This window comes from Microbacterium sp. C-MGS6, from assembly GCF_058140415.1.
On sequence record NZ_CM176934.1, the window covers coordinates 1,572,762 to 1,628,606 of the forward strand.

Here is a 55,845-nt window from a genome sequence, read left to right on the forward strand (position 1 = left end):
CGGCCTGACGATCCTGCACGGGTCGCTCGCTCCGGAGGGTGCCGTGGTCAAGACCGCCGGCTTCGACGCGGCCGTCTTCGAGGGTCCCGCGCGGGTCTTCGAGCGCGAGCGCGCCGCCATGGACGCGGTCGCCGCGGGGACCATCGAGCCGGGGACGGTCATCGTCATCCGGTACGAGGGCCCCAAGGGCGGACCGGGTATGCGCGAGATGCTCGCCATCACCGCGGCCATCAAGGGCGCGGGGCTCGGAAAAGATGTACTACTCTTGACGGACGGACGATTCTCAGGCGGCACAACCGGCCTGTGCATCGGACATATAGCACCCGAAGCGGTGGACGCAGGTCCTATCGCCTTCGTGCGCGATGGTGATCTGATACGGGTCGATATCGCAGCTCGCTCTCTCGACCTACTCGTCGACGAGGCGGAGCTCGCCTCCCGCCGCTCTGGCTGGGAGCCGCTTCCCCCGCGCTACACCCGAGGCGTTCTTGCCAAGTACTCGCGCCTCGTGCGGTCCGCCGCCGAGGGAGCGACGACCGGCTGATCCATCGACCGGCTCAGGAACCGCTCGATCGGAGCGCCGGTGTCCCGCACAGTTCATCAGAAGGAAAGTCATGACTGCTGACTCCGTCTCGGCCGTGCCGAGGCCGCCCGCCCGCCCATCCGCTCCGGAGATCACCGGTGCGGAGGCCGTCGTCCGCTCGCTCGAGCTTCTCGGTGTCACGGACGTCTTCGGCCTTCCCGGCGGAGCGATCCTCCCGGTCTACGACCCGCTGATGGATGCGTCGCAGCTGCGTCACATCCTCGTGCGGCACGAGCAGGGCGCGGGCCACGCGGCGGAGGGATACGCCTCCGCATCCGGCAAGGTCGGCGTGTGCATCGCCACCTCGGGCCCCGGGGCGACCAACCTCGTCACGGCGATCGCGGACGCCTACATGGACTCGGTGCCGCTGCTCGCGATCACCGGTCAGGTGTTCTCGACGCTGATGGGCACGGATGCGTTCCAGGAGGCCGACATCGTGGGGATCACGATGCCGATCACGAAGCACTCGTTCCTCGTGAAGGACGCCGCGGACATCCCCGGCGCGATCGCGGCTGCCTATGAGATCGCCGGCACCGGTCGCCCCGGTCCGGTTCTGGTGGACATCACCAAGGATGCGCAGCAGGCGACCGCGCCCTTCGTGTGGCCGCCGAAGATCGAGCTCCCCGGGTACCGCCCGGTGACGAAGGCGCACGGCAAGCAGATCCAGGCGGCGGCCGCGCTCCTCGCGGAGGCGAAGAAGCCGGTGCTGTACGTGGGCGGCGGTGTCGTCCGCGGCCGGGCCGCGGCCGAGCTGCTCGAACTGGCCGAGTCGACCGGTGCGCCCGTCGTCACGACGCTGATGGCGCGAGGTGCTTTCCCCGACTCGCATCCGCAGCACCTGGGAATGCCGGGCATGCACGGCACGGTCCCCGCCGTGCTGGCGCTGCAGGAGGCCGACCTCCTCGTCTCGCTGGGCGCACGGTTCGACGACCGCGTCACGGGCAAGGCGGCACTGTTCGCGCCGCACGCGAAGGTGGTGCACGTCGACATCGACCCGGCGGAGATCTCCAAGATCCGCACGGCCGACGTGCCGATCGTCGGAGACGTGCGCGACGTGCTCACCGATCTCGACGCGGCCTTCCGCGGAGCGACGGCAGACACGAAGCCCGACATCGAGGAGTGGTGGTCGTACCTCGACGGCCTCCGGAACGAGTTCCCCCTCGGGTACGCGCCGACGACCGACGGCCTGCTCGCGCCCCAGTACGTGATCCAGCGCATCGGCGAGCTGACCGGACCGGAGGGCATCTTCGCCTCCGGTGTGGGGCAGCACCAGATGTGGGCCGCGCAGTTCATCAAGTACGAGCGTCCGAACGCCTGGCTGAACTCCGGCGGTGCGGGCACGATGGGCTACTCGGTGCCGGCGGCCATGGGAGCGAAGGTCGCCGAGCCGGAGCGCCAGGTCTGGGCGATCGACGGCGACGGCTGCTTCCAGATGACCAATCAGGAGCTCGCCACCTGCGCGATCAACAACATCCCGATCAAGGTCGCGATCATCAACAACTCGTCGCTGGGCATGGTCCGGCAGTGGCAGACGCTGTTCTACGACGGCCGCCACTCCAACACCGACCTGAACACCGGACACGGCACGATCCGCATCCCCGACTTCGTGAAGCTCGCGGAGGCGTACGGCTGCCTCGCGATCCGCGTGGAGAAGGAGGAGGAGGTCGACGCCGCCATCCAGCTCGCGCTGGAGACGAACGACCGCCCCGTGGTGATCGACTTCGTGGTGAGCGCCGACTCCATGGTGTGGCCGATGGTGCCGCAGGGGGTCAGCAACAGCTATGTCCAGTACGCGCGCGACCACGCGCCCGCGTTCGACGAGGAGGACTGAGCCATGTCGACCCACGTCCTGAGCCTGCTGGTGGAGAACACCCCCGGCCTTCTGACCCGCGTCGCCGGCCTGTTCGCGCGCCGCGGCTTCAACATCGACTCCCTCGCCGTCGGCGTGACCGAGGTGCCGGGGATCTCCCGCATCACGGTCGTCGTCGATGTGGAGGAACTGCCGCTCGAGCAGGTGACCAAGCAGCTCAACAAGCTGATCAACGTCATCAAGATCGTCGAGCTCGACCCGGCGTCGTCCGTGCAGCGCGAGCACATGCTCGTGAAGGTGCGCACGGACAACGCCAGCCGCTCGAACGTGATCGAGGTCGTCAACCTCTTCCGCGCGTCGGTCGTCGACTACGCCGCCGACGCCCTCGTCATCGAGGTCACCGGCGACAAGGGCAAGGTCGAGGCGCTGCTGCGCGCTCTGGAGCCCTTCGGCATCAAGGAGATCGCCCAGTCCGGCCTCCTCGCGATCGGCCGCGGCGGCAAGAGCATCACCGAGCGCGTCCTGCGCGGCTGACCCTTCGACAGACTCTGGGACCGCGCGTCCCGCACAACCACAACCAAGGAGAGAAACCAGTGAGCACCGAGATCTTCTACGACGACGACGCCGACCTGTCCCTGATCCAGGGCAAGAAGGTCGCGATCGTCGGCTACGGCTCGCAGGGCCACGCCCACGCCCAGAACCTGCGCGACTCGGGTGTCGAGGTGGCGATCGCCCTCAAGGAGGGCTCGAAGTCCGCCGCGAAGGCCGAGGAGGCCGGCTTCCCCGTGAAGACCGTCGCCGAGGCGACCGAGTGGGCCGACGTCATCATGACCCTCGCGCCGGACCAGCACCAGCGCACGATCTACAGCGAGTCCATCGCCCCGAACCTGACGGCGGGCAAGACCCTGGCCTTCGCGCACGGCTTCAACATCCGCTTCGGCTACATCGACGCGCCCGAGGGCGTCGACGTGATCCTCGTCGCCCCGAAGGCTCCCGGCCACACGGTGCGTCGCGAGTTCGTCGCCGGCCGCGGCATCCCCGACATCATCGCCGTCGAGCGTGACGCCTCCGGCCAGGCCTGGGACCTCGCGCTGTCGTACGCGAAGGCCATCGGCGGCACCCGTGCCGGCGTCATCAAGACGACCTTCACCGAGGAGACCGAGACCGACCTGTTCGGCGAGCAGGCCGTGCTCTGCGGCGGCATGAGCCACCTCGTCCAGGCGGGCTTCGAGACCCTCGTCGAGGCGGGCTACCAGCCGCAGATCGCCTACTTCGAGGTGCTGCACGAGCTCAAGCTCATCGTCGACCTCATGTGGGAGGGCGGCATCGCCAAGCAGCGCTGGTCGATCTCCGACACCGCCGAGTTCGGTGACTACGTGTCCGGCCCGCGCGTGATCGACGAGCGCGTCAAGGAGAGCATGAAGGGCGTCCTGTCCGACATCCAGTCCGGCGCGTTCGCGAAGCGCTTCATCGAGGACCAGGACAACGGGGCCGAGGAATTCCTCGCACTCCGCGCCAAGGAGGAGCAGCACCCGATCGAGGCGACCGGCAAGGAGCTGCGTTCGCTCTTCGCCTGGAAGCAGCAGGACGAGGACTACGTCGACGGTAGCGCCGCGCGCTGATTCGACTCGCGAACGAACGGGCGTCCCTCCGGGGGCGCCCGTTCGGCGTTCCGTACGGCATTCCGCGGCGCAGACATCCGATGTCTGTGCCAGGATGGACGCATGCGACAGGAATGGTTTGATGACGCCCGCTTCGGCATGTTCGTCCACTTCGGCCTCTACAGCGGGGCCGCGCGGCACGAGTGGGTGCAGAACTACGAACGCCTCACCGACGAGGAGTACCGCCCGTACTTCGACAACTTCGATCCCGACCTCTTCGATGCCGCGGCCCTGGCGAAGACCGCCAAGGAGACGGGGATGGGCTACGTCGTGCTGACGACGAAGCACCACGACGGCTTCTGCCTCTGGGACTCGAAGCTGACCGACTTCACCTCCGTCGCGGCGGTCGGGCGCGACCTGGTGCGCGAGTACGTCGACGCCCTCCGTGCCGAGGGGATCCGGGTCGGCCTCTACCACTCGGTCATCGACTGGCATCACCCCGACTTCACGGTGGACTGGAACCACCCGCGACGCGACGACGAGAACGCGCACGCCCTGAACGAGGGGCGCGACATGGCCCGCTACCGCGAGTACCTGCACGGTCAGGTCCGCGAGCTGCTCACCGGGTACGGCGACATCGACTACCTGTTCTTCGACTTCACCTATCCCGAGTCCAAGGACGGCTGGGAGGGGAAGGGGCCGCAGGACTGGGACGCCGAGGCGCTGCTTGCGCTGTGTCGGGAGCTGCAGCCGGAGATGCTCGTCAACGACCGGCTCGGCATCCCCGCGGACTTCGTGACGCCCGAGCAGTATCAGCCGACGGCTCCCATCGTCCGCGACGGCGTGCCCCTCGTGTGGGAGGCATGCCAGACGCTCAACGGCTCCTGGGGGTACCACCGGGACAACACCGACCAGAAGTCGCCGGTGCTGCTCGCGCAGATGCTCGTCGACTCGGTGTCGATGGGCGGCAACATGCTCCTGAACATCGGCCCGGACGGGCGTGGGGCGATCGCGCCCCGGGATGCGGAGACCCTCGCCGAGATCGGGGAGTGGATGCGCCTGCACGACCGCGCCGTGATCGGGGCCGGTCACGCGCCGTTCACGCCGCCCCGTGAGGGCGTGTACACGCTCCGCGGCGACCGGCTCTACCTGAGCCTGTTCAGCTGGCCGCTGGGCTTCGTGCATCTGCCCGGTCTTGCGGGCAAGGTCTCGTATGCGCGGCTGCTGAACGACGGCTCCTGGCTGCGTACGAGCGTCAGCGACCCGGACCAGCAGGCCGACCTGATGACGCCGGCGGGCGAGGCCGAGGGGACGCTCACGGTGCATCTTCCGGTACGGCGTCCCGACGTGCTGATGCCGGTCATCGAACTGCGCCTCACGGGGGAGTGAGGCTGACGGTGGCGGCGGCTCAGGCCGTCGCCACCGGGATGTCCATGCCCTCGAGCGCGAGGCGGGCGGCGCCGTGCAGGATCGCGTCCGCGCCGGTGGCCGCGGCCTCGATCCGCAGGCGCTGGGTCGCGAGCGGGTGGCAGGCCTCGTAGACCCGGCTGCGCACCGCGGCGATGAACGGCTCGGAGGCGCTCATGCTCCCGGTGAGGAACAGGGCGTGCGGGTTGAAGAAGTTCACGACGCCGGACAGTGCCTGACCCAGGTGGGTCCCCGCGGTGCGGACGAGGGTCGTGGCGAGGGGGTCCGCGTCCCGCGCCAGCGTGAGGACGTCGGCCGTGGTGCGGACCTCGGTGTTGCCGCGCTCGCGCATCTGGCGGACGAGGCTCGCGCCGCTGGCCACGGTCTCCAGGCAGCCGGTGTTGCCGCAGGAGCAGGGGATGTCGCCGCTGCCGTCGATCCGCGTATGCGTGATGTCGCCGGCTGCGGCGGTCGCTCCCCGATGGATGTGCCCGTCCACGATGATCCCGCTGCCGATCGCGGTGCCCGCCTTGACGGTGATGCTGTGCTGGGTGTGCCCGAGCTGGCGACGGTGCTCGCCGAGCGCGGCGAGGTTGGCGTCGTTGTCGACGACGACGGGGACGCCGTGGCGCTCCGCGAGGTGCTCGCCGACGCGGAATCCGGGCCACCCCGGCATCCGCGAGGGCTGATCCACGGAGCCGGTCGCGACGTCGACGGGGCCGGGCAGGCTCACGCCGATCGCGTGGACCCGTGTCTCGGCGAGCAGGCGCTCGAAGACCTCCGACACTCTCTCCAGCGTCGCTTCCGGGCCGTCCGCGACGTCGATCGCGATGGTCTCCGAGTGGAGCAGGCCGCCGCTGAGGTCGTGCCGTCCGATGCGGGCATGGCGTCCGCCGAGATCGGCGGACAGCACGATGCCGTCGCCGGCGATCCGCAGCACGCGCGGCCGTCGTCCGCCGCGGGAGGTGCCGGCCCCCGCCTCCTCCAGCACGCCGGCATCGAGGAGCGCCTGTACGCGCAGGCCGACGGTCGACGCGGCCACGCCGAGGGCGGAGGCGAGTTCGGAGCGGGAGCGCGCCTGTCCGCGGGCGACGAAGTCGAGGATGCGCCGCGTGTGCGGGTCGTCGACGGTGGTGTCGGCGGGGTTCGTCATGAAGGCCCTTCGTCTCGAGGCATCGTCAGCGTAGCGGGGGTGCCGCGTGTTTCAGGCGAGTGACGAATTATCACCACCCTATAAACATCGGATGTTCAGCTTGCGGCACCTTGCGAACTATGACAGCGTAACTTCATACGAAATCCTAATTGGTTAGTTCGAGTGTCGAAATAACCTATCCCTTCTCAGGAGGCATTCAATGAAGAAGTTGCGTGTGGGGGCTGTCGCCGCTGTCGCGGGCGTGGCCGTGGCGATGACCGGCTGTGCGAGCAGCGGGGGATCCGGGGGCTCGGCCGACGGCGACACCATCGTGGTGGACATGTGGGCCGGCAGCGAGTCGGACGTCGATGCGCTGGAGGCGCAGATCGAGTTCGCGCAGAAGCAGAACCCGGACATCAAGATCAAGCTGCAGACGTCGCCGTGGAGTGACTTCTTCACCAAGCTCACGACCAACATGGCCAGCGGCAACATGGCGTGCATCACCGGCATGAGCGGCGCGCAGCTCGGCGGCTACACGGCCGGCTTCCGCGAGCTCAGCGACGAGGATCTCAAGACCGCGGGCATCGACTGGTCGGAGTTCAACCCGAGCGCCGACGGCATCCTCAGCTTCGAGGGCAAGGTCTACGGCGTGCCGTTCGACGTCGCCACGATGCTCGTCTACTACAACCAGGACATGCTCAGCGCCGCCGGTGCCGCCACGCCGGAGATCGGCTGGACGTTCGACGACTTCGACACGATCGCCGCCGACGCCACGAAGGACGGCAAGTACGGCTTCGGCATGGGCATGGGCGGCTACCAGTGGATGTCGATGCCGATCGCGTACTCCGCCACGCAGCCCGCCTCCGAGGACGGCACGCTGCACATCGACGACGAGGACTTCGTCGACGCCGCGTCCTGGTACGCCGGCCTGGTCACGGAGAAGAAGGTCGCGGCTCCGGTCGCCTCCGCCTCCGACACCGGCTGGGGCGAGAACCAGTACACGGGTGGCAACGCGGCCATGGCCGTCGACGGCACCTGGAACGCCGTCAGCTACCTCAACAACGAGTCCGGCTTCGCCGCCGGCATGGTGCCGCTGCCCGCGGGCGTGGACGGCAACCCCGGTCCCATCCTCGGTTCCGGCTACGGCATCGCCGAGAACTGCAAGAACCCGGAGGCCGCGCTGAAGGTGCTCGGCTCCCTCGTCGGCGAGGACGCGCAGGACTACATCGCGTCGTCCGGCCGCTCCTACCCGGCCCGCATCTCGTCGCAGCCGCTGTACTTCGAGTCGATCGACGAGCAGTACCGCGACCAGGTCCAGTCGGTGTTCGAGGCCGCGTTCGGCGACACGGTGCCGCTGTACATGACCAAGAACTGGCAGAAGCTCGACAGCTACATCCAGCCCAACCTCGTCAGCGTCTACAACGGCCAGATGACGATGGAGGAGCTGCTGTCGAACGCCCAGGCGCAGTTCGGCGAGTGAGCCGGATCCGGCCCGCACAGCAGTAACAGAGAAAGACAACGAGATGACGATCACGACGAGACGTCGAGGATCGCTCGCCAAGGTCGAGGGCCGCCAGGCGCTGGGTTTCGCAAGCCCAGCCCTGGTGGGCCTCGCCCTGTTCACGATCGTGCCCGTGGGGCTCTCGATCGTGATGAGCGTCTTCGACTGGCCGACCTTCGGCGAACGCACCTTCAACGGGGTGGACAACTACGTCAAGCTGTTCACCAGCAGCCCGGACTTCTGGCCCGCGCTGCGCAACTCGGCGGTGTACACGCTGCTGTACGTGCCGTTGAGCGTCGCTCTCTCGCTCGTGCTCGCCCTCGGCCTCGGCCCCCGCATCCGCGGCCGCGGTGCCCTGCGCGTCCTCTTCTTCATCCCCGTCGTGACCCCGATGGTCGCGAACGTCCTGGTGTGGAAGATGATGCTGCAGCCGCAGGGGCTCTTCAACGGCCTCTCGGTCACCTGGTTCGGCATCGAGCTGCCGAACTTCCTCGCCGACCCCAACTGGGCGATGATCATGGTCGTCGTGATGAGCGTCTGGCAGGGACTCGGCTACAACATGCTGATCTTCTCCGCCGCCCTCGAGCAGCTCCCGGAGAGCGTCCTGGAAGCGGCCAGTATCGATGGCGCACAGGGCATCCGGCGTGTGTGGAGCATCATCATCCCGATGATCTCCCCGTCGATCTTCTTCGCGACGATCATGACGATGATCACCTCGCTCCAGGTCTTCGTCCAGCCGCAGATGCTCACCGGAGGCGGCCCCGGCAACGCCACCAAGCCCCTCGTGATGTACATCTGGGAGCAGGGCTTCACCTTCGGCGATCTCGGACTCGCCGCCGCCGCCGCGTGGATCCTGTTCGCGATCATCATCGCGATCACGGGCATCCAGTTCGCCGCACAGAAGAAGTGGGTGCACTATGAGCACTGAGACCCTCGTCCGGCCCACCGGCACCGCCCCGCGGCGTCAGCGCGAGCGGGAGAAGGCGCGCGGTGCGGCGACCACGCCGGGCGCGCGCGCCCGGCTGATCCTCGCGCACGTCACCATCTACGTCGCGGCGCTCATCTTCATCGCGCCGCTCGTCTACGCGTTCTTCTCGGCCCTCAAGCCGAACTCCGAGATGTTCTCGATGCCGCCGACGCTCGTGGGCTCCGAGCTCCGCTGGAGCAACTTCGTCGACGTCTTCGCCTACGGACCGTTCCTCACGTACATCATGAACTCGTTCATCGTGGCGATCGGCGGCACCCTGGTCGTGCTCGTGGTGTCCACGACCGCCGGATACGCGTTCGGGCGCCTGCGGTGGAAGGGCCGCGACGCGGTCTTCGTCCTCTTCCTGGCCACGCTGATGGTGCCCGCCGAGGTGCTCGTCATCCCCATGTTCCAGGTCATGCAGTGGTTCAACTGGGTCGACACCTATCAAGCGCTCATCCTGCCCTTCGCGTTCGGCGCCTTCGGCACGTTCCTGATGCGGCAGTTCTTCCGCGGCATCCCCTACGAGCTGGAGGAGGCGGCCCGTGTCGACGGCGCCGGCCCTGTCCGGTCCTTCCTGCAGATCATCCTGCCGCTGTCGAAGTCCGCGGTCGCGGTACTCGCGGTCTTCACGTTCCTGTCCTTCTGGAACAGCTACCTCTGGCCCCTCATCGTCACGGTCGACTACAACGCGCACGGCACGCTGCCGGTCGGTCTGGCGAGCTTCGCCGGTCTCACCGGCACCCGGTGGGACCTGCAGATGGCCGCCGCGATCATCTCGATGATCCCGACCACCCTGCTCGTGATCGTGCTGCAGAAGCACCTGGTCAAGGGCATCGCGATGGCCGGACTGGGCGGACGATGAGCGCGGTCGGGCAGCAGACGGACGACCCTCGACGAACGACCACGAGCCCCGGGTCCGACTTCGCGCTGGCGGGGGTGGACATCGGGGGCACGAAGATCGCGGCCCTCGTCGTGGACGCCTTCGGAGACGTCCTCGCACGCGGAAGCGTCCCGGCGCCCGCGAGCGTCGGCGGCTCGGCCATGGCGGATGCGGCGGCCGACCTCGTCACGCGGCTGGCGGCCGAGGCCGGTGTCGCCGTCGCCGCGGTGGGGGTGGGTGCCGCGGGCGTCATCGACCATGAGAGCGGCACCATCCGTGCCGCGTCCGCCCTGTTCGCAGACTGGGCGGGTTTCCCGCTCGGCCCGGAGCTGGCGCAGCGCGTCGGCGTCCCGGTGCGGGTCGAGAACGACGTGAACGCCTTCCTCCTCGGAGAAGCCGCCGCGGCGGGTCCGAGCGTTCCCGATGTGCTCGGTGTGATGCTCGGCACGGGCGTCGGCGGCGCGCTGGTCATCGGCGGGGAGCTGCACCACGGCCCCCACGGCGCGGCCGGCGAGATCGGGCACACGCCCGGTTACAGCGACCTCGTCTGCACCTGCGGCCAGACCGGTCACCTGGAGACCCTGGCGTCCGGGACGTCGATCGCCCGGCGGTTCGAGGAGCGCACCGGTCGTCCGGTGAACGATGCCAGGGAGGTCGCGGAGGCCGCACGCGCCGGCGACGCCGACGCCCGCGCCGTGTTCGACGCCGCCGGACGGGCGCTCGCTCTCGCCTGCGCCAGTGCCGCGACGCTCCTCGACCTGCCGATCGCCATCGTCGGCGGCGGGGTCACGGCCGCCTGGGACCTCCTGGAGCCGTCGATCGAGCGGACGCTCGGTACCGATGCCCCGGTGTCGGGCATCGCGCTGCGCGTCGTCCCCGCCGTCCTCGGAGCCGACGCCGTCGCGCTCGGCGCCATCGAGAGCGCACGACGCGCCCTCGCCCCCGTTTCCTGACCACGACTGCGACCGCAGAGGAGAACACCACCGTGACCGCACGCCCGGAAGCCCACGAGATCTGGATGGGTCCGCTGCCGCCGCTCGCCGAGGGCGGGCTCGCGCGGCCCCGGATCGGCATCGGCGGCATCTCCATCGAGTCGAGCACCTTCTCCCCGCATATCTCCGGGGACGAGGCCTTCACGATCCGCACCGGCGATGCACTGCGGGCGTACTACCCGTTCCTCGACGCCGGACGCGAGCTCGCCGAGGCGGCGGAGTGGGTCCCGCTCACGCACGGCCGTTCGCTGCCCGGCGGTGCCGTGGACCCGGACACCTACCGCCGGATGAAGGACGCGATCGTCGAGGGGATCCGCACGCAGGGGCCGTTCGACGGATTCTTCTTCGACATCCACGGCGCGATGAGCGTCGTCGGGATGGACGATGCCGAGGGGGATCTGGCCCTCGCGGTGCGCGAGGCCCTCGGCCCGGACACCCTCGTCTCCACATCGATGGATCTGCACGGGAACGTCTCGGAGACCCTGCGCGATGCGGTCGATCTGCTCACCTGCTATCGGATGGCGCCGCATGAGGACTGGCTGAACACGAAGGAAAGGGCGGTGTGGAACCTGCTCGACCGTCTCCGTGGACCGCACGGCGGCGACGCGCAGGCGCGGCGGCCCTTCACCGCCTGGGTGCCCGTACCCGTGCTGCTGCCGGGGGAGAAGACCAGCACGCGGTTGGAGCCCGCGCGGAGCATCTACGCCGAGCTCCCCGAGATCGAGGCGCTGCCGGGCGTCGTGGACGCGTCGGTGTGGATCGGCTACGCATGGGCCGACGAGCCGCGCTGCCAGGCGTACGTCGTGGTCACCGGGGACGACAGGGAGGTCATCGCCCGTGAGGCGGAGCGCGTGGCCCGGATGTTCTGGGAGGCACGGAAGGACTTCGTCTTCGTCGCGAAGACGGGAAGCCTCGACGACGCGCTGGAGGAGGCGCTGGCCCCCGGTGCCCCGCATCCGTACGTGATCTCCGACTCCGGGGACAACCCGACGGCCGGGGGAGCGGGCGATGTGACCTGGACCCTCGCCCACCTGCTGCAGCGACCCGAGCTCACCGACGGCACGCACACGACGCTGGTCGCCTCGATCTTCGATGCGCGGGCCGTCGCCGAAGCCGTGGAGGCGGGCGTCGGTGCGACGGTCACGCTGTCAGCCGGAGCCGCGGTCGATTCCGGGCCCCACGGACCGGTCGAGATCACCGGCACGGTGTTCTCCGTCACCGACGGCGACCCGGACGCCGGCACCCAGGTGGTGCTCGCGGTCGGCGGGCTGCACGCCATCCTGACCGAGCGCCGCAAGCCCTTCCACCACCTCTCCGACTTCCGGATGCTGGGGCTCGAGCCGACGACGGCCGACATCGTGGTCGTGAAGATCGGCTACCTGGAGCCGGAGCTGTACGAGCTGGCGGCGGGATGGACGCTGGCGCTCACCCCGGGCGGGGTGGACCAGGACCTGCTCCGCCTCGGACACCATCGCCTGCGCCCCGGGGTGTTCCCGTTCGACACGACAGGCGACCCCGATCTGACCGCGGTGGTCGGGCGCCGCGGGGCCGACGAGGAGGACACGGCATCATGATGAACTTCGAGAAGCGCACCGGCCCCGACTTCGGTGCGGCGTCCCCGGTCTACCCCGCGAACGGCGTGCCGGACTGGTACCGCGACGCCAAGCTCGGCTTCTTCGTGCACTGGGGGCTGTACTCCGTGCCGGCGTGGGCCGTGCAGCACGGGGAGGGCGTGAACATCCCCACCGAGGATGCCTATGCGTGGCACCAGTACGCGGAGTGGTACGGCAACACGGTGCGCATCCCGGGCAGCCCGACGTGGGAGCGCCACCAGCGCACCTACGGTCCTGGGACCTCGTACGAGGACCTCGCCGACCGGTGGGACGCCGACGCCTTCGATGCCGAGGCCTTCGTCGGTGAACTCGTCGCGGCCGGAGCGCGCTATGTCGTGCCCACGACCAAGCACCACGAGGGGTTCTGTCTGTGGGACACCGCCACGACCGGATTCAACGCCGTCGCGCGCGGCCCTCGCCGTGACCTCATCTCCGAGTTCCACGACGCCACGCGGCGGGCGGGAGCCAAGTTCGGCGTGTACTACTCCGGAGCGCTCGACTGGCACGTCAGCGACTTCCCGCCGATCGAGTCGGACACCGACCTGTTCCGGTTCCGTCGCAACGACGCCCACTTCTCCCGGTACGCCGCCGCGCAGCTCGAGGAGCTCGTGGAGCGGTTCGCGCCCGACGTGCTCTGGAACGACATCGAGTGGCCGGACGGCGGCAAGGGCACCGAGGAGTACGCCGTGGCCGCACTCCTGCAGCGGTACTTCGACGCCGTCCCGGACGGTGTGGTCAACGACCGCTGGGGTGTGCCGTACCACGGGTTCCTCACCCGCGAATACACGGACATCCCGGACATCATCCCCGAGCCGTGGGAGTCGACCCGCGGGCTCGGCTACTCGTTCGGGTTCAACCAGGCGGAGGACGAGCGCCACTCGCTCTCCGGCGCGGCCCTGATCCGGCTCCTCGTCGACGTCGTCGCGAAGAACGGCAACCTGCTCATCAACGTCGGCCCCGCGGCGGACGGATCCATTCCGGCGCTGCAGCGGAAGGCGATGCAGGAGCTCGGCAGCTGGCTGGCCGTGAACGGTGCGGCGATCTACGGCACGCGGCCCTGGACGCGGATGGGGGAGCGCACGGGGGCTCCTCGCCGCTACACCACGTCCACCGACGCGGTGCACGTGCATGCGCTCGACCCGGCGGACGGCGAGTTCGAGCTGCCGTCCGAGCTCGCGGCCGCTGCGCTGTCGTGGGCCGACGGGACCCCGGCGGAGGTGTCCGCAGACGGCGGTTCGACCCGCATCGTGATCCCGGCCGGTCTCCGCGAGGCTCCGGTCGCCGTGCTCACCGCGCACGGCGCCTGACACACGCTCCGCAGAAGGGCCCCCGTCGGTGATCCGACGGGGGCCCTTCGTCGCTGAGCTAGGGGCGCGTGCGCTCCTCGAGAACCTCGATCACGTGGCGGTACGGGCGGCCGGTGGCGCGGGTCATGCCGATCTCGCACGTGCGGTTGGCCGACACGAACGCGTCGAAGCCGCCGCGGGCCGTATCGGCCGCGGAGACTTCGGCCGATTCCTGGGCCGTCGCGCTCGCGGTGAGCTCGGGGTGCAGCATGCCGCGGTCACCGGCGAACGCGCAGCAGCCCCAGCCGTCGGGCACGAAGACCTCGTCAGCGACGGCGGCGGCGATCGCCGTCAGCGCCCCGGTCGCGCCGAGCGCGGTCGTCGAACAGGTCGGGTGCACGGCGATCGAGGGGAGCTTCGCATCGACGGAGAGGCGCGGCAGCACCTCCCGCGCGACGAACGTGGTGGCGTCCTCGATGCGCAGACCGGCGTACTCCGGATGGGCGGCGACGGCCTGGGTGAGCATGACGTCGAGGCCCTCGGTGCAGGAGGCCGCGTCGCAGACGACCGGCAGCTCCCCGTGATGGCTGGCGTCCCAGAGCGAGGCCAGCACCCGGTCGGACATGAGGCGATAGCCGTCGAGGTGCCCCTTGGACTTCCACGGTGTCCCGCAGCAGAGCCCGCCGTTCTCCTCCGGGACCACGACGGGGATCCCGGCGCGGTCGAGCAGGGCGCGCAGGGCGTCGCGGGAGCCGGGACCCTCGTCCTCCGGACCGAACATCGTGCCGATGCAGGCGCCGAAGAAGACGGCCTGGGCGTCGGGAGGCGAGACCGGTCGGGGCGGCGCGGTGCCGCCGCGGGGGAGACCCCCGTCGTAGAGGGGGACGGTATCGGCGCCGAGCACCGCCCGTCCGACCCGCGTCGCGCCGCGCACGAGCGGGACGGGGAGAGCATCGGCGACCGTGAGGGCGACGCCGCCGGCGCGAGTGACGGTGCTCCAGTGCTTCGCCGCCGTCCCCCAGGCCGCACCCTCCACCGCGTTCTCCTGCTCGGCCCGGAGGCGGCGGACGAGGTCGCCGGTGTTGATGTCCACCGGACACGCGACGCCGCACATGCCGTCGACCGCGCAGGTCTGCACGCCGTCGTAGTCGTAGTCCGCGCGCAGGTCCCGCAGCAGCGCCGTGTCGCCCTGCTCCTCGGCCCAGGCCATGTCCCGCCGCAGCACGATGCGCTGCCGCGGGGTGAGCGTGATGCTCTTGCTCGGGCAGGTCGGCTCGCAGTAGCCGCACTCCACGCAGCGGTCCACCTCGCGCTCCACCGTGGGCACGCGCTTGAGATCCCGGAGGTACGAGTCCGGGTCGTCGGACAGCACGACGCCGGGGTTGAGGATCCCGTCCGGATCGAACAGCCGCTTGATCTCCCACATCATGTCGGTGAGCTCGTCGCCGTACTGACGCCGCACGAACGGCGCCATGATGCGTCCGGTACCGTGCTCGGCCTTGAGGGATCCCTCCTGTGCGAGGACGAGCTCGACGAGGTCGTCCGTGAAGCGGCGGTACCGCGCCACGCTCTCGGGGTCGTCGAAGCGCTCGTTCAGCAGGAAGTGGACGTTGCCGTCCTTCGCGTGCCCGAAGATCACGGAGCCCTCGTAGCCGTGCTCCGCGAACAGCTCGATCAGTCGCTCGCAGGTGGCCAGCAGCCGGGGGACGGGGACGACGATGTCTTCGAGGAGCGCGGTCGTCCCGGACGGCCGCGCCCCGGCGACAGCGGTGTAGAGGCCCTTGCGGACGTGCCACAGTGCGGCGCGCTCGGCGGCATCGGTCGTCAGGCGTGGGGCGACGGCGAGGGGGAGGGCATCGAAGTGCGCCTGCGCTGATGCGCTCGCGACGGCGAGGGCGTCGTCATCCACGGCGTGCACCTCGACCAGGAGGGCGGCGTGGCCCTGGACGTCGATCTCGGAGATCGCGGCGGGGACGTCGCTCAGGCCCTGGGCGACGCGCAGTGAGGCGGCGTCCAGGAGCTCGATCGTCGCGAGTCCGAGCTCCGTGAGAGCGGGGAGCGCGGTCATCGCCGCCGACAGCGTCTCGAAGACGAGCAGACCGGTGGCGATCGCGGGGCGCACCTCGATGGTGCGGAAACGGGCCTCCGCGACGAAGCCGAGGGTCCCTTCCGATCCGATGAGGAGGTGCTCCAGGATCCGCACCGGGTCGTCGAAGTCGAGCAGGGCGTTCAGGCCGTAGCCCATCGTGTTCTTCATCGAGAACTGCTGCCGCAGGAACGCGACGTTCCCGGGCGAGGCGAGCAGACGCTCCCGGAGCGACGACAGCCCGGCGAACAGGGCGGGTTCCGCGGCGCGGAGCACGTCCGCGGCGTCCGCGCGTCCGGTGTCCAGGACGGTGCCGCTGGGCAGCACGACGACCATCGACGTGATCGTCTGGTACGAGTTCTCCGTGATGCCGCAGGCCATGCCGCTGGAGTTGTTCGCGACGACGCCGCCGATCGTGCAGGCGATCTCGCTGGCCGGATCCGGCCCGAGCTTGCGGCGATACCGGGCCAGCCGCGTGTTCACCTGCCGGACGGTGGCCCCGGGGCCGACCCTGACCGCGGCGCCGTCGTCCTCGATGTGGATGTCGCGGAAGTGGCTGCGCGTGTCGACCAGGATATCGCCGCTGATGCCCTGTCCGGAGAGGCTGGTGCCGCCGGAGCGGAACGTGAGCGTGCGTCCGGCCGCCCGGACCGCCGAGAACGCGCGGGCGACGCCCTCCGCGTCCGCGGGGGACAGCACCGCGTCCGGGACGAGCAGGTAATGCGAGGCGTCGTGGGCGCGGGCGAAGCGGTCGATGGATCGGGCGTGGACCTGCGTCTCGGGCCCCAGCAGTGCGGGATCGAGGGGGTGGTCGAGGGTGGTGGGCACGGTGCTCCTCTGCTCCGCTCGAAGATTGTCAGACAAGTGTACTGAACGACGGACGCCTCACTAGACTGTTCCGCATGACCTCGATCGCGGAGCGCCCCCTCGGCGTGGTCGGCGTGGTCGACGCCGTGACCGGACAGCTGCGCAGCCGGATCCTCTCCGGCGAGATCCGCTCGGGGGAGCCTCTGACCGAGGCGGCCGTCTCCCAGACCTACGGCGTCGCCCGTCCCAGCGCGAAAGCGGCCATCGAGCAGCTCGTGGCCAGCGGGCTGCTCGTGCGGACGGCGCATCGCACGGCGCGCGTGGTCGGCATCGAGGCGGAGACCGTCCGCGACGTCTACCGCACGCGGATCCGGCTGGAGAGCGCGGCACTACGCGAGCTGGCGGAGAGCGCCGCCGTGCCGGCAGCCGCCGTGGCGGCGAACGCCGAGCTGCAGGCGATGGCACCTGGCCCTGATCCCGCGACGGTCGATCCCGACCTCCGCTTCCACACGGCGCTCATCGACGCCCTGGGCAGCGAGCGGACCAGCCGCATGTACCGGAGCGTGCTGGACGAGGTGCGGCTGTGCATGGCGCAGGTGCAGGGGCGGCGTCTCCTCGATGCCGAACTCATCGCCGCGCAGCACGCGGAGATGCTCGAGGCTGTCGCCGCCGGGGACGCGGAGCGCGCCGCCGCGGTGCTGCGCGCCCACCTCGCCTCGGCGGAGGACCGTCTCGTCGAGGCCCTGAGCGCCTCCTGACGTCAGCCTTCGTCGGCCGGGGCGTCCTGGATCTCGATGGGTGCGTCCGTCGGGTCGGCCCAGACCGGAGCGGGCAGAGGCGTGTCGACCTGACCGGCCTGGATCGCGCGGAGGGCCTCGGTGATCTCGTCGGCGTTCTCGGGTACCGCCAGGCCGCAGGTGCGCAGCTCGGACGCGAACTGCAGGGTGAGCCGGATCTTCCCCGCCTCGATGGCCTCGGAGGTGGTGCCGGTGCGGATCTCGCTGCCGGTCTGGATCGCGGGCACCTCGTCGCAGACGTGATAGACCTTGCCGCCGTCGACCCACACGACCTCATCGGCCCCGAGGAGCTGGATCACGGCCGACTGGTCCGCGGTGTACTGCTCGACGGACGGCGGGGCGAAGCTCGTCCCGACGATCGCGGCGAGGACGGCCAGGACGATGCCGACGATGCCGGCGGTCGCCTTCTGCCCCTTGTCCATGTCCTTGTTCAGGAAGATGAGGATGACCAGGGGGAGGAAGGCCACGACCGCGATGATCGCGCCGAGCTGGTTCTGGATGAAGAACCGCGTCTTGTCGGCGCGGCGGGCGGGGTCGAGAGTGTTGGCCTTCTTCCACAGGATCGAGCCGATGATCGACAGCGCCGCGATCACGACCAGCAGGACGAGCAGGGCGACGAACGCCCACTGGGGGAACTGCGCCGTCGCTCCCTGCTCTTCCAGGAGGCCGGTGTCCGGATCGCGGAGCAGCGCGCCGCCCTCGTCGACGAACTCGCGCTGGCGCAGGAGCCAGAAGATGCTGACGGCCTCACCCGCGATCGCGAGCGCCCAGAGGACCGCGGCGATGATGCGGAAGCGCGTCGCGGAGGCCTTCGCCTCCGGGCTCGGCGTCCAGCCCGCGGGCGGTTCGCCGGTCGTGGCGCCGGCCGTGGAACGACGCGGCGCAGCAGACGACGTGGGCTCGTTCTCGGCCATGGTTGTCCTTTCCCCCGAAAGCCCCCGGCGACCCCGCCGAGGCATCCCCGAGCCTAGTGGTCGGGGTGTCCTACTCTGGAGAGATGACATCCGATTCGGACGACGCCCTGAGCTGGGACGGCGACGACAGCGCGGAGCAGCGCCCGCGGGACGCCGCACGGCGTTCCACGCCTGCTCCGGAACCGACGCCGGCCGAGGCCGTCGCACCCTCAGCGTCCGCACCCGCGTCGGTGGACGAGGAGACCGCAACGCCCTCCGGTCTCAGCAACGCGATGCTGGTCCTCGTCGGTGTCGTCGGGGGCGTCTACCTGCTCTACACCGTGGGGTGGATCGCCGGCGGTCTCCGCCTGCAGCCGCTCGCCTCGTTCCTCGTCGCGGATTTCATGTTCCTGCCCTGGTTCGTGCTGGCGATCGCCGCCCCCGCGCTCTGGTTCCTCGCGACGTGGGTGCTGACGCGGGGCCGGGCCTCCTGGATCCGCGCCGCCGTGCTCCTGGCCGGCGTCGTGCTGCTCGTGCCGTGGCCGTTCGTGACCGTGGGGGTGATCGGCTCATGACCGCTCCGGAGTCACCGTCCGCCGTGGCGACCGGCTCGCCGCGCTGGCTCGTGTGGACCGTCATCGCCCTCGCGGGGCTCTTCTACGCGTATGCGGTGTGGAACGCGGTCGCGCACCTCATCACCATGGCCCAGACCGGCCTCACCGGCACCGGATGGGCGACGCTGCTGTTCGGCGTGGTGTTCCCCGTGATCGTGTTCGGGTTCGCCTTCGCCATCGGCCGACGCCGTCGTGTGGGCGAGCTCGCCCTGACCTTCCTCGCCGGACTCGGCATCGTCGCGGTGTTCTGGATGAGCCTGCTCGCGCTGAGTCTGACGCTGCCCAGCGCCTGAGCCGGATCCGTCACGCCGTCACACGGCACGGAGCGGTCCCGGCGCTCCGGTAGAGTTGTCGCGATCGCGCCCCCGACGGTGTGCGGCGCATCGGCCCCTCCCGCCTGTCGCGCTGCCCCGAAGGATCCACTGTGCCGAAGCCTGTCGTGCTCATCGCCGAAGTACTCTCTCCCGCCACGATCGAGGCGCTCGGCCCCGACTTCGACGTCCGCCACGTCGACGGCACCGATCGCGAGGCGCTCTTCGCCGCCCTCGCGGAGTCGGACGCGGTGCTCATCCGCTCCGCGACCCGCATCGACGAGGAGGCGCTGTCGCACGCGCCGAAGCTCAAGGTCGTCGCGCGGGCCGGTGTCGGCCTCGACAACGTCGACATCAAGGCTGCGACCGCGGCCGGCGTCATGGTCGTCAACGCCCCGACGTCGAATATCGTCTCCGCCGCCGAGCTGACGGTCGGCCACATCCTCAGCCTCGCCCGCCGGATCCCGGCCGCGCACGCCTCGCTCTCCGCCGGCCAGTGGAAGCGCAGCTCCTTCACCGGTGCCGAGCTCTTCGAGAAGACCGTCGGCATCGTCGGACTCGGCCGGATCGGCGCTCTCGTCGCCGCTCGCCTGGCCGCCTTCGACATGCGCGTCGTCGCGTACGACCCCTACGTCACCTCGGCGCGCGCCCAGCAGCTCGGCGTGCAGCTCCTCTCGCTGGACGAGCTCGTCGCCGAAGCCGACTTCCTCACGATCCACATGCCCAAGACCCCGGAGACGACGGGCATGATCGGCGCCGAGCAGTTCGCCGCCATGAAGCCGACCGCCTTCGTCGTGAACGTCGCCCGCGGCGGGCTCATCGACGAGGAGGCGCTGCACGAAGCTCTCGTCGCCGGTGAGATCGCCGGTGCGGGTCTGGACGTCTTCACCTCCGAGCCCCCGGCCGAGGGTGGCAGCGCCCGTGCCCTGCTCGACCTCCCGAACGTCGTCGTCACGCCGCACCTCGGTGCGAGCACGGAAGAGGCACAGGAGAAGGCCGGCGTCTCGGTCGCACGCTCGGTGCGGCTCGCGCTCGGCGGTGACCTCGTCCCGGATGCGGTCAACGTCGCGGGCGGCGTCATCGACCCGTACGTGCGTCCCGGCATCTCGCTCGTGGAGAAGCTCGGTCAGATCTTCGCCGCACTGGCCACGTCGCCGCTCACGAGCCTCGACGTCGAGGTGCACGGCGAGCTCAACGACTACGACGTGAGCGTGCTCAAGCTCGCGGCCCTCAAGGGTGTCTTCACGAACATCGTGAGCGAGACCGTGTCGTACGTGAACGCGCCCCTCCTGGCGGAGCAGCGCGGCATCGCGGTGCGCCTGCTCAAGGACGACGTGAGCGAGGAGTACCGGAACGTCATCACCCTCACGGGGGCGCTGTCCGACGGATCGCAGCTCTCGGTGTCGGGCACGCTGACCGGACCGAAGCAGGCCGAGAAGCTCGTCGGCATCAACGACCATGCCCTGGAGCTGCCGATCGAGAAGCATCACGTCGTGATGCTCTACACCGACCGCCCCGGCATCGTCGCCGTCTACGGACAGAAGTTCGGCGAGGCCGGGATCAACATCGCCGGCATGCAGATCTCGCGGCTCGCGGCGGGCGATCAGGCGCTCAGCGTGCTGACGCTCGACTCGCCCGTGTCCGAGGAGCTGCTGGACGACGTGCGCGGTGCCATCGACGCCGACCTCTTCCGTCAGATCGAGATCACCGAGGTCTGACACCGCAGAGCGGGGGAGAAGGGCGGGAGCGCGAGGCTCCCGCCCTTCTCCGTACCCGCAGCCTTGTCCGGCGTCAGGCGGTGGCGCGCAGCACGAGGGCGATGAGATCGGCGAGCTCGTCGCTGCGCGGGACCAGGCGCTCCGGCCCGTGCACGTCGAGCGAGTTGTTGAAGTAGAGGCCGTCGCTCACGAGCATCACGAGGTCGAGGCTGGCGGTGTCGCGGACGTGCGGACGGATCGTCTCCGCCCAGCGACGCCGGGTATCCCGGAGCATGTCGGAGGCGGCGGTCGAGCCGCCCTGGGCCAGCCGGGTCGTGGCGATGAGCGCCCGATCGAGGGCGTCGTCCTCCATCACCGAGGTCCGCACGTAGTACGCGACGGGGCCCTCCTCGGCGGCGCGCATGCGCTCCAGGTCGAGGGTGGTCAGGTGGTCCAGGCGCTCCAGGAGCCCGGTCTCCAGGTCGTCCTTGGAGCGGAAGTGGTAGAGCAGGCCGCCCTTCGACACGCCGGCGGCCTTCGCCGTGGCCTCGAGCGTCGCGGCGCGTTCGCCGTCGCCGATGAGGATCGCCTCGAAGGCGTCGAGGACCTTCTCACGGGCGAGGGGAGGGCGGGGCATCGGTCATCCTCTGAGCGGGATCGGGAGGGCTGCATCTGTTACTATACCAGCCGGACGGTTTAGTAACGAGCGGTCCACAGGAAGGAAAGGTGTTCCATGACCCGTACTGCGTCGATCCCGACGACAGAGACGGAAGCTCCCCGCGTCGGGGCTCGGGGGTGGGCGGCGCTCGTCGTCCTCATGCTCCCGGTGCTGCTGGTGTCGGTGGACAACACGGTGCTGAGCTTCGCGCTGCCCGAGATCTCGATCTCGCTCGCGCCGAGCGGGGCCGAGCAGCTGTGGATCATCGACGTCTATCCGCTCGTGCTCGCCGGACTCCTGGTGACCATGGGGACGCTGGGCGACCGCTTCGGGCGCCGCCGCCTGCTCCTCATCGGAGCCACGGGGTTCGCCGTGGTCTCCGCTCTGGCCGCCTTCGCGCCGACCGCGGGCCTTCTCATCGCGGCGCGCGCCCTGCTCGGCTTCTTCGGCGCCATGCTCATGCCCTCGACGCTCTCGCTGCTGCGGTCGATCTTCCAGAACCGCGACCAGCGCCGCATGGCCATCGCGGTCTGGGCGTCTGCGTTCTCCGCCGGATCCGCGCTCGGCCCCATCGTCGGCGGCTTCCTCCTCGAGCACTTCGCGTGGGGCTCGGTGTTCCTCATCGCCGTCCCCGTCCTCATCCCGCTGCTCATCGCCGCGCCGCTGCTCGTGCCGGAGAGCCGTGACCCGAATCCCGGCCGCACCGACCCGCTCAGCATCGTGCTTTCGATGGCCGCGATGATCCCGGTCGTCTACGCCATCAAGTCCTTCGCGGTCGACGGCCCGTCGCTGTACGCCGGGGGATGGGCGCTGCTCGGCCTCGTGATGGGGACGTTGTTCGTGCGCCGTCAGCTCCGTGCCGACACCCCGATGCTCGACATGGCCCTGTTCCGCCGCGGGTCGTTCTCGGGGGCGATCCTGGTGAACCTGCTCAGCGTCGTGGCCCTCGTCGGGTTCCTGTACTTCGTCTCGCAGCACCTGCAGCTCGTGCTGGGGCTCTCGCCGATGGTCGCGGGCCTCGCGCTCGTGCCGGGGATGGCGGCGATGATCGTCGCCGGACTCACGGTGGTGCCGATCTCGCGGCGGGTGCCGCCGCACGTGCTCATCCCGGCGGCGCTGGTGTTCTCCGTCGCGGGGTACCTCATCGTCGCCTTCACGACGCACGAGCACGGCGTGGCACCGCTCATCCTCGCCTTCGTCGTCCTCGGCATCGGCATCGGCGCGGCCGAGACCATCTCGAACGAGCTCATCCTCTCCAGCGCCCCCGCGGCGAAGGCCGGTGCCGCGAGCGCGGTGTCCGAGACGGCGTACGAGCTCGGTGCCGTGCTCGGGACCGCGATCCTGGGCGGCATCATCACCGCGTTCTACCGCGGCGCGCTGGTGCTGCCCGAGGGGCTTCCGGCCGAGGTGGCCCGCGCTGCGCAGGAGACGCTGGCCGGCGCGTACACCGCCGCCCACGAGCTCCCGGCCGCGCTCGGCGACGCCCTGTGGCAGGCAGCGGCCGACGCGTTCGGCTCCGGCGTCACCGTGACCTCGCTCATCGGCGCGGGCCTCGTCGTCGTCGCGGCGGTCATCGCGGCCGTCACACTGCGCAAGGCACCCACGCACTGACCACTACGCTGGGGGGACCGGCCCGTTCGACCCGCGGTCGCGCCGCGGCCGGTCCACCCCCGTGCAGTGCGCAAGGAGTCTCATGTCGCGTGTCGTGAAGCTGGCCGTCATCCCGGGTGACGGCATCGGTCCCGAGGTCATCGCCGAGGCGGAGAAGGTGCTCGACACCGTCACGGCCGACAGCGACGTGACGTTCGACAAGACCCGCTTCTCGCTCGGTGCCGGCCGGTACCTCGAGACGGGCGACACGCTCACGGACGACGACCTCGCCGCGATCGCCGCACACGACGCGATCCTCCTCGGCGCGGTCGGCGGGACGCCGGGCGACCCGCGGCTGAAGGACGCGAACATCGAGCGCGGGCTGCTGCTGAAGCTCCGGTTCACGCTCGACCACTACGTGAACCTGCGTCCCTCGAAGCTCTTCACCGGAGCTCCCGGTCCGCTGTCGGACCCGGGCGAGGTCGACTTCGTCGTCGTCCGCGAGGGGACGGAAGGTCCCTACGTCGGCAACGGCGGAGCGATCCGGAAGGGGACGCCGCAGGAGGTGGCGAACGAGACCTCCGTGAACACGGCGTTCGGTGTCGAGCGGGTCGTCCGCTATGCGTTCGCCCTCGCGGAGCGCCGCCGTCAGAAGCTCACCCTGGTGCACAAGACCAACGTGCTCGTGCACGCCGGCGCGATCTGGCAGCGCATCGTGAACGAGGTCGCCGCCGAGCACCCCGACGTCGCCGTCGACTATCTGCACGTCGACGCCGCCACCATCTTCCTCGTCACCGATCCCTCGCGCTTCGACGTGATCGTGACGGACAATCTCTTCGGTGACATCCTCACCGACCTCGCCGGCGCCGTCACGGGCGGCATCGGCCTCGCCGCCTCCGGGAACATCAATCCCGATGGCAACTTCCCGTCGATGTTCGAGCCCGTGCACGGCTCGGCTCCGGACATCGCGGGTCAGCAGAAGGCCGACCCGACCGCCGCGATCCTCTCCATCGCGCTGCTGCTCGACCACCTCGGCCTGACGGCCGAGTCGGCGCGTGTGAGCGCCGCGGTCGAGGCGGACATCGCCGCCCGCAGCGGTGCCCGCACCACCGCGGAGATCGGCTCCGCGATCACTGCCCGTCTCTGAACGGCGGGCGTAGGCTGACAGGGCGCGAGGATGCGCCCACCCCACGAGGATTGGATGACGACATGACGACGATCGACGCCGAGACGAGCGTGGCTCCCCTGGAGTTCGCCGTGACGAAGAACCTGAACGCGGCCTCGCCGGCACGCGTCGCCGAAGTGCTGGAGAACCCCGGTTTCGGGGTCGTCTTCACCGACCACATGGTCGACATCTGCTGGTCGGTCAAGGGCGGCTGGCACCGTCCGCGTGTGCAGCCCTACGGCCCGATCCCGCTCGACCCCGCGGCGTCCGTGCTGCACTACGCACAGGAGATCTTCGAGGGCATCAAGGCCTACCGGCACGCCGACGGCTCGATCCACACCTTCCGTCCCGACCGCAACGCCGCGCGCCTGCAGGCGAGCGCCCGCCGCCTGGCGCTGCCGGAGCTGCCGACGGAGTACTTCATCCAGTCGCTGCGGGAGCTCATCGCCGTCGACGGCCGGTGGGTGCCGTCCGGTGCCGACCAGAGCCTGTACCTGCGACCGTTCATGTTCGCCAAGGAGGCCTTCCTCGGCGTGCGAGCGGCGCAGAAGGTCGCCTACTACGTGATCGCCAGCCCCGCGGGCGCCTACTTCACCGGAGGCGTGAAGCCGGTGCGCATCTGGCTCTCCGAGGACTACGCCCGCGCCGGCCGCGGTGGCACCGGCAAGGCGAAGACGGGGGGCAACTACGCCTCCAGCCTCCTGCCGCAGGCCGAGGCCAGCGCGAAGGGCTGCGACCAGGTCGTGTTCCTCAACGAGAACCGCGACGTCGAGGAGCTCGGTGGCATGAACGTTGTGTTCGTCTTCAAGGACGGTCGTGTCGTCACGCCGGAGTCCGACAGCATCCTCGAGGGCATCACGCGGGATTCGCTGCTGCAGCTCGCCGAGGACCGCGGCTACACGGTCGAGAAGCGACCGATCTCGATCGACGAGTGGCGCGAGGGCGTGGCCTCCGGCGACATCGTCGAGGTGTTCGCCTGTGGCACGGCCGCGGTCGTGACACCGATCGGCGCGCTCGTGGGCGAGGGCTTCGACGAGCCGCAGCCGCTGGGCGAGCTGGCGCTGTCGCTCCGCGAGGAGCTCACCGACATCCAGTACGGGCGTCGCGAGGACAAGCACGGCTGGCTCCTCCGCCTCGACGCCTGATTCCATTCCCCGAGACCCCGTCTTCCCGCCGACACCCCGCCGTGTCGACGCGTGGTAGGCGGGGTCTCGTCGTGTACCCGGGGTCTCGCGCGCCGGGGTCGTTCCTGCACAGTGCGGGGGGAGTGGGGGATGAGGGGTGGGGGGTGTGGAGAACGGGGGGAGGAGAGGGTGAGCGGGGGAGAGTGGGGGGATGTCGCGGCGCCTCTCGTTCTCCGATGCCTGGGATCTCGTGCGGTCGCGGGAGGAGGCCCTCGATGCGGGCGTCACGGAACGGGAGCTGGCGGCGGCGGTCGCGCACGGCAGGCTGCGACGGGTGCACCGCGGGGCGTACGTCGACACGGAGGTCTGGGACGAGCTGTGGCCGGAGGGGCGGCAGCTCGTGCGGGTGTGCGCCGTCCGCAGGGCCAGTCCGGGCGGGGGTCCCGTGTTCTCGCACCTCTCCGCCGCCGCGCTCTGGGGGCTGCCGCTCGTGGGGCCGATCCGGGACGACGTGCACACCGCGATCCGCAGCCGTCGGCACAGTAGAACCGAAGCCGGGGTCATCCGACACCAGATCGCGCTCGACGAGGGCGACATCGTCCGGCGGCACGGGCTCCGGTGCACGTCTTTGACCCGCACGGTGTTCGATCTCGCCCGACTGCTGCGACCGGAGGCCGTCGTCGCCGCGGGGGATGCGGCACTGCGGCTGGTCTCGGTCGACGGGCACGAGGTGGACCAGGATGCCGTCGCCGCCTGGCGGGCCGAAGTCGAAGGCCTGTGCGCGGCGGGACTCCGGGGTGTGCGGCGCGCGCGATGGATCGGAGCCTTCGCGGATGGACGGGCGCAGCTCCCGGGCGAGAGCGTGAGTCGCCTCCAGCTCCACCGACTCGGCTTCCGAGACATCGATCTGCAGGTCCCCATCGTGGGCTCCGACGGCGCGCGGTACTTCGCCGACTTCGGGTTCCCGCGGTCCCGGGCCTTCGGAGAGTTCGACGGGGAGGACAAGTACCGGGATGCGGAGCTGCGGACGATGCCCACGGCGGCCGATGCGGTGATGGCGGAGAAGCACCGCGAGGACGAGATCCGCGGGGTGACCGGCTCGCGGGTGGTGCGCTGGGGCTCCCGGCACATCCGCACCCCCGAGGACCTCGGACGACGGCTCGCCGCGTTCGGCATCCGTCCTCCCGGTTGAGTTCCACCGAGGCCCCGGGCTTCCGTCGAGACCCCGCCTCTCCCGCGCAAGCGAACCGGGGTCTCGACGAGAAACCGGGGTCTCGACGATAAAGGAGGGGATCTAGGCTGGAGGCATGAAGATCGCCCGGTTCAGCCACGACGACGCCATCATGTACGGGATCATCGACGACCGCGAGCTCGTGGTCCTCGCCGGGGACCCGATGTTCTCGGGGTATGAGACCACCGGCGCCCGCGTCCCGCTGACCGAGGTCACGCTGCTCGCGCCCGTCATCCCGCGCTCCAAGGTCGTGTGCGTCGGCAAGAACTACCACGATCACGCCGCCGAGATGGGGGGAGTGGCCCCCGAGGAGCCGCTGCTGTTCCTCAAGCCGAACACCGCCGTGATCGGCCCGGACGACGCGATCGTGCGTCCCACCGCGCTGTCCGAGCGCACGGAGTACGAGGGCGAGCTCGTGGTCGTGATCGGACGGATCGCGAAGAACGTGAAGGCGGAGAACGCCCTCGACCACGTGCTCGGCTACACGATCGGCAACGACGTCACCGCACGCGACCTGCAGCGCAAGGACGGGCAGTGGTCGCGGGCGAAGGGCTTCGACACGTTCTGCCCGCTCGGACCCGTGATCGAGACGGACTTCGACCCCGCGCAGGCCACGATCGAGACGCGGGTCAACGGCGAGGTCCGCCAGCACGCGCCGCTCACCGACATGATCCACTCGGTCGCCGCGATCATCGAGTACGCCTCCGCGGTGTTCACGCTCCTTCCGGGCGACGTCATCATGACGGGGACACCCGCGGGCGTCGGCACGTTCGAGGCGGGCGACACCGTCGAGGTGGAGATCTCCGGACTCGGCATCCTGCGCAACCCCGTGCGCGACGCCGCTCCCGCGTCATGACCGACGTCGCCCTCACGGCGACGCAGCAGCAGGCGGTCCAGCGCCGCACCGTGCTCGTGCTGTCGCTGGGGCAGGTGCTGGGCGGCATCGCCTTCGGCGCCACCGTGTCGCTCGGTGCGCTGCTCGCCGCGGACATCTCCGGCAGCGACGCGCTCTCCGGGCTCGCGACGGCATCGGTGACCCTGGGCGCCGCGCTCTGCGCGATCCCGCTCGCCCGGATGGCCGCACGGCTCGGACGCCGCCGCGCCCTCACCCTCGGCAATCTCTTCGCCCTCGTCGGCATCGCCGTGGTGATCCTCGCGGCGTCGGTGCGCGTCTTCCCGCTCCTGCTCGTCGGCATCCTGCTGATCGGTGCGGGGAACGCGGGCAACCTGCAATCCCGGTTCGCGGCCACGGACCTCGCGGCGCCGCAGCACCGCGGGCGTGACCTCTCGATCGTCGTCTGGTCCACCACGATCGGCGGCGTGGCGGGACCGCTGCTGCTCGGCCCGGGGGAGATCGTCGGACAGGCGATCGGGATGCCTCCGCAGACGGGTTCCTACGTCTTCTCGTTCGTCGCGCAGTGCGCGGCGCTCGCGCTCTACCTCGTCGCCCTCCGCCCCGATCCGCTGCTGGCCGCGCAGCGACTCGCTCAGGCCGCCGCCGCGACGACGAGCGCCGTCGTGGCGGACCGCCCGCGCGTGGCCCGCTACGCGATCTTCGCCATCGCGGGGTCGCACGTGGTGATGGCGTCGGTCATGGCGATGACCCCGGTGCATCTCTCGCACATGGCCCACGGCGCTCACGGTGCGGCGGCGACACCGGCGGACGTCTCAGCGCTCGTCGGCATCACCATCGCGCTGCACGTCGGCGGCATGTACGCGCTCTCGCCGGTGTTCGGCGTGCTGGCCGACCGCTGGGGGCGGCTGCGCGTGGTGCTGCTCGGGCAGGCTCTGCTCGGCGGCGCCCTGGCCTTCGCCGTCTTCGCGGGCACCGAGGCGTGGGGCGTCATGGTCGCCCTCATCCTCCTCGGCCTCGGCTGGAGTGCCGCGACGGTCGCCGGTGCCGCGCTGCTCACCGAAGCCTCCGCGCCCGAGGTGCGCACTCGTCGTCAGGGACGCAGCGACTCGCTGATGAGCCTGTCCGCCGCCGCCGGGTCCGTCCTCGCCGGCATCGTGCTGTCGAACTTCCAGTACGCCGGGCTCGGCATCGCGGCCTCGGTGCTCGTCCTCGCGATCGTCGCGCTGTCACCGCTCGCCCGGAGCAGCGCGCGGTGAAGGCCTGGGACGGCGTCGGAGAGGCCTATGCCGCTTCGTACGCCGCCCTGTGCGCCGGGACCTTCGAGCCTCTCACCGCCGCACTCGGCCCGGCGGAGGGTCGTGGCCTGCTGGACGTCGGCGCGGGGGAAGGCCGTCTCACGTCCCGCTTCGCACGCCGGGGATGGGACGTCACAGCCTGCGAGCCCGAGCCGACGATGCGTGCCGTCGCCCACCGGGAGCACCCGACGCTGCGCATCGTCGAGGGCGGGCTGCCGACGCTGCCCTTCGGCGACGGGTCCTTCGATGCCGCCGTGGCGAACTTCGTGCTGAACCACGTCTTCTCCCCGCGGACCGCCGCCCGCGAGCTGGGTCGGGTCGCGCGTGGTCCGGTCGCCGCGACGATCTGGACCCGTTCGCCGTCGTGGTTCTGGGCGGAGGTCGTCGAACGCGCGGGGTTGCCGCCGTACGCGGGGGAGAGGCTCCCCGCCGAAGAGGACTTCGCACGCACCCCGGACGGCTTCGCGGACGTGCTCACCGACGCCGGGCTCCCGGAGGTCGTGGTCACCGAGCACACCTGGACGTGGGAGGCCGACCCCGGCGCGCTGTGGACCTCCGTCGAAGGGGGTGTGGCCGGCGCCGGCGCCCAGTACGCCCTGCTCTCCACGGCCGAGCGCCGCCGGTTCCGCGCGGGGTTCGAGGAGACGGTCGCGGCGCATCGGGTGGGAACAGTGCTGCCCCTGGAGCACCGCGCGGCGGTGGCGGTCTCGCGCCGGGGCTGACCCGCCCGCACCCGTAGAATCGAAGGGCTATGGCTACTCCGCATCCCCTCACCACGACCGCCAGCGGCGCCGACGTCCGCGTCCGCTTCTGCCCCTCTCCGACGGGGCTGCCGCACGTCGGCATGGTCCGCACGGCTCTGTACAACTGGGCCTATGCCCGTCACAACGGCGGGAAGATGGTGTTCCGCATCGAGGACACCGACGCCGCGCGCGACAGCGAGGAGAGCTTCCGCCAGCTCGTCGACGCGCTCACGTGGCTGAAGATCGACTGGGACGAGGGTGTCGAGGTCGGCGGCCCGCACGCCCCGTACCGGCAGTCCGAGCGGCACGACATCTACCGCGAGGTGATCGACAAGCTCCTCGCGACGGGCGCGCTCTACGAGAGCTACTCGACGGCCGAGGAGATCGACGCCCGCAACGAGGCCAACGGCCGCGCGAAGCAGCTCGGCTACGACAACTTCGACCGTGACCTCACCGACGAGCAGAAGGCCGCCTTCCGCGCCGAGGGCCGGCAGCCCGCCCTCCGCCTGCGGGTGCCGGACGAGGACCTCACGTACGTCGACCTCATCCGCGGCGAGGTCACCTTCCCCGCGGGCTCCTTCCCGGACTTCGTCGTCGTGCGCCCGAACGGGGTGCCGCTGTACACCTTCGTGAACCCCGTCGACGACGCGCTGATGGGCATCACGCACGTGCTCCGCGGCGAAGACCTCATGCCCTCCACCGCGCGCCAGCTCTCGCTCTACGCCGCTCTCATCGACGCGGGTGTGACGACGTTCGTGCCGCGGTTCGCCCACATGCCGCTCGTGCTGGGGGAGACCGGCAACAAGAAGCTCTCCAAGCGTGACCCCCAGGCCGATCTGTTCCTGCACCGGGAGCGCGGCTTCATCCATGAGGGCCTCCTGAACTACCTCGCGCTCCTGGGCTGGTCGATCGGCCCGGACCGCGACGTGTTCTCGCTCGACGAGTTCATCGCCGCGTTCGACATCGAGAACGTGAACCCCAACCCGGCCCGCTTCGACCAGAAGAAGGCCGAGTCGATCAACGGCGACCACATCCGCATGCTCGACGTGAAGGACTTCGCCGAGCGCACGGTGCCGTACCTCGCCGCGGCCGGTCTGTTCGACGAGCCGACCCACGAGCAGCTCGTCCTCGCCTTCCGCGCGGCGCCGCTGGTGCAGGAGCGCGTGCAGCTGCTGGGCGAGGTGCCGGGCATGCTCGGCTTCCTGTTCCGCGACGAGGTGTCGTACGACGCGGATGCGCTCAAGGGGCTGCCGGCCAACGCCGCCGCGGTGCTGGACGCCTGCGTCACCGCGCTGGAGCCGGTCGCCGACTTCACCCCGGAGAAGATCCAGGAGGCGCTCTCGACGGCGCTCGTGGAGAACCTCGAGCTCAAGCCGCGCGTGGCCTACGGGCCGCCGCGCGTGGCCATCACCGGCCGCCGCGTCTCGCCGCCCCTGTTCGAGTCGATGGAGCTGCTGGGCAAGGACGAGTCGCTGCGCCGCCTGCGCGCGCTCTCGGCGTTCCTCGCGAACTGATCCGCGACGCGCCCGAGCGGCGACACGGCACCGGTGGTTTTGGTGATCGGTCGCCGCTCGGGTAAGCTTGACTCTCGGTGCGAGGCTCCGGTTTCGCCCTTGGGGTATGGTGTAATTGGCAACACGGCTGATTCTGGTTCAGTTGTTCTTGGTTCGAGTCCAGGTACCCCAGCACTTCGAAAACCCCCGCTCCGGCGGGGGTTTTCTCGTTCCCCCGGCAGGAACGTCAGTGCTCACGCAGCTTCGAGGAAGGGCTCGTACCGGTAGCCCGCCTCGTCGAGGATCGAGACCGTGGATTCGGGGACCTCTTCGAACGCACCGGGCAGATCGTTCAGCGGCTCGGAGACGATCACGTGCGCCCGGCGACCGAAGACGCGAAGACGTTCCGCATCGGGGTACATCCGACGAAGAGTCTCGATGTCGGTGGAGTGGAAGAGGGAGCGGGAGCGTCCGGCGGTCGAATAGCGGATCGCCCACACGGTGGCGCCGTCGGAGACCGCGAAGGTGCCCTGCACCGGGAAGCGGATGCCATGCTCGTGGCCCACTCGCTCGGCCTCCCGGATGGCCGCCCGCATCCCCGCGATCGGATCGTCCTGCAGGCCGAGTGTCAGGGCGAGGTGGAACAGCACCTCGGAGTCGGTGGTGCCCTGGATCTCCGGGTAGAGGGAGGGATCGACGGCGAGAGTGAGGTCGCGTTTCACCGTCAGGAAGTCCGTCAGGCCGCCGTTGTGCATGAAGAGCCAGTTCGCGTGCCGGAACGGGTGGCAGTTGGTCTGCTGGACCGGCGGCCCGGCGGCGGCTCTCACATGGCTGAAGAACAGCGGGCTGCGGATCATGCGGGAGATCTCGCGCAGGTTCAGATCGTTCCAGGCGGGCTCCATGCTCCGGAACAGCGCGGGCCCCGGCGGCTGCCCCGAGTCCTCACGGTTCGACACCGGATACCAGCCGAGGCCGAAGCCGTCTCCGTTCACGGTCTCCGCACCGAGTGGCGAGTCCAGGGACTGCGCCACGAGCGAATGTCGCGCGTCGAGGATCACCTCCGACGGGTGCAGCGGTTCTCCCACATACGCCAGCCACCGACACATGTCGACACCTCGTCCCCGACCCGATCAGGTCTGTGCCCGACGATACGCTCGGTCGGCCTCCCCGGCGAGACCCGCGGATGGTGAACCGGCTACTCGCACTCCCCGAGGAACCCCAGATAGCACACGGCCTCGTGGGTGACGGCCGGCTCAGCATCGTCGTTCGAGACCTGGCGCGTCGCCGTCTCGGGCGTCCGGGTGAGGTGTCCGAAATCGCCGAGGGAGGCCACGTACATCCCGTCCGCGTCCTCCGCGATCATCCGGTCGATCTCGGCGCGGTGCTGGGCGCACAGGTCCGCGGCGGCGGGGACGAGGTCGACCCCGGCGCAGGCGCCCGCGTACTCGGCCTCCATGAGGCCGATGCAGTCCGTCCAGTCCTGGTCCACCGCGCACGGGCTCACGCCGTCGTCGGCGACGAGGTACTTGCCGGTCTCGTACTCCTCGCTGTGGAAGGTCTCGGGCTTCTCCGGCACGTCGACCTTGGTCCAGTGGCGTGCGGTCGTGAACGCGAACACCGTGACGATCGCGGCGATCAGCAGCAGCGCGCCCACGATGCCCAGCGTCACCCAGAGGCCGACCCGGCTCTTCCTCCCGGTGCTCTCCGAAGCGGGGAACGCGATCTCCGGCCCACCGGAGGAGACGGGTCCCTGCGCGGCCGGTGCAGGCGGCGGCGCCGCAGCGAACCCGGGCGCTGCGGCGATGGGGAGTTCGTGTCCGCCGAGCCCTGCCGCCGCGGGGGCGGGCGTCGCCGGCGCCGTGGTGGCGAGCCAGTAGTCGTACCAGGCCCGGCTCGCCTGCTCGTCCGCGGCGACCTGCTGCGCCTCGGCATCGGTGAGCACGAGGCCCCAGGCCTCACGGGTCGGTGCGTGGAGCAGGGCGGAGCGGAAGTCTTCGAACGACACGGGCATGTTCGCAGAATATCGGCTTTGTTCCCGGGAGCCCGGCGGTCATCCGATGTCCGCGGCTCCTGGAACAATGACGAGGTGATCGGTATGAGGTCTTTCTGGAACGCGTTGCCCACCGAGGGGCGCTGGCTGCTGTCGACCGTGGCGATCCAGACGCTCGGGCGGGGGATGACGCTGCCGTTCACCATCATCTACCTCCACGAGGTCCGCGGCTTCGACCTCGGGTTCTCCGGGGCGCTCATGAGCCTCATCGCGATCACGGGGCTCTTCGTCACGGGCCCCGGCGGTACGCTCATCGACCGCTTCGGCGCCCGCCGTGTGCTGATCGTGGGCCTGCTCTCGATGATCGCGGGGTGCACGCTCCTCGCCTACGCCACGCATCCCGCCGTCGCGACCGTCGCGGTCGTGCTCATCGGGGTCAACTTCGGGGTGTCCTGGCCCGGCTTTAACGCGCTCATCGCCTCGGTGGTCGACGGCGAGGTCCGCCAGCAGTACTTCGGCGTGAACTTCGCCCTCGTCAACCTCGGCATCGGCGTGGGCGGCATCATCGGCGGCTTCTTCGTCGACGTGACGGAGCCGTCGACCTTCACCACGATCTTCCTCATCGACGCGGCCACGAGCCTCATCCCGCTGGCACTGCTCCTGGGTCCGCTCCGGCACGTGCGCACGCAGGCGGAGCCCGACCCGGCGGTGACCACCGAGGGCGGCTACCGGGAGATCCTCCGTCGACCGGCGGTGCTGTGGATGACGCTGTTGACCTTCTTCTCCGTCTTCATCGGGTACGGACAGATCGAGGCGGGCTTCCCCGCCTACGCCCGTCAGATCGCCCAGGTGTCGACCGCCGTGGTCGGCATCTCGTTCGCGGTGAACACGGCTGTCATCGTGCTGCTGCAGTTCGCCGTCCTCCGCCTCATCAACGGTCGCCGCCGCACCAGGGTCATGCAGGTCATGGCGCTCATCTGGGCCGTCTCCTGGGTCATGCTCGGTGCCGCGGGTCTGCTCCCCGACTCGGTCACGGCCGCGATCGCGGTGATCGCGTTCATGGGCGTCTTCGCGTTCGGGGAGACCATGATGCAGCCGACGATCCCCGCCATCTACAACGATCTCGCGACCGACCGCACTCGCGGCCGCTACAACGCCCTCAACTCCGCCGCTTTCCAGGGCGGAGCGATCCTCGGCCCGCTCGTCGCGGGGGTGCTCCTCGGCGTCGGCGTCAGCGGGTGGTTCATCGCGGTCATGGTGGCGGGCAGTCTCGCCGTCGGCGTGCTGGCGATGGTGCTGGAGCGGGTGCTCCCGGAAGCAGCCAACGGCAGCGCCGAGCTCCATCGAACGGACGAGGTCGAGCGGACGCCGCCGGTCTAGGCTCCGAGCATGGCCCTCGAACCGCTCTTCCTCCGTCTCGACCGGATCGCGGGTGGGCGGCAGGCCGGCGTACTGATCAGCGACGCCGGCCGCACTCACCCCAGGACGGTCCGTGCCTTCACCTGGATCCTCTGGCTCCTCGTCGCCGAGCTGGTGCTCGGGGTGGGCGCTGTCCTGGTCGCGCTCGTGCTCGCCGCGGACGGGGACAGTGTGCCCTTCGCCGTGTGGATGCGCACGCTCGTGGTGCTCGCGATGACGGCGACGCTGTTCTACTTCGCGTGGCGTGCGCGCCGCGGATGGCGTTGGGCCTACCTCCGACTGCGGCTGTTCGCGCAGATCTTCCCGGTCATCACGCTCGTCATGGCGGCGATCCCCGGTCTCTATCCCGTCTGGATGGTCACCGAGCAGATCGTCTTCAGCCTGATCATGATCGGCATCGCTGACTTCCTCACCAGCGACCACATGCGGGCGGTCTTCGCGAAGGACGCCGACGCGGATAGCACGTCGGCGGGGTGAGACGCCACTCCCTTCCCGCCGAGACCGGGGTCACTCCACACTCGGAGGAGCTGCACGGCGGGAGGAGAGACGCATGGCGCGACTGGTGCGAGTGGTACCCGGTCAGGACCCGGGCTTCACGCGGAAGCGGACGAGCTCGGGATTCCGGTACGTCGATCCGATGGGGGAGCCTGCGCCCGAGGCGGATCGCGAACGCATCAGCGACCTGGTGATCCCGCCGGCGTGGCAGGACGTGTGGATCGCGGCCGACCCGCTCGCGCACATCCAGGCCGTGGGGATCGACACCGCCGGTCGCAAGCAGTACCTCTACCACCCGCTCTGGCGGGTCTCCCGCGACCGTCGCAAGTTCGTCCGCGCACTGGACCTCGCCGCGGCCCTGCCCAGCGCCCGCGCGCAGGTCACCAAGGCTCTCAAGGAGGACGGCCAGACGAAGGAGCGAGCCCTCGCGATCGCCTTCCGCATGCTCGACGACGCCGCGCTGCGGATCGGTTCGGAACGCTACCTGGCGCGCCACGGCAGCCGCGGCCTGACCACGCTCCGCCGCCGCGACGTCCGCATCGACGGCGGCGACGTCGCCCTGTCCTTCCCGGCGAAGAGCGGACAGACCGCCGCGATCGAGATCACCGACGAACCCCTCGCCGAAGCCCTCACGGATTTCGCGAGCGGCGCCTCCACCGCCTTCCTCCTGGCCTACCGGAAAGGCCGGCGGCGGGTGAAGATCACGCCCGCCGAGGTCAACACGTACCTCAAGGACGTGCTGGGGGCCAGCTTCTCCGCCAAGGACTTCCGCACCCTCCACGGCACGATCATCGCCGCAGACGCCCTGGCCCGCATCGGCGTCCTCGACCGCCGCGGACAGCGGAACCAGGCCGAGCGCCTCGCGGTGCAGGCGGCGGCGACCGCCCTGGGCAACACGACTGCCGTCGCCCGCAACAGCTACATCGACCCTCGGGTGTTCCGGCAGTACGGCCGGGGGAGGACGCTCGACCTCGACGTGACCCCGGAGACGGCGATCCGGCGGCTGCTGGGCGGGCCCGAAACGTCGCGGAAGGTCAACCGGCGCGGTGCCGGGCGGCGCGGATGAGGCCGCGGGAGCTCCCCGGCTGACCTCGGGAAGATGCCAGGATGGAGGGATGCACACCGCGAACCTGACCCGTGAGGAGACCGCGGCGCGATCCGCCGCGATCACCCTGCACCGCATCCGCGTCGAGCTGGACCTGACCGGGGCCCCGGAGCGGGCGCGCACGGGCTTCCCGACGACGACGGTCCTGGAGTTCGATGCGACGGTCCAGAGCACGTGGCTGGACTTCATCGGCGAGGAGGTCCGGCGCGTCGAGGTGAACGGGGAGGAGCGGGACGTCGTCTACGACGGGGCGCGCCTCACGATCGACGACCTCGCGGCGTCGAACGTCGTGCGCATCGAAGCGGTCGGCGCCTACAGCCGGTCGGGGGAGGGCCTGCACCGGTTCCACGACCCGGCTGACGACCGCACCTACCTCTACACGCAGTACGAGCCCGCGGACTCCCGTCGCGTGATGGCCTGCTTCGAGCAGCCGGACATGAAGGCGGAGTACACCTTCGTCATTGACGCGCCGTCCGGGTGGGAGGTGCTCTCGAACCAGTCGCCGGCCCACGTCGACCTCGGCGTCGGCGTCCAGCGCGTGCAGTTCGCCCCCACGCTGCCGATCTCCAGCTACATCACGGCGGTCGCGGCCGGCCCGTACGCCCGTGTCGACGGGGAGTGGACCAGAGACGAGCAGCGAGTGGCCCTCGGCGTGCTCGTCCGCCGCTCGCTCGTCGAGCACCTCGAGGCCGACGAGATCCTCGAGGTCACCCGGCAGGGGCTCGACTTCTTCACCGACGCCTTCGCCTATCCCTACCCGTGGGGCAAGTACGACCAGATCTTCGTCCCCGAGTACAACCTCGGCGCGATGGAGAACCCCGGCCTGGTCACCTTCACGGAAGGCTACCTCTCGCGTGGTGCTGCCACCGAGGCGCAGCGGGCCGGCAGGGCCAACACGATCCTGCACGAGATGGCGCACATGTGGTTCGGCGACCTCGTCACGATGACGTGGTGGGACGACCTCTGGCTCAAGGAGTCCTTCGCCGACTACATGGGATCGCACGCCTCGGCGGTGGCCACCCGGTTCCACGACGCGTGGGTGACGTTCGCCATGCGGCGCAAGGCCTGGGCCTATCAGCAGGACCAGCTGCCGACGACGCACCCCATCGTCGCCGACATCCCCGACCTGGAGGCCGCGAAGCTGAACTTCGACGGCATCACCTACGCCAAGGGCGCCTCGGTGCTGAAGCAGCTCGTCGCGTTCGTGGGCGACGAGGCGTTCTTCGAAGGCGCCCGGCGGTACTTCGCGGCCAACGCGTTCGGCAACACCACCCTCGACGACTTCCTCGTCGAGCTCAGCGCGGTGTCCGGCAGGGACATGACCGATTGGGCGGGCGCCTGGCTGCAGACGACGGGCGTCTCGACCATCTGGGTGGAGACCGACGCCGACGGCGCACAGCACCTCGTCCAGGACGACGTCCGTCCGCACCGCCTGCGGATCGGACTGTACGACCGCGTGGACGACCGGATCGTGCGTCGGGAGCAGCGGGAGCTGGACCTGATCGGGGAGCGGGTCGAGATCGAGCTCCCCGAGGCCGATCTCGTGCTGCTCAACGACGACGACCTCACCTACGCGAAGGCGCGCCTGGACGAGCGGTCGCTCCGCACCGTCGAGGAATCCCTCTCGGACATCGAGGACCCGCTCGCCCGGGCGCTCGTGTGGTCGTCGTTGTGGAACGCCACCCGGGACGGCGAGCTCGATGCCGCCCGTTTCGTCGCGATCGTGCGCGCGCACGCACTGCGGGAGTCGAACGGCGGTCTGCTGGCTGCGGCCCTCCTCGACGCCGCGTTCGCGCTGCGGCACTTCGTCCCCGATGACCGACGCGCCGCGGAGCAGCGCGCCTGGACCGAGACGACGTGGGCGGCACTGCAGCAGGCGGACGCCGGCAGCGACGCCCAGCTCTCCTGGGCGCGTGCGCTGGCAGCCGCCTCGGCGTTCGATGACGTCCACCACGCGGAGGTCCGGGCCCTGCTCGACGGCGACGTGCCGGAGGGCCTCGTCGTGGATCCCGATCTGCGCTGGCAGCTCCTCACAGCCCTCGTCACGACCGGTCACGCCGACGCCTCGGACATCGCGGCCGAGGAGGAGAGGGACGACACCGGCGACGGACGCACCGCCGCCCGCCGCGCCCGCGCCTCCGTCCCCGACGCGGCGGTACGCGGGGCCGCCTGGACCGCCGCGTGGGAAGACCAGTCGCTGACGAACGACCATCTCGATGCCGAGATCGGCGGCTACCGCGCCGGTGGCCGCCGCGACCTCATCGAGTCCTACGACGAGGAGTACTTCGCGCGGATCGGGACCGCGTGGACGGACCGGAGCATCGAGATCGCTCGTCGGCTGGTGATCGGGCTGTTCCCCGCCCGTTCGTCGCTGGATCTCGTCGATTCCTGGCTGTCGGCCAGCCCCGAGGCCCCGGCGGCGCTGCGACGACTCCTCATCGAGCAGCGCGACCACCTCGCGCGTGACCTGCGGGTGCGTGGCGCTCAGGGCTAGGTCGCGGCCTCCACGGTCATCCCCATCACCGTGCGCACGATCCACGGATGGGCGCGATCGTCATCGATGTGGGTCATGCCGAGCTTCTCCGCCACACCGCGGGACGCCTCGTTCGCGGGGTGGATGATGGCGGTGAGGAGCGTGGGAGCGAAGGTCCGCGCGACGAGGTCGACACAGGCGCGTGCGGCCTCGGTGGCATAGCCTCGGCGCTGGCGATCGGCGCGGACGTGGTAGCCGACTTCGAGCACGGGAGCGCCGTTCACCGACTGCCAGGTGAGGCCGCAGTCGCCGAGGAAATCGCCGTCGTGCGTCTCGATGATCCAGAGACCGTGGCCGTCCTCGCGGTAGCGCTGCTGCATCCGCGCGATCCACTCGGCGGCTTCCGCTCGCGACTTGGGCGCGGGGTAGTACGCCATGACCTCCGGATCACCCAGGAGCGCCGCCATGTCGTCGAGATCGTCCGCGATCATCTCCCGGAAGGCGAGTCGCGGGGTCGGGGCGGGCAGGAGGCGGCGTGGTCCGCTCACAGATCGATGGTGTCGCCGGGCTCGAGCACGAGGAACTCGCCGCCGCCCTGCTCGGTCGCCCACTGCAGCCGCTGCCGGTGCATGTTCTTGCCGATCACGGACAGGGTCATGTCGTGCGTGCCGAACGCCCGTCGGGGCTTCACGGCCAGGACGTAGTCGATGGCGTCCCCGATCTTGAGCCACGGGGCTCCGAGCGGCGCGGCGAGGGTGCCGACCTCGACGCCTTCCGGCACCGCATACGAGTCGCCGGGGTAGTAGAACGTGTCGTTGACGAGCACGCCCACGTTGTCGATCGTCGGGATCGAGGAGTGGATCACTGCGTGCGTGCCACCGAAGAAGCGCAGAGTGAAGGCGCCGACCTCCACGGTGTCGCCGGGGGAGACGACCGTGACCTCGTAGCCCTCCGCCGCCTTCGCCACGCCCTCCGGCCCGAAGATCGGGGTCCCGGGGGCCGCGCGGAGGATCCGGTCGAGGTGCTCCGGCGTCCAGTGGTCGGGGTGCTCGTGCGTGAGCACGATGGCGACCAGTCCGCTGAGGTCGTGCAGCGGGGCTGTGAAGGATCCCGGATCGATCAGGAGGGTGTCGTCGTTCTGGTCCAGGCGGAGGGTGGCATGTTCGAACTTGGTGACGCGCATGAGACGAGTCAACTCCTTCCCGGGGTCTGCGGCAAACGGAAATCGGCGCGCCACGCCCGGGATCTCGGGTGGACTGGCCTCGATTTGGCGCAGTGAGAATCGCCGTGGCATACTTGAACGGTTGTCGCGGAACGGAAAAGCTCCGCAAGACGGCCCCATCGTATAGCGGCCTAGTACGCCGCCCTCTCACGGCGGTAACGCGGGTTCGAATCCCGCTGGGGTCACACAACACGTCGAAAGCCCTCCGGTTCTCCGGGGGGCTTTCGCCGTTCCCGAGCGTGCGCGTCAGTCGTCCGCGCGCAGCGACAGGGTCCGGAACGCACGAGCCCGGAGCGGTACGAGCATGAGCGCCGTCATCGCTCCACCGGCCACGACGAACGGCACCCAGACGGCGGTGACCGTCGCGAGCGCGCCGAAGCCCGCCATCGCGAGCGGCATCAGGCAGTCGTCGCCGAGCCGGGTGAGGGACCCCATCCGACCGAGGAAGGCGGTGTCCACCGTCGCGGCGAAGGTCGCGCTCAGCAGCACGGAGGCGTAGCCCGCGGTGGCGCCGACGACGGTGGCGGCGACGGCCACGGTCCAGACGGGGCCGAACCCGAGCGCGACGATTCCCGCTCCCTGGACGAGGAGCGCGCCGAACCCGCTCCGCGCCTCGTGGCGCGGCCGCCATCTCGCGACCGCGGCAGCCCCCACGGCGGCGCCGAGGCCGAGGAGGCCCTCGAAGAGGCCGACCGCGGGAGCCCCCCAACCCTCGTCGTGCGCCCGCAGAGCCAGGCCGATGCCGATGGCGGGGCCCACGGCGAGATTGAGTCCGGAGAGGGCGATGACGAGAGTGCGCGTCGTGGGGTTCGCTCCGAGGTGGGCGAACGCCGCGCCGATCGCGCGCAGGGACGAGGTGCGCGGGGCCCGGGCGAGCCGGAACCGCGGGCGCAGGACGATCGCCAGGAACCCGACGACCAGGGCGAAGGTCACCGCGTTCGCGGATGCGCTCCCCGCGAGACCGGCTTGGGCGACGAGCAGGCCGCCCAGTGCGGCGCCCCCCATCGTGCCGAGGCGCGACGCCGTCTGGATGACGGCCGCGTAGGAGGGGAGATCGTCGGTGCGTACCAGCTGTCGCCCGATGGTGCCGGCGGAGGGTTCGTAGAACGCGTCGCACACCCCGAACGCCACGGCGGCGGCGAGCAGGACGGGCACGGTGGGCGCATGCGAGACCGTCCACACGGCGGCGGCGACGAGCACCCCCACACGCACCGCATTGCAGGCGATCATCACCCGGCGGGCGTCGGCGCGATCCGCGATGACCCCGCCGAAGAGCAGCACCATCGCGCGCGGAACCGTGCCGGCGGCGACGATGAGTCCGGCGACGGCGGGGGAGGCGATCTGCACGGCCGTCCACGCCAACGCGATCGTCCACACGGCGTCGCCGGCGTCGGACAGAGCCTTCACGCCGATCCACGCGTGCACCATCCGGTCACGCCGGAACGGAGGAGGACTGGTGAGCTCGAGGGGCGGGGTGAGCGCGGTCATCACGGCTCCGTGGGGAACGCGTGAGCGAAGAAGAAGACGGGCGTGCGCGCCTGGCCGTCGCCTTCGTCGATCGAGGCCTGCCAGTCCCGCACCACGTCCAGCACGCGCGCGGAGAGGTCGCGCAGTTCCTCCGGGGTCGCCCACGCGGTGGTCTCCGTGTTGGAGGCGTCGTAGGCCGCGACGGCGGGCTCCCCTAGGCGTCGGTGCCAGCGCTGGAGGCGGTCGATCTGCATGCGGATGCCCTGCCGCTGTGCTTCCCGGGCGAGAAGGGCATCGGCGGGGGAGTCGACGAAGTCCTCCACCGACCAGGTGAGGCCGCGCCGGGCGACGGTCCACCAGCTCGTGCGCCGGTCGCCGGTCGGATCGGCGGCACGCTCGACGATCCCGGCCCGCTCGAGCATCCTGAGGTGATGGCTGATGCTGCCGACCTGGCTGTCGAGCGCACGGGCGAGGGCGGTCACCTGCGAGGTGCCGTACAGCAGCAGATAGTCGTAGATGCGGCGCCGCAGCGGGTGATGCACGGCGGTGATCACGGAGATGTCTTCCACGCTCCGAAGGCTAAGCAGCGACCCGGATGCGCACAAGAGTTCTTGTATACCGCGGAAAAGCGCGGTTCCCGCTAATCCTCCCGGACGGGCGGAGCTGCGGGCGCCCGCCGCTTCCGCCGGCCGCGGCGGAGGAGCCACACGATCAGGACGACGACGGCGGCGACCGCGAGCCAGGGGAGGAGGAAGCCGACCGCGATCACCAGGGCGTTGAGTGAGACCACGAGCCCGTTCCACCCGGCCAGCAGACCGTCGCCGAAGCCGGCGGGGTCTGCCGACGCCGCGGTGCCGCTGCGGGACAGCTCCACGGTGAGCGACGACAGGGTCACCTGGTCCTCCAGCGCGGCGAGCTGCTGTTCGTACGACTCGAGCTGCGCCTGGCGATCGGTGAGCGCGACTTCGGCCTCGATGAGATCGGCGACAGTGCCCGACTGCCCCATGAGCTCCGTGAGCCGCTGCACCGACGCGCGGGTCGACTCCACGCGGGCGCGGAGGTCGATCGCCGTGGCGGTGACGTCCTGCTTCGTGACGGAGGACGACAGCACCTCACCGGTGTCGCCGAGGGCGGCGATCACCGTGGTCAGATCGTCGGCGGGGATGCGGACCGTGATCCAGCCGTACCCGGAATCCGCGGGAGCCGGTTCGGCGGGGGCATCCGACGAGACCGCTCGGCCGACCTCGGTGCTCTCGACGTAGCCGCCGTGCTCGACGGCGAGATCGCCGATGGCGGATGCAGCGTCGGCGATGTCCCGCACCTGCACCGACGCCTGGGCGGTGGCGACGATGTCACGGGCGTCCTCGGCAGACGCCGCGGCGTCCGATCCGACGGTGCCGGGAAGGGTCGCCCCTTCGACGGCGCGGTCCGGCACGGCCGAGCCCGCCTCGTCGGTCGACCAGCCCGCGGTGCCGTCCGCTGTGGATACGGACGAGCCGCCGCCTCCGACGGCGCCGAGGATCGGCGGGGTCACCAGGACCCCGACGACGAAGGCCGCCGCGATCCCTCCGGCGGTGAGCAATCGGCGTCGACGGTTCCGGGCGCGTTCGGTTCGCGGAGACAGCGGGCGCCGCTCGCTGCGGATCTCGGTGAAGACGGCCTCCTCGATCCGGGCGACGGTCGCGTCCGACAGTGGCGGGAGGCTCTCCTGCGGAGTCTGGTGGTTCATGCGTCCCTCACTTCCTTGACGGCGCCGCGCAGCTGGGTGCGCACGCGTGAGAGACGGTTCCGGACGACGGCGTGCGTCACGCCGAGCTCGTCGGCGGCGGCCTGGTACGCGTAGCCCTCGGACGCGCACAGCCGGAAGATCTCCCGGTCGAGCTCGCTCAGGGTGCCCACCTCCGCGGCGATCCTCGCGGCGAGCGCCGCCGTGATCACCTGCTCCTCGACGCTGACGACGTCCGGGAGCTGATCGTCCGCCGCGTCCGTCGTGTGCGCCTGGTCGCGACGGCGCTGGCGCAGCCGGTTCGCGGACTGGAAGCGGCAGATCGTCGCGAGCCAGGGGAGGATCGACTCTCCCTGCAGCTCCAGATCCGGAAGCTTCCGCCAGGCGACCACGAAGGTCTCCTGCGCCACGTCCTCCGCGTCGGCGGGGGAGCCCAGGATCCCGTGGGCGATCCAGTACACGGGGCGCACGTGGGCGCGGTACAGCGCGCGGAAGGCGCTCTGATCGCCGGCCGCCGCCTGGGCGGCCCATCGCTGGTCACTCGTCTGCGCGGGCATCCTGGTTCCGTTCGGTGTCTCTCCCTCGAGAGTGTCGGCGGATGACCCATCGTCTCAGCACGGCATCGGATCCGCAGCGGGTGGGGACTTCCTCTTCCGCGCGGCTCCCACCTCCGGTAGCATGGCCCGGGCGAGAGGGAGTATCCCGAATCCGCGCGTAACGTCATCACGAGCATCGACACCGCTGCTCCGGGCGCGCGCCGCACATCTGCGGGGGAGAGACTTTCGACTCATTCCCGACCCCTCGCGAAAGGTGCACAGCGCCCGTGGACATCCCCGTCTGGTTCGAGATCACGTCGATGGTCGTCCTCACGATCATCCTGATCGGCGACCTGCTCCTCATCCGGCTGCGCCCGCACATCCCCTCCACCAAGGAGTCGACGCTGTGGGTCGTGTTCTACGTGGGCCTCGCGCTGCTCTTCGCGGTGCTGCTGGGCAATGTGGGCGGATGGCAGAACGCCGGGGACTTCATCACCGGGTGGGCGCTGGAGTACAGCCTCTCCGTCGACAACCTGTTCGTCTTCGTGCTGATCATGGCGCAGTTCGCGGTGCCGCGACGTCTGCAGCAGCAGGTGCTGATGGTCGGGATCATCATCGCGCTGGTCCTGCGCGGGCTCTTCATCCTCGTGGGCGTGACGATCATCGAGAACTTCTCGCCGATCTTCTACCTGTTCGGCGCCTTCCTCGTCTACACCGCCATCCGGCAGGCGATGCCGGAGGGCGAGCACGAGGACGACGTCAAGCGCGAGAACTTCATCGTCCGGCTGCTCCGCCGTCGGATCGACATCAGCGAGACCTACGACGGCTCGAAGATCCGCACGACCGTCGACGGGACGCGCATGTGGACGCCGATGATCATCGTGTTCATCACGATCGGCGTCACGGACCTCATCTTCGCGATCGACTCGATCCCCGCGATCTTCGAGATCACGACCAACGGCTTCCTCGTCTTCGCCGCGAACATCTTCGCCCTCATGGGGCTGCGCCAGCTCTACTTCCTCCTCGGCGACCTCCTGGACCGCCTCCGCTACCTGCACTACGGCATCGCCGTCATCCTCGGGTTCATCGGCATCAAGCTGATCCTGCACGCGCTGCACGTCAACGAGCTCCCGTTCATCAACGGCGGCGAGCACGTGGAGTGGGTGCCCGACATCGACAACATGGTGTCGCTCGGCGTGATCCTCGTGTCGATGACGGTCGCGACGATCGCGAGCCTGATCGCGTCGTCCAGGGAGAAGCGCGCGGAGAAGCGCGTCGCCCCCGTCGGAGACTGAGTCCGCGCGGAGCGGGTCAGAACGACTGCAGGTTGGCCTGCAGGCCGCCGTCCGCGTACTCGCGCCGGAGCAGCCCGCGGCGGCGGAGGATCGGCACCAGCTCGTCGAGCGTGCGATGCAGGGTCACGGGGTGGAAGTCGCCCCAGAGCAGCACGCCGTCGTTGCCCCACTCACCGAGCTCCTCGACGAGATCGGCGAACTCCTCTGCGGTGCCCACGAAACCGCTGCGGTCGTGCAGCCGGCCGGTGCGGGCGAGTGCGGTGAGGTGCGCGCGGAGCGGGGCATCCTCTCCGCGGTCGCCGATCAGCCGCTGGATGCTCCCGCGGGAGACATGGGCTCCGAAGACCGAAGGGTCGAGGGGACGGTCCAGATCGAGGGCCGTGAGATCGGTCTCCAGATCACTCGACTGCTTCCGGGCGATCTGCGCGAGTGCGGCGTCGTCCGGGTGTGCGGAGGCGGCCACGATCCGGTCGGCCTCCTCGGCGGACGCCGTGATCACGGGCTGGATCGCGAAGAGGATCTTGACGTCCTCGGCACGGCGTCCCCGGGCGATCGCGGCGTCGTACACGCGCTGCCGATACTCCCGTACCGCCTTCTCGTGCAGCGGTGCGAGCGCGAGCTGGACGTCCGAGTTGGCACCCGCGAACGCCAGGCCGCGCCCCGAGCCGCCGGGGGAGACGATGGCCGGCTCCCCGTCCGTGAAGGGCAGGGCGTTCAAGGGGCCGTCGAAGTCGTAGTGCGCCCCGCGGTGCTGCACCGGGCGCATGCGGGTGCCGTCCGCATAGACGCCGGAGCCGGGATCGGCGACCAGGGCGCCCTCGTCCCAGCTCCGCCAGAGCGCGCGGATGCCGGCGAGCCATTCCTCGGCACGGTCGTACGCCTCGTCGTGGCCGAGCTGCGGGGCCGCGGAGAAGTGGCGGGCGCTGCCGGTGTCGGTGACCACGTTGAGGCCGAGCCGGTGCCCGCTCAGATGCTGCAGCGTCGCGAACTGGCGCGCCGACGTGTACGGCAGCGAGGCCGCCGGATTCACGGTCGGCACCACTCCGAGATGACGGGTCGCCTGGAAGAGGTACGGGGCGAGCAGCAGGGGATCGTGCTTCGGGCCGCCGAACGCGTGACGCACGCGCAGATCGATCGTCTCCGCCGAGCCGAGGGAGGGGCTGTCCTCGACGATCACGAGGTCGAATCCGGCCTGCTCGAGGGTGCGCGCGGCTTCCTGGTAGATCTCCGGTCGCGTCCAGTCGTAGTCCCAGTCCAGGGACGGATAGCCCCACCCCTGAGGGCCGAAGCCCCGGGCGAGGAACCACCCGAAGTGCTGCAGGCGGCTCATGCCACCGTCTCCCGGACGCTCTCGAGCACCCGCGCCAGATCCCCGATCAGGTCGTCGACGTCCTCGATGCCGATCGACAGTCGGAGCGTGCCGGGGCCCACACCGAGGATCCGGCGCTCCTCGTCGGTGCGCTGCGCATGGCTGGTCGTACCCGGGTGCAGCACGAGCGACCGCACGTCGCCGATGTGGGTCATGTGCGTGAAGACCGACACCTCCTCCACGAAGCGACGGGCCGCGGGCAGGCCGCCGCGCAGGGTGAAGGTGAAGATCGAGCCGAAGCCGCCGTCGAGGTAACGCACCGCGGTCTCGTGGTGCGGGTGCGTGGGCAGGCCGACGTAGTCCACGCTCTCCACGGCGTCATGCGCGGCGAGCCAGCGTGCGACGGCGAGGGCGTTCTGCGACTGCCGCTCCACGCGCAGGCCGAGCGTCTCGGTGCCCTGGCCGATCAGGAACGCGTTGAGGGGCGAGGGCGAGGCACCGAACCGCGGAGCCACCGACTCTCTGGCGTACCCGATGCGCGCGCGGCCGCCGTGCCGGGCGAAGACGCTGGGGGCGCCGCCCCGTCCCGGCAGCACGAGGTGCGGGGCGTTGTGCCCGGCGCGGTCGGCATCGAATCGGCCGTCATCGATCACCACGCCGCCGAGAACCGCGCCCTGACCCGCGAGGAACTTCGACGCCGAGTGCACCACGATGGCTGCGCCGTGCTCCAGCGGCCGGAGGAGCGCCGGGGTGGCCAGGGTGTTGTCGACGATCAGCGGAACGGCGATCTCGTCGGCCACCGCGCTCACCGCCGCGACGTCGAGGAAGTCGTTCCGCGCGTTCGCGAGCGATTCCGCGAACAGGGCCCTGGTCGTCGGGCGCACGGCCTCCCGCCAGGCATCCGGGTCCGCGATGTCGTCCACGAACGTCGTCTCGATGCCGAGTCTGGCGAGGTTGTCCAGGAACAGCCCGCGGGTGCCCTCGTAGATGTGGGTCGAGGAGACGATGTGATCGCCCGCCCCCACGACCGAGAGCAGGGCGGTCGTCACGGCGGCCTGTCCGCTGGCCACGAGTACGGCGTCCGCACCGGATTCCAGGCTCGCCAGCTGCCGCTCCACCGCGTGCACCGTCGGATTGCCGGTGCGCGTGTACCCGAATCCGGTACCGGTGCCGAAGTGGTCGGCGGCGTGATCGAAGTCGTCGAACTCGAAACCGGCCGTCAGGTAGATCGGCGTCACGCGGGAGGCGGCAGCGGCCCGGCCTCTCGCGGCGTGGACGGCGCGGGTGGCGAAGCGGGCGGTGTCGACGGTCATGCGGGGCCTCTCGGTCGGCGGGTGAGCAACAGAGTGTCACGGCGTGTCTCGGCGTGTCCGAGCGGTGGTAACCTGACGTCATGCGGACCGTGCTCCTTCTTAGCGGCCGCGGCGAGACCTCGATCTGAGCCCCTCCTCGTCGCGGAGTCCATCGTGGGCCGAACCGCCATCCACAGGAGACACGCCATGACCACCACCGCCGGTGCGGATTCCGCACGCCCCAGGACGCTCGCCGAGAAGGTCTGGGACGACCACCTCGTCGTCAAGGGCGAGGACGGCCAGCCCGACCTCATCTACATCGACCTGCATCTCGTGCATGAGGTCACCAGCCCGCAGGCCTTCGACGGCCTCCGCAGCGAGGGGCGGCCGCTCCGGCGGCTCGACCTGACGATCGCCACGGAGGACCACAACACGCCGACGTGGGAGATCGACAAACCCATCGCCGATCTCACCAGCCGCACGCAGATCGAGACGCTGCGCCGCAACGCCGCCGAGTTCGGCGTGCGCCTGCACTCGCTGGGGGACGCGGAGCAGGGCATCGTGCACGTCGTCGGCCCGCAGCTCGGCCTCACCATGCCCGGGATCACCGTGGTCTGCGGCGACTCGCACACCTCGACGCACGGCGCGTTCGGCGCGATGGCGTTCGGCATCGGCACCAGCGAGGTCGAGCACGTCATGGCGACCCAGACCCTGCCGTTGAAGCCGTTCAAGACGATGGCGATCACCGTCGAGGGCACGCTGCGTCCCGGCGTCACCGCGAAGGACATCATCCTCGCCGTGATCGCCAAGATCGGGACCGGCGGCGGTCAGGGCTACGTGCTCGAGTACCGTGGCAGCGCGATCCGCGCGCTCTCCATGGAGGGCCGCATGACGATCTGCAACATGTCGATCGAGGCGGGGGCCCGCGCGGGCATGGTGGCTCCGGACGAGACGACCTTCGCCTACCTCGAGGGGCGTCCGCACGCGCCGAAGGGGCAGGACTGGGACGACGCGGTCGCCTACTGGCGCACCCTGCCGACCGATGAAGGTGCCACCTTCGACGCCGAGGTCTTCATCGACGCCGACGAGCTGGAGCCGTTCGTGACGTGGGGAACGAACCCCGGGCAGGGCAGCTCGCTCTCCGCCGCGGTGCCGAACCCCGCGGAGATCGCCGACCCCAACGAGCGCGCAGCCGCCGAGCGTGCACTGGAATACATGGACCTGACGCCGGGTACCCCCCTCAAGGAGGTCCCGGTCGACGCGGTGTTCATGGGCTCGTGCACGAACAGCCGCATCGAGGACCTCCGCGCCTTCGCCTCCATCATCCAGGGCAAGAAGAAGGCCGACGGTGTGCGGGTGATGGTCGTTCCCGGCTCAGCCCGCGTGCGACTGGAGGCCGAGGCCGAGGGCCTGGACCGGATCATCAAGGACTTCGGGGCGGAGTGGCGCTTCGCGGGGTGCTCGATGTGCCTGGGCATGAACCCCGATCAGCTCGCCCCGGGGGAGCGCTGCGCTTCCACCTCGAACCGCAACTTCGAAGGACGCCAGGGCAAGGGGGGCCGCACGCACCTCGTGTCCCCTCTCGTCGCGGCGGCGACCGCCATCCGCGGCACCCTGTCCAGCCCGAGCGACCTGGAGGCCTGACCATGGAGAAGTTCATCACCCACACGGGCATCGCCGCGCCGCTGAAGCGGTCGAACGTCGACACCGACCAGATCATCCCGGCGGTGTTCCTCAAGCGCGTCACCAAGACCGGCTTCGAGGACGCGCTGTTCCACGGCTGGCGGCAGGACCCCGGGTTCGTGCTCAACCAGGCGCCGTACCAGGGGGCGTCCGTCCTCGTCGCCGGACCCGATTTCGGTACGGGTTCCAGCCGTGAGCACGCCGTGTGGGCGCTCCGCGACTTCGGCTTCAAGGTCGTGCTGAGCCCCCGCTTCGCCGACATCTTCCGCGGGAACGCGGGCAAGCAGGGACTCCTCGCCGCGACCATCTCGGAGGCGGATCTGGAGCGGTTCTGGGCCGTCATGGACGCCGATCCCGGCGCGCGGATGACGGTCGACCTCGAGGCGCGCACCGCTTCCATCGGCGACCCGACCGGGGGCGCGGAGGCCGGCTTCCAGGCCGACATCGGGATCGACGATTACACTAGATGGCGGCTCCTCGAAGGGCTCGATGACATCGGGCTCACGCTGCGCAACGAAGACAAGATCGCGCAGTTCGAGGCCCGTCGCGAGTCGTGGCGGCCGCGGACCCTTCCCGTCCAGTGAGACGGAGGGGGCGGGGGAGCCAGGGGTAACCCCGCCCCCGATGAATGAAGTGAGGCCCCGAATGACGACACCCGTGCGCGACGCTCTCTCCGACGACGTCCCCGCGCTGACCGGAGACGTCCTCGCCATCCGCGGAGGCCGTCCGCTGCGCGGACGCGTCGACGTCAAGGGCGCGAAGAACCTCGCCACCAAGGCGATGGTCGCGTCTCTGCTCGGGGAGACCACGAGCGTCCTGCGCGACGTGCCGGCCATCAGCGACGTCGCCGTGGTGCGCTCGCTGCTCGAGGTGCACGGCGTCCGCGTGTCGGAGGGCGACGAGCCCGGCTCCCTGGTGTTCGACCCCAGCGACGTCGAGTCGGCCCACTTCGAGGAGATCGACGCGCATGCGGGCGCCTCCCGGATCCCGATCCTGTTCTGCGGTCCGCTCCTGCACCGCCTCGGCCAGGCGTTCATCCCCGACCTCGGCGGCTGCCGCATCGGCGACCGGCCGATCGACTTCCACCTGGACGCGCTGCGGAAGTTCGGCGCGATCGTCGAGAAGCTCCCCAGCGGCATCCGCCTCTCGACCGGCGGGGCCCGTCTGCACGGTGCCAACATCCACCTCCCGTACCCGAGCGTCGGCGCCACGGAGCAGGTGCTCCTCACCGCTGTACGGGCGGAGGGCATCACCGAGCTGCGCAACGCGGCGATCGAGCCCGAGATCATGGACCTCATCGCCGTCCTGCAGAAGATGGGCGCGATCATCTCCTACGAGCCCAACCGCGTCATCCTCATCGAGGGCGTCGAGAAGCTCCGCGGCTACGACCACCGGTCGATCTTCGATCGCAACGAGGCGGCCTCGTGGGCCTCGGCCGCTCTGGCCACCGACGGCGAGATCTTCGTCGGCGGCGCGAAGCAGCAGGAGATGCTCACCTTCCTCAACGTCTTCCGGAAGGCGGGCGGCTGGTTCGACATCCAGGAGGACGGCATCCTCTTCCGTCGCGACGGCGACATCAAGCCGGTCGTGATCGAGACCGACGTGCACCCCGGCTTCATGACCGACTGGCAGCAGCCGCTCGTGGTCGCGCTCACCCAGGCGCACGGCCGCTCCGTCGTGCACGAGACCGTGTACGAGAACCGCATGGGCTTCACCGAGGCGCTCGTCAAGATGGGCGCCGACATCGTCGTGCACCCGCGCGGGCTGCAGGACGGCCCGCGGCGCGTGCCGCGTCGTGACCTGGAGCAGGCCGCCGTCATCACGGGCCCGACGCCGCTCCACGGCGCCGACATCGTCGTCCCCGATCTGCGCGGTGGCTACAGCCACGTGATCGCGGCGCTGACGGCCACGGGCGAGTCGAAGGTGTCGGGGGTCGACATCCTGAGCCGCGGATACGAGAAGTTCCTCGCCAAGCTCGACGCGCTCGGCGCCGACTTCGACGTCATCCGGTGAGCCCCATGGCGTCCCGGTCTCCGGAGAAGACGCGTCCGAGCGTCTTCTGGCCGCTCGCGGCGATCGTCGTCCCGGTGGTGTCGCTGATCGCGAAGATCCGGATCGTCGGTGCGGAGAAGCTGCCGCGCGAGGGCTCATTCGTCCTCGCGCCGAACCACTACTCGGAGTTCGATCCGCTGATCGTCGCCATGGCGGTCTGGCGGATCGGGCGCGCCCCGCGGTTCATGGCCAAGGAGAGCCTCTTCCGGGTCCCCGTCCTCGGATGGTTCCTGCGCAAGACGGGGATGATCCCGGTCGCGCGCACGTCCTCGGCGTCCTCCGCGAAGCAGACGATGGCCCAGTCGGCGGCTCTCGTGGAGCACGGTCGCGGTGTCATCGTGTACCCGGAGGGCACGCTCACCCGAGACCCCGACATGTGGCCGATGCGCGGCAAGTCGGGAGCGGTGCGGCTCGCCCTCGCCGACGGCATCCCGCTGATCCCGATGGCCCAGTGGGGGACTCAGGCGATCATGGGCCGCTACCAGAAGGGGCTCAGCCTCTGGCCGCTCCGGAAGCCCGTCACCGTGATCATCGGCGACCCCGTCGACGTGTCCGACCTCCGCGGTCGCGCCGGCGAGCCGGCGGCGCTGACGGAGGCCACCAACCGCCTCATGAACGCGATCACCGCGCTGCTGGAGCAGGTGCGCGGCGAGAAGGCCCCCGCGGAGCGCTGGAATCCGGCGAGCCACGGCCAGAAGGAGACCGGACGCCTTGACCCCTAAGAGAACCGCGCCGGCCGGACCCCGCGTCGCCGTGATCGGCGCCGGCAGCTGGGGCACCACGTTCGGCAAGATCCTCGCCGACGGCGGCGCTCACGTGACGATGTGGGCGCGCCGTGCGGAGCTGGCGCACGAGATCGATGAGGCGAAGCGCAACTCGCGCTACCTGCCCGGCATCAACCTGCCCCGCACGATGGCGGCCACGCATGAGCTGGCGACCGCCCTCGAGGGCGTCGACCAGGTGTACCTGTCCGTGCCGAGTCAGTCGCTGCGGGAGAACCTCAAGGCGCTGCGCCCGCTGATCGCTTCGGGCGACGCGAAGATCGTCAGCCTCATGAAGGGCGTCGAGCGTGGCACCGGACTGCGCATGAGTCAGGTGATCCAGCAGGAGCTGCAGTGCGATCCCGACCGGGTCGCCGTCGCCTCCGGCCCCAACCTCGCGCTGGAGATCGCGCGGGAGCAGCCGACCGCGGCCGTGATCTCGTCGCGCAGCCAGGAGACGGCGGACGTCGTGGCCCGCGCCGCGCGCAACTCCTACTTCCGCACGTTCGTGAACACCGACGTCATCGGCACGGAGTTCGGCGGGGTGCTCAAGAACCTCATCGCCGTCGCCATCGGGATCGTCGACGGCGTGGGCTACGGCGAGAACACGAAGGCCTCGATCATCACCCGCGGCCTCGTCGAGATGACCGACTTCGCGGTGGCGAACGGTGCCCAGCCGGAGACCCTGCAGGGACTGGCGGGGCTCGGCGACCTCATCGCGACGTGTCAGTCGCCGCTGAGCCGCAACAACACGGCCGGGCGGCTGCTCGGACAGGGATACAGCTTCCAGGATGTGGTGAAGCAGATGCAGCAGACGGCGGAGGGTCTGGCCTCGGTCGCCCCCGTGCTGCAGCTCGCCCGCGAAGCCGATGTGCACATGCCGATCGTGGAGCAGGTGAAGATGGTGCTCGACGGCAAGATGGATCCCCGGGACATCGCCCCGCATCTGACGACGGACGACGACACCCCGCAGGGGGAGAGGACCAACCATGGACAAGCAGACGGTGGTGGTGCTCTTCGGAGGGCGCTCCAGCGAGCATTCGATCAGTTCCGCAACGGCGGGGGGAGTGCTGGGCGCGATCGATCGTGACCGGTATGCCGTGATCCCGGTGGGGATCACCCGCGAGGGCGCCTTCGTCCTGGAGGACGACGATCCGGCGAAGTTCCCGCTGGACGCCGCGCACCTGCCCGAGGTCGTGGACAACGGCACCCGGGTGCTCTGGCCGGAGCCCGGCGGCGACCGCACTCTGCGCGTCGTGCACCCGGGCGGCGCGACCGAGGGGCTGGGCGAGATCGACGTGGTCCTGCCGATCCTGCACGGACCCCACGGCGAGGACGGCACCATCCAGGGCTACTTCGACACGCTCGAGGTGCCCTATGCCGGCGGCGGCGTGCTCGACTCGGCGCTGTGCATGGACAAGCACTTCATGAAGATCGCGCTGCGGGCCGCTGGCATCTCGGTGGCACCGGGCGTGACCGTGCGCCGCCGCGAGTGGGACGTCGACCCTGCGGCCGTGCGCCGCCGTGCTGTCGAGCTCGGCCTGCCCGTCTTCGTCAAGCCGGCGCGCGCCGGATCGAGCGTCGGCGTCTCGAAGGTGACGGCTCCGGAGGAGCTCGACGCCGCCCTCGCCATCGCCTTCGCCGAGGATGACAAGGTCCTCATCGAGGCCGGTGTCACCGGGCGGGAGATCGAGGTCGCGGTCCTGGAGACCGCCGACGGCGTCCGCGCCTCCCTTCCGGGGGAGATCGTGCTGACCGACCGCGGCTTCTACGACTTCGAGGGCAAGTACCTCGGTGGCGACGGCGTCGATGTGGTGTGCCCCGCGGAGCTGAGCGAGGCGGAGGTGGCGGCCGTCCAGGAGGCCGGCGTGCGTGCCTTCCAGGCGGTGGACGGTCGTGGCCTCGCCCGCGTCGACATGTTCCTCACCCCGGACGGCGAGCTCGTCGTCAACGAGCTCAACACCATGCCCGGATTCACGCCCATCTCGATGTTCCCGAAGTGCTGGGTCGCCTCAGGGCTGAGCTACGGCGATCTCATCACCGAACTGGTCGAGGCGGGTCTGCGCCGCTGACATCGGCGTTCCCTGCGGGCGCTCAGCTCGCGGGGAACTCCACCCGGTCCGTGCACTGCGCGGTGGCCGGTGCGAGTCCGGACTGGATGTTCGACGAGAGGCTGTCGACGATCGACTGGAAGTCGACCTGCTCGCCGCGGCGGATGATGACCTCGATGGCGGGCTCCCGACCGTAGGTGACGAGGCGCTGGCGCTCGTCTTCCTGCTCCAGGACCAACCAGTCGACGCCACCGAGGGTGGTGCAGACGAGGTCGGACGGGGCGGGCGGCTCCACGCCGCAACGCAGGACGACCGTGGGATCGCCCCACGCGCCTGTCGCCTGCGCGTCGGTCCACACCCGCTCGTAGCCGCCGACGGTGTCCGGCAGGAGCACGGAGACGTTCGCGCAGGCCGGGTCGTTCGCGTCCTCCGCGGGCTCGAGATGCACGGTGGTGGAGCATCCGGCGAGTCCGGCGGCGAGGGTGATCGACCCCGCGACGGCAGCGAGGCGGCGGGAACGAAGCATGCATCCAGGCTACCTTTGACGACATGCCCTCCCGACCCGACTCCGACGATCCGCGCCTGGGAGATCTCTCGGAGGGCCGCATCCTCCGCGCCATCCTCCAGCGCACCGCGCCCGGCGCGCACACGCTCCTCGGGCCGGGTGACGACGCCGCCGTCATCGCGGCTCCCTCCGCCTCCGTCGTCGCGACGACCGACACCCTCGTGCACGGGCCGGACTTCCGCCTCGCCTGGACGAGCGGCTACGACCTCGGGTGGAAGGCGGCGGCGGTCAACCTCGCCGACATCGCCGCCATGGGCGCGCGTCCCACCGCCCTGCTCGTGGCTCTCGCCGTGCCGCGTGAGCTCCGGTTGTCCTTCGTGGAGCGCCTGGCTGACGGCTTCCGCGAGGCCTGCGCGGCGCTCGCCCCCGGGTGCGCGGTCGTCGGCGGCGACCTCACGGTGTCCGAGGTGCTCACGGTCGCCGTGACGGCACTGGGCGACCTCGAAGGCCGCCCTCCGGTGACCAGGGCGGGGGCGCGACCGGGCGACGTCGTCGCCGTGGCGGGGGAGCTGGGCCATGCCGCGCACGGACTGGCGGTGCTGTTCGGACGCTTCCGGGACGGCGAGACGCCGGTGCCGGTCGATCCTCCGGCCCTCGCGGCGGGGGAGAGCGCCGCGGTCGCCGCGCAGCTGCGACCATCCCCGCCCATCGGCCTCGGCGTCGCCGCGGCGGCCGCCGGCGCGACCGCGATGATGGACGTCTCGGACGGCCTCGCCCTCGATGCGCGTCGCCTTGCGGAGGCCTCCGGCGTCACCCTCGCGCTGGACGGCGCGGCGCTCGGTGCGAACCCGGAGCGGGCGCTCGCGGGCGGTGAGGACCATGCGCTGCTCGCGACGTTCCCGGACGGCGTGCTGCCGCCGGGGTTCCGCGCGATCGGTGTCGTGCGGTCGCGCGGCGACGAGGACCTGCTCTGCGACGACCGTCCTGTGGATGTGAGCGGCTGGGATCCCTACCGGGACTGGGATTCCGTCTCCGGCTGAACGGCCGCGGACGCCGGCTCGTCGCGGTCCGGCTCGGCCCACCAGAGGGTGGTGTCGCCGTAGGTCTTCTCCCGGAACACGCGGAGCCCGGCCGCCGTGAAGTCGGGGGTCGGGGAACGGCGGGCACGCTCGACGACCACGACGGCGTCGTCGCTGAGCAGCGGAGCGAGGGCGGCCAGGTCACCGTCCATCGCCTCGTCGTCGATGTCGTACGGCGGATCCGTGAACACGAGGTCGTACGACCCGGACGCTCGGCCGAGGAACGCCCGGACGGTCGCCTCCTGGACCTTCG

51 protein-coding genes and 2 tRNA genes (2 of these 53 running past the window's edge) are annotated in these 55,845 nt (G+C 70.4%); 37 read left to right on the forward strand and 16 right to left on the reverse strand.

Going from position 1 to position 55,845, the window contains the following annotated elements:
- The 5 genes from ilvD to AC3B5L_RS07560 form a co-directional block, all read left to right on the forward strand.
- A protein-coding gene (gene ilvD / locus AC3B5L_RS07540) for a dihydroxy-acid dehydratase (RefSeq protein WP_259953917.1) crosses the window boundary here: on the forward strand, positions 1–541 show its 3' end. 1,178 nt of this gene lie to the left of the window's left edge; 541 of the gene's 1,719 nt are visible here — the last part of the coding sequence; its start codon lies off the left edge, out of view; it ends in the stop codon at positions 539–541.
- Positions 542–611: 70 nt separating this feature from the next.
- The gene (locus tag AC3B5L_RS07545; RefSeq protein ID WP_259953916.1) at positions 612–2,411 is read left to right on the forward strand and encodes an acetolactate synthase large subunit; all 1,800 of its coding nucleotides are present in this window, start codon (positions 612–614) and stop codon (positions 2,409–2,411) included.
- 3 nt (positions 2,412–2,414) lie between these two features.
- Positions 2,415–2,924 (forward strand): acetolactate synthase small subunit, encoded by a 510-nt coding sequence (gene ilvN / locus AC3B5L_RS07550; protein WP_025103268.1) that lies wholly within the window; start codon positions 2,415–2,417, stop codon positions 2,922–2,924.
- A gap of 59 nt (positions 2,925–2,983) precedes the next feature.
- Positions 2,984–4,012: a ketol-acid reductoisomerase gene (gene ilvC / locus AC3B5L_RS07555; RefSeq protein ID WP_490096365.1), complete on the forward strand. Its 1,029-nt coding sequence runs from the start codon at positions 2,984–2,986 to the stop codon at positions 4,010–4,012.
- A gap of 102 nt (positions 4,013–4,114) precedes the next feature.
- Complete coding sequence (locus AC3B5L_RS07560) at positions 4,115–5,380, forward strand: alpha-L-fucosidase (protein ID WP_187663922.1); 1,266 nt, start codon at positions 4,115–4,117, stop codon at positions 5,378–5,380.
- A 19-nt stretch (positions 5,381–5,399) separates the two neighbouring features.
- Here the strand turns inward: AC3B5L_RS07560 and AC3B5L_RS07565 are convergent, their stop codons facing one another.
- Positions 5,400–6,551 carry an ROK family transcriptional regulator gene (locus tag AC3B5L_RS07565; RefSeq protein ID WP_187663923.1) on the reverse strand — a complete coding sequence of 384 codons (1,152 nt, stop codon included), beginning with the start codon at positions 6,549–6,551 and terminating at the stop codon, positions 5,400–5,402.
- A gap of 199 nt (positions 6,552–6,750) precedes the next feature.
- On the opposite strand from AC3B5L_RS07565, the gene AC3B5L_RS07570 reads away from it, so the two are divergent.
- The 6 genes from AC3B5L_RS07570 to AC3B5L_RS07595 all read left to right on the forward strand — a co-directional run bounded on the left by AC3B5L_RS07570 (position 6,751) and on the right by AC3B5L_RS07595 (position 13,793).
- Complete coding sequence (locus tag AC3B5L_RS07570) at positions 6,751–8,010, forward strand: ABC transporter substrate-binding protein (RefSeq protein ID WP_060920976.1); 1,260 nt, start codon at positions 6,751–6,753, stop codon at positions 8,008–8,010.
- Between the two features lie 43 nt (positions 8,011–8,053).
- A complete protein-coding gene (locus AC3B5L_RS07575) occupies positions 8,054–8,959 on the forward strand; it encodes a carbohydrate ABC transporter permease (RefSeq protein WP_060920975.1) in 906 nt (301 codons plus the stop codon).
- The gene (locus AC3B5L_RS07580) at positions 8,949–9,863 is read left to right on the forward strand and encodes a carbohydrate ABC transporter permease (RefSeq protein WP_060920974.1); all 915 of its coding nucleotides are present in this window, start codon (positions 8,949–8,951) and stop codon (positions 9,861–9,863) included. The genes AC3B5L_RS07575 and AC3B5L_RS07580 overlap by 11 nt, the downstream gene beginning before the upstream one ends.
- Entirely contained in the window at positions 9,860–10,834 is a 975-nt protein-coding gene (locus AC3B5L_RS07585) for an ROK family protein (protein WP_315636970.1), read from the forward strand. The genes AC3B5L_RS07580 and AC3B5L_RS07585 overlap by 4 nt, the downstream gene beginning before the upstream one ends.
- Positions 10,835–10,899: 65 nt before the next feature.
- Positions 10,900–12,447 carry a M81 family metallopeptidase gene (locus AC3B5L_RS07590; protein ID WP_327036715.1) on the forward strand — a complete coding sequence of 516 codons (1,548 nt, stop codon included), beginning with the start codon at positions 10,900–10,902 and terminating at the stop codon, positions 12,445–12,447.
- Complete coding sequence (locus tag AC3B5L_RS07595; RefSeq protein WP_268776408.1) at positions 12,444–13,793, forward strand: alpha-L-fucosidase; 1,350 nt, start codon at positions 12,444–12,446, stop codon at positions 13,791–13,793. The genes AC3B5L_RS07590 and AC3B5L_RS07595 overlap by 4 nt, the downstream gene beginning before the upstream one ends.
- Positions 13,794–13,851: 58 nt before the next feature.
- Here the strand turns inward: AC3B5L_RS07595 and AC3B5L_RS07600 are convergent, their stop codons facing one another.
- Positions 13,852–16,686 (reverse strand): FAD-binding and (Fe-S)-binding domain-containing protein, encoded by a 2,835-nt coding sequence (locus AC3B5L_RS07600; protein WP_490096366.1) that lies wholly within the window; start codon positions 16,684–16,686, stop codon positions 13,852–13,854.
- Between the two features lie 74 nt (positions 16,687–16,760).
- Between AC3B5L_RS07600 and AC3B5L_RS07605 the strand changes: the two genes are divergently transcribed.
- Positions 16,761–17,423: a GntR family transcriptional regulator gene (locus AC3B5L_RS07605; protein WP_280566369.1), complete on the forward strand. Its 663-nt coding sequence runs from the start codon at positions 16,761–16,763 to the stop codon at positions 17,421–17,423.
- Positions 17,424–17,425: 2 nt separating this feature from the next.
- Here the strand turns inward: AC3B5L_RS07605 and AC3B5L_RS07610 are convergent, their stop codons facing one another.
- Positions 17,426–18,376 carry a hypothetical protein gene (locus tag AC3B5L_RS07610; RefSeq protein WP_280566368.1) on the reverse strand — a complete coding sequence of 317 codons (951 nt, stop codon included), beginning with the start codon at positions 18,374–18,376 and terminating at the stop codon, positions 17,426–17,428.
- Between the two features lie 83 nt (positions 18,377–18,459).
- On the opposite strand from AC3B5L_RS07610, the gene AC3B5L_RS07615 reads away from it, so the two are divergent.
- The 3 genes from AC3B5L_RS07615 to serA all read left to right on the forward strand — a co-directional run bounded on the left by AC3B5L_RS07615 (position 18,460) and on the right by serA (position 20,998).
- Positions 18,460–18,930: a hypothetical protein gene (locus AC3B5L_RS07615; protein ID WP_280566366.1), complete on the forward strand. Its 471-nt coding sequence runs from the start codon at positions 18,460–18,462 to the stop codon at positions 18,928–18,930.
- Positions 18,927–19,262, forward strand: coding sequence for a hypothetical protein (locus AC3B5L_RS07620; protein ID WP_259953906.1), 336 nt, complete (start codon positions 18,927–18,929; stop codon positions 19,260–19,262). Before AC3B5L_RS07615 ends, AC3B5L_RS07620 begins: the two co-directional genes overlap by 4 nt.
- 131 nt (positions 19,263–19,393) lie before the next feature.
- Positions 19,394–20,998: a phosphoglycerate dehydrogenase gene (gene serA / locus AC3B5L_RS07625; protein ID WP_105949735.1), complete on the forward strand. Its 1,605-nt coding sequence runs from the start codon at positions 19,394–19,396 to the stop codon at positions 20,996–20,998.
- Between the two features lie 73 nt (positions 20,999–21,071).
- Here serA and AC3B5L_RS07630 read toward each other — a convergent pair whose 3' ends face one another.
- Positions 21,072–21,614, reverse strand: a complete 543-nt coding sequence (locus tag AC3B5L_RS07630; protein ID WP_280566362.1) for a TetR/AcrR family transcriptional regulator — start codon at positions 21,612–21,614, stop codon at positions 21,072–21,074.
- A 96-nt stretch (positions 21,615–21,710) separates the two neighbouring features.
- Here AC3B5L_RS07630 and AC3B5L_RS07635 point away from each other — a divergent pair, with 96 nt between their 5' ends.
- The 9 genes from AC3B5L_RS07635 (at position 21,711) to AC3B5L_RS07675 (ending at position 31,325) form a co-directional block, all read left to right on the forward strand.
- Positions 21,711–23,246 (forward strand): MFS transporter, encoded by a 1,536-nt coding sequence (locus tag AC3B5L_RS07635; protein ID WP_313362602.1) that lies wholly within the window; start codon positions 21,711–21,713, stop codon positions 23,244–23,246.
- An 82-nt stretch (positions 23,247–23,328) separates the two neighbouring features.
- Positions 23,329–24,372, forward strand: a complete 1,044-nt coding sequence (locus tag AC3B5L_RS07640; protein WP_187663935.1) for a 3-isopropylmalate dehydrogenase — start codon at positions 23,329–23,331, stop codon at positions 24,370–24,372.
- Between the two features lie 62 nt (positions 24,373–24,434).
- Complete coding sequence (locus AC3B5L_RS07645) at positions 24,435–25,535, forward strand: branched-chain amino acid aminotransferase (RefSeq protein WP_187663936.1); 1,101 nt, start codon at positions 24,435–24,437, stop codon at positions 25,533–25,535.
- Between the two features lie 190 nt (positions 25,536–25,725).
- A complete protein-coding gene (locus AC3B5L_RS07650) occupies positions 25,726–26,706 on the forward strand; it encodes a type IV toxin-antitoxin system AbiEi family antitoxin domain-containing protein (RefSeq protein WP_259951706.1) in 981 nt (326 codons plus the stop codon).
- A gap of 115 nt (positions 26,707–26,821) precedes the next feature.
- On the forward strand, positions 26,822–27,601 hold the full coding sequence (locus AC3B5L_RS07655) for a fumarylacetoacetate hydrolase family protein (protein WP_187663938.1): 780 nt from the start codon (positions 26,822–26,824) through the stop codon (positions 27,599–27,601).
- Positions 27,598–28,857: an MFS transporter gene (locus AC3B5L_RS07660; RefSeq protein ID WP_187663939.1), complete on the forward strand. Its 1,260-nt coding sequence runs from the start codon at positions 27,598–27,600 to the stop codon at positions 28,855–28,857. The genes AC3B5L_RS07655 and AC3B5L_RS07660 overlap by 4 nt, the downstream gene beginning before the upstream one ends.
- Entirely contained in the window at positions 28,854–29,618 is a 765-nt protein-coding gene (locus AC3B5L_RS07665; protein WP_280566353.1) for a class I SAM-dependent methyltransferase, read from the forward strand. Before AC3B5L_RS07660 ends, AC3B5L_RS07665 begins: the two co-directional genes overlap by 4 nt.
- Before the next feature lie 29 nt (positions 29,619–29,647).
- Positions 29,648–31,153, forward strand: a complete 1,506-nt coding sequence (gene gltX, locus AC3B5L_RS07670; RefSeq protein WP_268776396.1) for a glutamate--tRNA ligase — start codon at positions 29,648–29,650, stop codon at positions 31,151–31,153.
- Positions 31,154–31,253: 100 nt separating this feature from the next.
- Positions 31,254–31,325: transfer RNA gene (locus AC3B5L_RS07675), tRNA-Gln, on the forward strand.
- A gap of 61 nt (positions 31,326–31,386) precedes the next feature.
- Here the strand turns inward: AC3B5L_RS07675 and AC3B5L_RS07680 are convergent.
- Together AC3B5L_RS07680 and AC3B5L_RS07685 are read right to left on the reverse strand one after the other, a co-directional pair.
- On the reverse strand, positions 31,387–32,238 hold the full coding sequence (locus AC3B5L_RS07680) for a class II glutamine amidotransferase (RefSeq protein ID WP_187663942.1): 852 nt from the start codon (positions 32,236–32,238) through the stop codon (positions 31,387–31,389).
- 89 nt (positions 32,239–32,327) lie between these two features.
- Entirely contained in the window at positions 32,328–33,143 is an 816-nt protein-coding gene (locus tag AC3B5L_RS07685; protein ID WP_187663943.1) for a hypothetical protein, read from the reverse strand.
- A gap of 84 nt (positions 33,144–33,227) precedes the next feature.
- Between AC3B5L_RS07685 and AC3B5L_RS07690 the strand changes: the two genes are divergently transcribed.
- The 4 genes from AC3B5L_RS07690 (at position 33,228) to pepN (ending at position 38,635) form a co-directional block, all read left to right on the forward strand.
- On the forward strand, positions 33,228–34,502 hold the full coding sequence (locus AC3B5L_RS07690; RefSeq protein WP_280566348.1) for an MFS transporter: 1,275 nt from the start codon (positions 33,228–33,230) through the stop codon (positions 34,500–34,502).
- Between the two features lie 9 nt (positions 34,503–34,511).
- Entirely contained in the window at positions 34,512–35,018 is a 507-nt protein-coding gene (locus AC3B5L_RS07695) for a hypothetical protein (protein WP_490096367.1), read from the forward strand.
- 73 nt (positions 35,019–35,091) lie between these two features.
- Positions 35,092–36,102 carry a DNA topoisomerase IB gene (locus AC3B5L_RS07700; RefSeq protein WP_187663945.1) on the forward strand — a complete coding sequence of 337 codons (1,011 nt, stop codon included), beginning with the start codon at positions 35,092–35,094 and terminating at the stop codon, positions 36,100–36,102.
- Between the two features lie 49 nt (positions 36,103–36,151).
- Positions 36,152–38,635, forward strand: a complete 2,484-nt coding sequence (pepN, locus tag AC3B5L_RS07705; protein ID WP_490096368.1) for an aminopeptidase N — start codon at positions 36,152–36,154, stop codon at positions 38,633–38,635.
- Here pepN and AC3B5L_RS07710 read toward each other — a convergent pair.
- Positions 38,632–39,162, reverse strand: a complete 531-nt coding sequence (locus AC3B5L_RS07710; RefSeq protein ID WP_259951696.1) for a GNAT family N-acetyltransferase — start codon at positions 39,160–39,162, stop codon at positions 38,632–38,634. The two genes, pepN and AC3B5L_RS07710, sit on opposite strands and share 4 nt — an antisense overlap.
- Positions 39,159–39,797: an MBL fold metallo-hydrolase gene (locus AC3B5L_RS07715; protein WP_187663947.1), complete on the reverse strand. Its 639-nt coding sequence runs from the start codon at positions 39,795–39,797 to the stop codon at positions 39,159–39,161. The genes AC3B5L_RS07710 and AC3B5L_RS07715 overlap by 4 nt, the downstream gene beginning before the upstream one ends.
- Before the next feature lie 151 nt (positions 39,798–39,948).
- Between AC3B5L_RS07715 and AC3B5L_RS07720 the strand changes: the two genes are divergently transcribed.
- A tRNA-Glu gene (locus tag AC3B5L_RS07720) sits at positions 39,949–40,021 on the forward strand.
- A gap of 61 nt (positions 40,022–40,082) precedes the next feature.
- Here the strand turns inward: AC3B5L_RS07720 and AC3B5L_RS07725 are convergent.
- From AC3B5L_RS07725 to AC3B5L_RS07740, 4 genes are all read right to left on the reverse strand, one after another.
- Positions 40,083–41,324, reverse strand: coding sequence for an MFS transporter (locus AC3B5L_RS07725; RefSeq protein WP_268776390.1), 1,242 nt, complete (start codon positions 41,322–41,324; stop codon positions 40,083–40,085).
- Positions 41,324–41,872 carry a helix-turn-helix domain-containing protein gene (locus AC3B5L_RS07730; protein ID WP_490096369.1) on the reverse strand — a complete coding sequence of 183 codons (549 nt, stop codon included), beginning with the start codon at positions 41,870–41,872 and terminating at the stop codon, positions 41,324–41,326. The genes AC3B5L_RS07725 and AC3B5L_RS07730 overlap by 1 nt, the downstream gene beginning before the upstream one ends.
- A 71-nt stretch (positions 41,873–41,943) precedes the next feature.
- The gene (locus AC3B5L_RS07735) at positions 41,944–43,032 is read right to left on the reverse strand and encodes a DUF4349 domain-containing protein (RefSeq protein ID WP_259951692.1); all 1,089 of its coding nucleotides are present in this window, start codon (positions 43,030–43,032) and stop codon (positions 41,944–41,946) included.
- On the reverse strand, positions 43,029–43,586 hold the full coding sequence (locus tag AC3B5L_RS07740; RefSeq protein ID WP_187663951.1) for an RNA polymerase sigma factor: 558 nt from the start codon (positions 43,584–43,586) through the stop codon (positions 43,029–43,031). The genes AC3B5L_RS07735 and AC3B5L_RS07740 overlap by 4 nt, the downstream gene beginning before the upstream one ends.
- Positions 43,587–43,852: 266 nt before the next feature.
- Between AC3B5L_RS07740 and AC3B5L_RS07745 the strand changes: the two genes are divergently transcribed.
- Positions 43,853–44,860, forward strand: a complete 1,008-nt coding sequence (locus AC3B5L_RS07745) for a TerC/Alx family metal homeostasis membrane protein (protein ID WP_259951691.1) — start codon at positions 43,853–43,855, stop codon at positions 44,858–44,860.
- Between the two features lie 16 nt (positions 44,861–44,876).
- Here AC3B5L_RS07745 and AC3B5L_RS07750 read toward each other — a convergent pair whose 3' ends face one another.
- Positions 44,877–46,190 carry an LLM class flavin-dependent oxidoreductase gene (locus tag AC3B5L_RS07750; protein WP_259951685.1) on the reverse strand — a complete coding sequence of 438 codons (1,314 nt, stop codon included), beginning with the start codon at positions 46,188–46,190 and terminating at the stop codon, positions 44,877–44,879.
- Positions 46,187–47,482, reverse strand: a complete 1,296-nt coding sequence (locus AC3B5L_RS07755) for an O-acetylhomoserine aminocarboxypropyltransferase/cysteine synthase family protein (protein WP_259951684.1) — start codon at positions 47,480–47,482, stop codon at positions 46,187–46,189. Before AC3B5L_RS07755 ends, AC3B5L_RS07750 begins: the two co-directional genes overlap by 4 nt.
- A 186-nt stretch (positions 47,483–47,668) precedes the next feature.
- Between AC3B5L_RS07755 and leuC the strand changes: the two genes are divergently transcribed.
- The 6 genes from leuC to AC3B5L_RS07785 all read left to right on the forward strand — a co-directional run bounded on the left by leuC (position 47,669) and on the right by AC3B5L_RS07785 (position 54,029).
- Positions 47,669–49,105, forward strand: a complete 1,437-nt coding sequence (gene leuC, locus AC3B5L_RS07760) for a 3-isopropylmalate dehydratase large subunit (protein WP_187663955.1) — start codon at positions 47,669–47,671, stop codon at positions 49,103–49,105.
- Between the two features lie 2 nt (positions 49,106–49,107).
- Entirely contained in the window at positions 49,108–49,728 is a 621-nt protein-coding gene (leuD, locus tag AC3B5L_RS07765) for a 3-isopropylmalate dehydratase small subunit (protein WP_259951682.1), read from the forward strand.
- 61 nt (positions 49,729–49,789) lie between these two features.
- Entirely contained in the window at positions 49,790–51,157 is a 1,368-nt protein-coding gene (murA, locus tag AC3B5L_RS07770) for a UDP-N-acetylglucosamine 1-carboxyvinyltransferase (protein WP_280569504.1), read from the forward strand.
- Between the two features lie 5 nt (positions 51,158–51,162).
- Positions 51,163–51,918: a lysophospholipid acyltransferase family protein gene (locus AC3B5L_RS07775; protein WP_187663958.1), complete on the forward strand. Its 756-nt coding sequence runs from the start codon at positions 51,163–51,165 to the stop codon at positions 51,916–51,918.
- Positions 51,908–53,047, forward strand: a complete 1,140-nt coding sequence (locus AC3B5L_RS07780) for an NAD(P)H-dependent glycerol-3-phosphate dehydrogenase (RefSeq protein ID WP_259951679.1) — start codon at positions 51,908–51,910, stop codon at positions 53,045–53,047. Before AC3B5L_RS07775 ends, AC3B5L_RS07780 begins: the two co-directional genes overlap by 11 nt.
- Entirely contained in the window at positions 52,947–54,029 is a 1,083-nt protein-coding gene (locus AC3B5L_RS07785; RefSeq protein ID WP_259951678.1) for a D-alanine--D-alanine ligase family protein, read from the forward strand. The genes AC3B5L_RS07780 and AC3B5L_RS07785 overlap by 101 nt, the downstream gene beginning before the upstream one ends.
- 22 nt (positions 54,030–54,051) lie before the next feature.
- Here AC3B5L_RS07785 and AC3B5L_RS07790 read toward each other — a convergent pair whose 3' ends face one another.
- Positions 54,052–54,534, reverse strand: coding sequence for a DUF3515 family protein (locus AC3B5L_RS07790; protein WP_280569499.1), 483 nt, complete (start codon positions 54,532–54,534; stop codon positions 54,052–54,054).
- 23 nt (positions 54,535–54,557) lie between these two features.
- Here AC3B5L_RS07790 and thiL point away from each other — a divergent pair, with 23 nt between their 5' ends.
- Positions 54,558–55,553, forward strand: a complete 996-nt coding sequence (thiL, locus tag AC3B5L_RS07795) for a thiamine-phosphate kinase (RefSeq protein ID WP_259951675.1) — start codon at positions 54,558–54,560, stop codon at positions 55,551–55,553.
- Here thiL and rsmD read toward each other — a convergent pair.
- Positions 55,523–55,845, reverse strand: the 3' portion of a protein-coding gene (gene rsmD / locus AC3B5L_RS07800; RefSeq protein ID WP_259951674.1) for a 16S rRNA (guanine(966)-N(2))-methyltransferase RsmD. 292 nt of this gene lie beyond the right edge of the window; the window shows 323 of its 615 coding nt (coding positions 293–615); its start codon lies beyond the right edge, outside the window; its stop codon occupies positions 55,523–55,525. The two genes, thiL and rsmD, sit on opposite strands and share 31 nt — an antisense overlap.

What these genes read in the sequence shown, in the direction of transcription:
- AC3B5L_RS07785 (WP_259951678.1), top strand. Translation starts at nt 52,947, where the DNA reads ATGGACAAGCAGACGGTGGTGGTGCTCTTCGGAGGGCGCTCCAGCGAG.
- AC3B5L_RS07660 (WP_187663939.1), top strand. Translation starts at nt 27,598, where the DNA reads ATGACCGACGTCGCCCTCACGGCGACGCAGCAGCAGGCGGTCCAGCGC.
- AC3B5L_RS07605 (WP_280566369.1), top strand. Translation starts at nt 16,761, where the DNA reads ATGACCTCGATCGCGGAGCGCCCCCTCGGCGTGGTCGGCGTGGTCGAC.
- AC3B5L_RS07565 (WP_187663923.1), bottom strand. Translation starts at nt 6,551, where the DNA reads ATGACGAACCCCGCCGACACCACCGTCGACGACCCGCACACGCGGCGC.
- gltX (WP_268776396.1), top strand. Translation starts at nt 29,648, where the DNA reads ATGGCTACTCCGCATCCCCTCACCACGACCGCCAGCGGCGCCGACGTC.
- AC3B5L_RS07610 (WP_280566368.1), bottom strand. Translation starts at nt 18,376, where the DNA reads ATGGCCGAGAACGAGCCCACGTCGTCTGCTGCGCCGCGTCGTTCCACG.
- AC3B5L_RS07685 (WP_187663943.1), bottom strand. Translation starts at nt 33,143, where the DNA reads ATGCCCGTGTCGTTCGAAGACTTCCGCTCCGCCCTGCTCCACGCACCG.
- AC3B5L_RS07590 (WP_327036715.1), top strand. Translation starts at nt 10,900, where the DNA reads ATGGGTCCGCTGCCGCCGCTCGCCGAGGGCGGGCTCGCGCGGCCCCGG.
- AC3B5L_RS07560 (WP_187663922.1), top strand. Translation starts at nt 4,115, where the DNA reads ATGCGACAGGAATGGTTTGATGACGCCCGCTTCGGCATGTTCGTCCAC.
- pepN (WP_490096368.1), top strand. Translation starts at nt 36,152, where the DNA reads ATGCACACCGCGAACCTGACCCGTGAGGAGACCGCGGCGCGATCCGCC.
- thiL (WP_259951675.1), top strand. Translation starts at nt 54,558, where the DNA reads ATGCCCTCCCGACCCGACTCCGACGATCCGCGCCTGGGAGATCTCTCG.
- AC3B5L_RS07755 (WP_259951684.1), bottom strand. Translation starts at nt 47,482, where the DNA reads ATGACCGTCGACACCGCCCGCTTCGCCACCCGCGCCGTCCACGCCGCG.
- AC3B5L_RS07575 (WP_060920975.1), top strand. Translation starts at nt 8,054, where the DNA reads ATGACGATCACGACGAGACGTCGAGGATCGCTCGCCAAGGTCGAGGGC.
- AC3B5L_RS07655 (WP_187663938.1), top strand. Translation starts at nt 26,822, where the DNA reads ATGAAGATCGCCCGGTTCAGCCACGACGACGCCATCATGTACGGGATC.
- AC3B5L_RS07595 (WP_268776408.1), top strand. Translation starts at nt 12,444, where the DNA reads ATGATGAACTTCGAGAAGCGCACCGGCCCCGACTTCGGTGCGGCGTCC.
- AC3B5L_RS07700 (WP_187663945.1), top strand. Translation starts at nt 35,092, where the DNA reads ATGGCGCGACTGGTGCGAGTGGTACCCGGTCAGGACCCGGGCTTCACG.
- AC3B5L_RS07615 (WP_280566366.1), top strand. Translation starts at nt 18,460, where the DNA reads ATGACATCCGATTCGGACGACGCCCTGAGCTGGGACGGCGACGACAGC.
- ilvN (WP_025103268.1), top strand. Translation starts at nt 2,415, where the DNA reads ATGTCGACCCACGTCCTGAGCCTGCTGGTGGAGAACACCCCCGGCCTT.
- AC3B5L_RS07650 (WP_259951706.1), top strand. Translation starts at nt 25,726, where the DNA reads ATGTCGCGGCGCCTCTCGTTCTCCGATGCCTGGGATCTCGTGCGGTCG.
- AC3B5L_RS07680 (WP_187663942.1), bottom strand. Translation starts at nt 32,238, where the DNA reads ATGTGTCGGTGGCTGGCGTATGTGGGAGAACCGCTGCACCCGTCGGAG.
- AC3B5L_RS07715 (WP_187663947.1), bottom strand. Translation starts at nt 39,797, where the DNA reads ATGCGCGTCACCAAGTTCGAACATGCCACCCTCCGCCTGGACCAGAAC.
- AC3B5L_RS07725 (WP_268776390.1), bottom strand. Translation starts at nt 41,324, where the DNA reads ATGACCGCGCTCACCCCGCCCCTCGAGCTCACCAGTCCTCCTCCGTTC.
- leuC (WP_187663955.1), top strand. Translation starts at nt 47,669, where the DNA reads ATGACCACCACCGCCGGTGCGGATTCCGCACGCCCCAGGACGCTCGCC.
- AC3B5L_RS07570 (WP_060920976.1), top strand. Translation starts at nt 6,751, where the DNA reads ATGAAGAAGTTGCGTGTGGGGGCTGTCGCCGCTGTCGCGGGCGTGGCC.
- leuD (WP_259951682.1), top strand. Translation starts at nt 49,108, where the DNA reads ATGGAGAAGTTCATCACCCACACGGGCATCGCCGCGCCGCTGAAGCGG.
- AC3B5L_RS07735 (WP_259951692.1), bottom strand. Translation starts at nt 43,032, where the DNA reads ATGAACCACCAGACTCCGCAGGAGAGCCTCCCGCCACTGTCGGACGCG.
- AC3B5L_RS07635 (WP_313362602.1), top strand. Translation starts at nt 21,711, where the DNA reads ATGACCCGTACTGCGTCGATCCCGACGACAGAGACGGAAGCTCCCCGC.
- AC3B5L_RS07790 (WP_280569499.1), bottom strand. Translation starts at nt 54,534, where the DNA reads ATGCTTCGTTCCCGCCGCCTCGCTGCCGTCGCGGGGTCGATCACCCTC.
- AC3B5L_RS07640 (WP_187663935.1), top strand. Translation starts at nt 23,329, where the DNA reads ATGTCGCGTGTCGTGAAGCTGGCCGTCATCCCGGGTGACGGCATCGGT.
- AC3B5L_RS07580 (WP_060920974.1), top strand. Translation starts at nt 8,949, where the DNA reads ATGAGCACTGAGACCCTCGTCCGGCCCACCGGCACCGCCCCGCGGCGT.
- AC3B5L_RS07645 (WP_187663936.1), top strand. Translation starts at nt 24,435, where the DNA reads ATGACGACGATCGACGCCGAGACGAGCGTGGCTCCCCTGGAGTTCGCC.
- AC3B5L_RS07630 (WP_280566362.1), bottom strand. Translation starts at nt 21,614, where the DNA reads ATGCCCCGCCCTCCCCTCGCCCGTGAGAAGGTCCTCGACGCCTTCGAG.
- AC3B5L_RS07775 (WP_187663958.1), top strand. Translation starts at nt 51,163, where the DNA reads ATGGCGTCCCGGTCTCCGGAGAAGACGCGTCCGAGCGTCTTCTGGCCG.
- AC3B5L_RS07750 (WP_259951685.1), bottom strand. Translation starts at nt 46,190, where the DNA reads ATGAGCCGCCTGCAGCACTTCGGGTGGTTCCTCGCCCGGGGCTTCGGC.
- AC3B5L_RS07545 (WP_259953916.1), top strand. Translation starts at nt 612, where the DNA reads ATGACTGCTGACTCCGTCTCGGCCGTGCCGAGGCCGCCCGCCCGCCCA.
- AC3B5L_RS07695 (WP_490096367.1), top strand. Translation starts at nt 34,512, where the DNA reads ATGGCCCTCGAACCGCTCTTCCTCCGTCTCGACCGGATCGCGGGTGGG.
- murA (WP_280569504.1), top strand. Translation starts at nt 49,790, where the DNA reads ATGACGACACCCGTGCGCGACGCTCTCTCCGACGACGTCCCCGCGCTG.
- AC3B5L_RS07585 (WP_315636970.1), top strand. Translation starts at nt 9,860, where the DNA reads ATGAGCGCGGTCGGGCAGCAGACGGACGACCCTCGACGAACGACCACG.
- AC3B5L_RS07620 (WP_259953906.1), top strand. Translation starts at nt 18,927, where the DNA reads ATGACCGCTCCGGAGTCACCGTCCGCCGTGGCGACCGGCTCGCCGCGC.
- AC3B5L_RS07690 (WP_280566348.1), top strand. Translation starts at nt 33,228, where the DNA reads ATGAGGTCTTTCTGGAACGCGTTGCCCACCGAGGGGCGCTGGCTGCTG.
- AC3B5L_RS07740 (WP_187663951.1), bottom strand. Translation starts at nt 43,586, where the DNA reads ATGCCCGCGCAGACGAGTGACCAGCGATGGGCCGCCCAGGCGGCGGCC.